General features: G+C 72.2%; 49 protein-coding genes and 2 pseudogenes (2 of these 51 running past the window's edge). 34 read left to right on the top strand and 17 right to left on the bottom strand.

Features of this window, described 5'->3' with window-relative positions:
• On the top strand, positions 1-631 hold the 3' portion of the coding sequence (locus tag ACPT94_RS00675; RefSeq protein ID WP_425244786.1) for an amino acid permease. 824 nt of this gene lie to the left of the window's left edge; the window shows 631 of its 1,455 coding nt (coding positions 825-1,455); its start codon lies beyond the left edge, outside the window; it ends in the stop codon at positions 629-631.
• A gap of 116 nt (positions 632-747) precedes the next feature.
• Here ACPT94_RS00675 and ACPT94_RS00680 read toward each other — a convergent pair whose 3' ends face one another.
• Entirely contained in the window at positions 748-2,481 is a 1,734-nt protein-coding gene (locus tag ACPT94_RS00680; protein ID WP_489686579.1) for a serine/threonine-protein kinase, read from the bottom strand.
• Positions 2,482-2,837: 356 nt separating this feature from the next.
• Here ACPT94_RS00680 and ACPT94_RS00685 point away from each other — a divergent pair, with 356 nt between their 5' ends.
• Positions 2,838-3,560: an LPXTG cell wall anchor domain-containing protein gene (locus ACPT94_RS00685; RefSeq protein WP_360340722.1), complete on the top strand. Its 723-nt coding sequence runs from the start codon at positions 2,838-2,840 to the stop codon at positions 3,558-3,560.
• A gap of 155 nt (positions 3,561-3,715) precedes the next feature.
• Here the strand turns inward: ACPT94_RS00685 and ACPT94_RS00690 are convergent, their stop codons facing one another.
• The gene (locus tag ACPT94_RS00690) at positions 3,716-4,294 is read right to left on the bottom strand and encodes a biotin transporter BioY (protein WP_360340719.1); all 579 of its coding nucleotides are present in this window, start codon (positions 4,292-4,294) and stop codon (positions 3,716-3,718) included.
• Between the two features lie 474 nt (positions 4,295-4,768).
• Here ACPT94_RS00690 and ACPT94_RS00695 point away from each other — a divergent pair, with 474 nt between their 5' ends.
• From ACPT94_RS00695 to ACPT94_RS00725, 7 genes are all read left to right on the top strand, one after another.
• Positions 4,769-6,013 carry an ROK family protein gene (locus tag ACPT94_RS00695; protein WP_360340716.1) on the top strand — a complete coding sequence of 415 codons (1,245 nt, stop codon included), beginning with the start codon at positions 4,769-4,771 and terminating at the stop codon, positions 6,011-6,013.
• 254 nt (positions 6,014-6,267) lie between these two features.
• Entirely contained in the window at positions 6,268-7,335 is a 1,068-nt protein-coding gene (locus ACPT94_RS00700; protein WP_425244787.1) for an ABC transporter substrate-binding protein, read from the top strand.
• A 5-nt stretch (positions 7,336-7,340) separates the two neighbouring features.
• Entirely contained in the window at positions 7,341-8,183 is an 843-nt protein-coding gene (locus ACPT94_RS00705) for an ABC transporter permease (protein WP_360340711.1), read from the top strand.
• Positions 8,159-8,875 carry an ABC transporter ATP-binding protein gene (locus ACPT94_RS00710; protein WP_360340708.1) on the top strand — a complete coding sequence of 239 codons (717 nt, stop codon included), beginning with the start codon at positions 8,159-8,161 and terminating at the stop codon, positions 8,873-8,875. Before ACPT94_RS00705 ends, ACPT94_RS00710 begins: the two co-directional genes overlap by 25 nt.
• A gap of 157 nt (positions 8,876-9,032) precedes the next feature.
• Entirely contained in the window at positions 9,033-10,382 is a 1,350-nt protein-coding gene (locus ACPT94_RS00715) for an LLM class flavin-dependent oxidoreductase (protein WP_425244788.1), read from the top strand.
• Positions 10,383-10,393: 11 nt separating this feature from the next.
• Positions 10,394-11,284 carry a TauD/TfdA dioxygenase family protein gene (locus tag ACPT94_RS00720; protein WP_425244789.1) on the top strand — a complete coding sequence of 297 codons (891 nt, stop codon included), beginning with the start codon at positions 10,394-10,396 and terminating at the stop codon, positions 11,282-11,284.
• A gap of 224 nt (positions 11,285-11,508) precedes the next feature.
• On the top strand, positions 11,509-11,733 hold the full coding sequence (locus ACPT94_RS00725) for a hypothetical protein (protein WP_360340699.1): 225 nt from the start codon (positions 11,509-11,511) through the stop codon (positions 11,731-11,733).
• On the opposite strand, the gene ACPT94_RS00730 is transcribed toward ACPT94_RS00725, so the two are convergent.
• Positions 11,730-12,374 carry a mycothiol-dependent nitroreductase Rv2466c family protein gene (locus tag ACPT94_RS00730; RefSeq protein WP_425244790.1) on the bottom strand — a complete coding sequence of 215 codons (645 nt, stop codon included), beginning with the start codon at positions 12,372-12,374 and terminating at the stop codon, positions 11,730-11,732. The two genes, ACPT94_RS00725 and ACPT94_RS00730, sit on opposite strands and share 4 nt — an antisense overlap.
• A 162-nt stretch (positions 12,375-12,536) precedes the next feature.
• Between ACPT94_RS00730 and pepN (ACPT94_RS00735) the strand changes: the two genes are divergently transcribed.
• Positions 12,537-15,116, top strand: a complete 2,580-nt coding sequence (pepN, locus tag ACPT94_RS00735; protein WP_360340693.1) for an aminopeptidase N — start codon at positions 12,537-12,539, stop codon at positions 15,114-15,116.
• 206 nt (positions 15,117-15,322) lie between these two features.
• The gene (locus ACPT94_RS00740; protein ID WP_425244791.1) at positions 15,323-16,384 is read left to right on the top strand and encodes a hypothetical protein; all 1,062 of its coding nucleotides are present in this window, start codon (positions 15,323-15,325) and stop codon (positions 16,382-16,384) included.
• Between the two features lie 382 nt (positions 16,385-16,766).
• On the opposite strand, the gene ACPT94_RS00745 is transcribed toward ACPT94_RS00740, so the two are convergent.
• The 3 genes from ACPT94_RS00745 to ACPT94_RS00755 are packed head-to-tail and all read right to left on the bottom strand — an operon-like array spanning position 16,767 to position 18,578.
• Positions 16,767-17,231: an NUDIX hydrolase gene (locus tag ACPT94_RS00745; RefSeq protein ID WP_360349031.1), complete on the bottom strand. Its 465-nt coding sequence runs from the start codon at positions 17,229-17,231 to the stop codon at positions 16,767-16,769.
• 9 nt (positions 17,232-17,240) lie between these two features.
• Complete coding sequence (locus ACPT94_RS00750) at positions 17,241-18,128, bottom strand: pyridoxamine 5'-phosphate oxidase family protein (protein ID WP_425244792.1); 888 nt, start codon at positions 18,126-18,128, stop codon at positions 17,241-17,243.
• A gap of 3 nt (positions 18,129-18,131) precedes the next feature.
• Positions 18,132-18,578 (bottom strand): VOC family protein, encoded by a 447-nt coding sequence (locus ACPT94_RS00755; RefSeq protein WP_360349025.1) that lies wholly within the window; start codon positions 18,576-18,578, stop codon positions 18,132-18,134.
• Between the two features lie 123 nt (positions 18,579-18,701).
• Between ACPT94_RS00755 and ACPT94_RS00760 the strand changes: the two genes are divergently transcribed.
• Complete coding sequence (locus tag ACPT94_RS00760) at positions 18,702-19,235, top strand: CGNR zinc finger domain-containing protein (RefSeq protein WP_360349023.1); 534 nt, start codon at positions 18,702-18,704, stop codon at positions 19,233-19,235.
• 325 nt (positions 19,236-19,560) lie between these two features.
• A complete protein-coding gene (locus tag ACPT94_RS00765; RefSeq protein WP_425244793.1) occupies positions 19,561-22,869 on the top strand; it encodes a S8 family serine peptidase in 3,309 nt (1,102 codons plus the stop codon).
• Positions 22,870-22,922: 53 nt separating this feature from the next.
• Here ACPT94_RS00765 and ACPT94_RS00770 read toward each other — a convergent pair whose 3' ends face one another.
• Together ACPT94_RS00770 and ACPT94_RS00775 are read right to left on the bottom strand one after the other, a co-directional pair.
• Entirely contained in the window at positions 22,923-23,771 is an 849-nt protein-coding gene (locus tag ACPT94_RS00770) for a hypothetical protein (RefSeq protein WP_360349017.1), read from the bottom strand.
• A gap of 1 nt (position 23,772) precedes the next feature.
• Positions 23,773-24,306 (bottom strand): sigma-70 family RNA polymerase sigma factor, encoded by a 534-nt coding sequence (locus ACPT94_RS00775; RefSeq protein ID WP_360349014.1) that lies wholly within the window; start codon positions 24,304-24,306, stop codon positions 23,773-23,775.
• Between the two features lie 314 nt (positions 24,307-24,620).
• On the opposite strand from ACPT94_RS00775, the gene ACPT94_RS00780 reads away from it, so the two are divergent.
• Positions 24,621-25,637 (top strand): aspartate-semialdehyde dehydrogenase, encoded by a 1,017-nt coding sequence (locus tag ACPT94_RS00780; protein ID WP_425244794.1) that lies wholly within the window; start codon positions 24,621-24,623, stop codon positions 25,635-25,637.
• Positions 25,638-25,655: 18 nt separating this feature from the next.
• Here ACPT94_RS00780 and ACPT94_RS00785 read toward each other — a convergent pair.
• Both ACPT94_RS00785 and ACPT94_RS00790 read right to left on the bottom strand, forming a co-directional pair.
• A pseudogene (locus tag ACPT94_RS00785) lies at positions 25,656-26,143 on the bottom strand (DUF1203 domain-containing protein).
• Positions 26,144-26,199: 56 nt separating this feature from the next.
• A complete protein-coding gene (locus ACPT94_RS00790) occupies positions 26,200-26,751 on the bottom strand; it encodes a GNAT family N-acetyltransferase (protein ID WP_425244795.1) in 552 nt (183 codons plus the stop codon).
• Positions 26,752-26,939: 188 nt separating this feature from the next.
• Here ACPT94_RS00790 and ACPT94_RS00795 point away from each other — a divergent pair.
• A pseudogene (locus ACPT94_RS00795) lies at positions 26,940-27,071 on the top strand (RNA polymerase subunit sigma-70); the annotation flags it as partial.
• Between the two features lie 56 nt (positions 27,072-27,127).
• Here ACPT94_RS00795 and pepN (ACPT94_RS00800) read toward each other — a convergent pair.
• Positions 27,128-29,698 (bottom strand): aminopeptidase N, encoded by a 2,571-nt coding sequence (gene pepN, locus ACPT94_RS00800; protein WP_425244796.1) that lies wholly within the window; start codon positions 29,696-29,698, stop codon positions 27,128-27,130.
• Between the two features lie 180 nt (positions 29,699-29,878).
• Positions 29,879-30,811 carry an EamA family transporter gene (locus tag ACPT94_RS00805; protein WP_360349001.1) on the bottom strand — a complete coding sequence of 311 codons (933 nt, stop codon included), beginning with the start codon at positions 30,809-30,811 and terminating at the stop codon, positions 29,879-29,881.
• 196 nt (positions 30,812-31,007) lie between these two features.
• Between ACPT94_RS00805 and ACPT94_RS00810 the strand changes: the two genes are divergently transcribed.
• Positions 31,008-31,511: a MarR family winged helix-turn-helix transcriptional regulator gene (locus ACPT94_RS00810; protein WP_360348998.1), complete on the top strand. Its 504-nt coding sequence runs from the start codon at positions 31,008-31,010 to the stop codon at positions 31,509-31,511.
• Between the two features lie 99 nt (positions 31,512-31,610).
• On the opposite strand, the gene ACPT94_RS00815 is transcribed toward ACPT94_RS00810, so the two are convergent.
• Positions 31,611-33,212, bottom strand: coding sequence for an FAD-dependent monooxygenase (locus ACPT94_RS00815; protein ID WP_425244797.1), 1,602 nt, complete (start codon positions 33,210-33,212; stop codon positions 31,611-31,613).
• 216 nt (positions 33,213-33,428) lie between these two features.
• Here ACPT94_RS00815 and ACPT94_RS00820 point away from each other — a divergent pair, with 216 nt between their 5' ends.
• A complete protein-coding gene (locus tag ACPT94_RS00820) occupies positions 33,429-33,983 on the top strand; it encodes a TetR/AcrR family transcriptional regulator (protein ID WP_360348992.1) in 555 nt (184 codons plus the stop codon).
• Between the two features lie 161 nt (positions 33,984-34,144).
• Here the strand turns inward: ACPT94_RS00820 and ACPT94_RS00825 are convergent, their stop codons facing one another.
• The 3 genes from ACPT94_RS00825 to ACPT94_RS00835 form a co-directional block, all read right to left on the bottom strand.
• Positions 34,145-34,432, bottom strand: a complete 288-nt coding sequence (locus ACPT94_RS00825; RefSeq protein WP_360348989.1) for a hypothetical protein — start codon at positions 34,430-34,432, stop codon at positions 34,145-34,147.
• A 322-nt stretch (positions 34,433-34,754) separates the two neighbouring features.
• The gene (gene malQ / locus ACPT94_RS00830; RefSeq protein WP_425244798.1) at positions 34,755-36,863 is read right to left on the bottom strand and encodes a 4-alpha-glucanotransferase; all 2,109 of its coding nucleotides are present in this window, start codon (positions 36,861-36,863) and stop codon (positions 34,755-34,757) included.
• On the bottom strand, positions 36,864-37,076 hold the full coding sequence (locus tag ACPT94_RS00835) for a hypothetical protein (protein ID WP_425244909.1): 213 nt from the start codon (positions 37,074-37,076) through the stop codon (positions 36,864-36,866).
• A 261-nt stretch (positions 37,077-37,337) separates the two neighbouring features.
• Between ACPT94_RS00835 and ACPT94_RS00840 the strand changes: the two genes are divergently transcribed.
• The 5 genes from ACPT94_RS00840 (at position 37,338) to ACPT94_RS00860 (ending at position 41,851) form a co-directional block, all read left to right on the top strand.
• Positions 37,338-37,940: an RNA polymerase sigma factor gene (locus tag ACPT94_RS00840; protein ID WP_360348983.1), complete on the top strand. Its 603-nt coding sequence runs from the start codon at positions 37,338-37,340 to the stop codon at positions 37,938-37,940.
• Positions 37,937-39,001: a zf-HC2 domain-containing protein gene (locus ACPT94_RS00845; RefSeq protein WP_360348980.1), complete on the top strand. Its 1,065-nt coding sequence runs from the start codon at positions 37,937-37,939 to the stop codon at positions 38,999-39,001. The genes ACPT94_RS00840 and ACPT94_RS00845 overlap by 4 nt, the downstream gene beginning before the upstream one ends.
• Before the next feature lie 44 nt (positions 39,002-39,045).
• Positions 39,046-39,825, top strand: coding sequence for an ABC transporter ATP-binding protein (locus ACPT94_RS00850; protein ID WP_360348977.1), 780 nt, complete (start codon positions 39,046-39,048; stop codon positions 39,823-39,825).
• Complete coding sequence (locus tag ACPT94_RS00855; protein ID WP_360348974.1) at positions 39,822-41,159, top strand: hypothetical protein; 1,338 nt, start codon at positions 39,822-39,824, stop codon at positions 41,157-41,159. Before ACPT94_RS00850 ends, ACPT94_RS00855 begins: the two co-directional genes overlap by 4 nt.
• Positions 41,160-41,263: 104 nt before the next feature.
• On the top strand, positions 41,264-41,851 hold the full coding sequence (locus tag ACPT94_RS00860) for a hypothetical protein (RefSeq protein ID WP_425244910.1): 588 nt from the start codon (positions 41,264-41,266) through the stop codon (positions 41,849-41,851).
• A 132-nt stretch (positions 41,852-41,983) separates the two neighbouring features.
• Here ACPT94_RS00860 and ACPT94_RS00865 read toward each other — a convergent pair whose 3' ends face one another.
• Positions 41,984-42,520: an HNH endonuclease gene (locus ACPT94_RS00865; protein ID WP_360348971.1), complete on the bottom strand. Its 537-nt coding sequence runs from the start codon at positions 42,518-42,520 to the stop codon at positions 41,984-41,986.
• A 320-nt stretch (positions 42,521-42,840) separates the two neighbouring features.
• Here ACPT94_RS00865 and ACPT94_RS00870 point away from each other — a divergent pair, with 320 nt between their 5' ends.
• From ACPT94_RS00870 to ACPT94_RS00925, 12 genes are all read left to right on the top strand, one after another.
• Positions 42,841-43,935, top strand: a complete 1,095-nt coding sequence (locus tag ACPT94_RS00870) for a mechanosensitive ion channel family protein (protein ID WP_360348969.1) — start codon at positions 42,841-42,843, stop codon at positions 43,933-43,935.
• 155 nt (positions 43,936-44,090) lie between these two features.
• Positions 44,091-44,711, top strand: a complete 621-nt coding sequence (locus ACPT94_RS00875) for a Uma2 family endonuclease (protein WP_360348966.1) — start codon at positions 44,091-44,093, stop codon at positions 44,709-44,711.
• 226 nt (positions 44,712-44,937) lie between these two features.
• Positions 44,938-46,149, top strand: a complete 1,212-nt coding sequence (locus tag ACPT94_RS00880; protein ID WP_425244799.1) for an ROK family transcriptional regulator — start codon at positions 44,938-44,940, stop codon at positions 46,147-46,149.
• A gap of 81 nt (positions 46,150-46,230) precedes the next feature.
• Complete coding sequence (locus ACPT94_RS00885; protein ID WP_360348961.1) at positions 46,231-47,580, top strand: ABC transporter substrate-binding protein; 1,350 nt, start codon at positions 46,231-46,233, stop codon at positions 47,578-47,580.
• Positions 47,581-47,582: 2 nt separating this feature from the next.
• Positions 47,583-48,551: a carbohydrate ABC transporter permease gene (locus tag ACPT94_RS00890; protein ID WP_360348958.1), complete on the top strand. Its 969-nt coding sequence runs from the start codon at positions 47,583-47,585 to the stop codon at positions 48,549-48,551.
• A gap of 1 nt (position 48,552) precedes the next feature.
• The gene (locus ACPT94_RS00895; RefSeq protein WP_360348955.1) at positions 48,553-49,446 is read left to right on the top strand and encodes a carbohydrate ABC transporter permease; all 894 of its coding nucleotides are present in this window, start codon (positions 48,553-48,555) and stop codon (positions 49,444-49,446) included.
• A 113-nt stretch (positions 49,447-49,559) separates the two neighbouring features.
• Positions 49,560-50,825, top strand: coding sequence for a 6-phospho-beta-glucosidase (locus ACPT94_RS00900; RefSeq protein ID WP_360348952.1), 1,266 nt, complete (start codon positions 49,560-49,562; stop codon positions 50,823-50,825).
• The gene (locus tag ACPT94_RS00905) at positions 50,816-51,787 is read left to right on the top strand and encodes an N-acetylglucosamine kinase (protein WP_360348949.1); all 972 of its coding nucleotides are present in this window, start codon (positions 50,816-50,818) and stop codon (positions 51,785-51,787) included. Before ACPT94_RS00900 ends, ACPT94_RS00905 begins: the two co-directional genes overlap by 10 nt.
• Before the next feature lie 175 nt (positions 51,788-51,962).
• Complete coding sequence (locus tag ACPT94_RS00910) at positions 51,963-53,351, top strand: hypothetical protein (RefSeq protein ID WP_425244800.1); 1,389 nt, start codon at positions 51,963-51,965, stop codon at positions 53,349-53,351.
• A 32-nt stretch (positions 53,352-53,383) separates the two neighbouring features.
• Positions 53,384-54,412, top strand: a complete 1,029-nt coding sequence (locus tag ACPT94_RS00915; protein ID WP_425244911.1) for a glutamate ABC transporter substrate-binding protein — start codon at positions 53,384-53,386, stop codon at positions 54,410-54,412.
• Between the two features lie 61 nt (positions 54,413-54,473).
• Positions 54,474-55,799, top strand: coding sequence for a coiled-coil domain-containing protein (locus tag ACPT94_RS00920; RefSeq protein ID WP_360348943.1), 1,326 nt, complete (start codon positions 54,474-54,476; stop codon positions 55,797-55,799).
• On the top strand, positions 55,796-56,902 hold the 5' end (the start) of the coding sequence (locus tag ACPT94_RS00925; RefSeq protein ID WP_425244801.1) for a serine/threonine-protein kinase. 1,482 nt of this gene lie beyond the right edge of the window; the window shows 1,107 of its 2,589 coding nt (coding positions 1-1,107); it begins with the start codon at positions 55,796-55,798; its stop codon lies beyond the right edge, outside the window. Before ACPT94_RS00920 ends, ACPT94_RS00925 begins: the two co-directional genes overlap by 4 nt.

The following is a 56,902-nucleotide window of genomic DNA, read 5'->3' on the forward strand; positions in this document are numbered from 1 at the left end:
GCTGCCGTGGAACGACCCCTCCATCAAGGAGAAGGGCTCCTACGTCGCCGCCCTCGACTCCCTCGGCATCGCGCACGCCGGTCAGATCATGAACTTCATCGTGCTGACCTCCGTGCTGTCCTGCCTCAACTCCGGCCTCTACACCGCCTCCCGCATGGCCTTCTCGCTCGGTGAGCGCGGTGACGCGCCGAAGGCGTTCGCCCGGACGACCTCCCGGGGCGTGCCGCTGGCGGCCATCGCCGCCTCCGTGGCGTTCGGGTTCGTCGCCGTCTTCTTCAACTACAAGTACCCGGACTCCGTCTTCCTCTTCCTGGTCAACTCCAGCGGTGCCGTCGCCCTGTTCGTCTGGCTCGTCATCTGCTTCTCGCAGCTGCGGATGCGCAAGATCATCCAGGCCGAGGCGCCGGAGAAGCTCGTCGTGCGGATGTGGCTGTACCCCTACCTGACCTGGGCGACCGCCGCGCTGATCGTCTTCGTCCTCGGTTACATGCTCACCGACACCGAGCACGAAGGACGCGAGACCGTGCTGCTGTCGCTTCTCGTCGCCGCCGTCGTCCTCGCCATCGCCTTCGTGAAGGACAAGGTCATGGTCAAGGACGGGGAGCCCGCTCCGGAGGACGCCGTCAAGTAGGAGTCCTCGCGTAGTCGTCCTGTCGTCCCGCGGGACGCGTTCGGCGGAGGGGCCTGCGTCTGCGGGCCCCTTTGCCGTGCCCGCGGGGCGGACGTGCCGTGTGGGTGTGGTTGTCGTCACAGCACCGTGAAGCTGTCCTTCACCTGCTCGTACGTCCGCACTGCCTTCTTCTCCACCTCCGGCCGGTACCAGATGTTGATCTGGTACGACTTTCCGCTCTCGTTGAAGCCCAGGAGCCGGGCGTGCCACGGGATGCCCTGGAGGGTGAAGGTGTACTCCCAGACGACCGCCGGATCGCCCCGGAACGTCGTCTCCTCCAGGCGGATCTTGCGGTAGTCCCGGCCCCGGTGCGCGTTCTGTTCGGAGGTCTCCCAGGTGGCCAACAGGTCGCCCCGGGCCAGGGAGGACTTGGCCACGAGTTCCTGCCTGCCGTCGGGGGACGTGTAGTGCACCTCCGCGCCCGTCTTCACGTCCCGCCGCCAGCCCTTCGGCGTCGCCCACGCGTATCCGCCGGCCTCCTGGTGCGCGCCCGGCGGCAGGCTCGGCGGCCTGAACGTGCCCTCGACGGTGGGGCTGGGGGTCGGGGTGGGGAGCGCGCTGCCCGGGTCCGGGGTCGACGCGGTGATCGAGGACGGGTGGGGTGAGGCGCCCGCCCGGTTTTCGTCACCGCCGGATCCTGGGGACGACGCCAGCACGATCGCCACGGCTGTGGCCACGCCCACGACTCCCCCGGCGGCCGTCAGGATCGTACGGCGGCGGTGCGCGGTGGGCCGGGGGGCGGGTGCGGGCGGGGTCGGTGCGGGCGGGGTCGGCCTGCGTTCGGTCGGTGCCTGGGCTCGGGTGAGGGAGACGCCCTTCCCCGCCGGTGGCCGGGGTTCCGGCCGGCGCGGGTCCCGTGGCCCGTGCGTCCTGGGCGCGTTCAGCAAGGTCCGCGTCGGTGGCTCCCCGGAGCGCGGCTCCTCTGCTTCCGGCCCCTCCGGCTCAGCTTCCTCCCCTCCTGCTGGACCTGGCCCTGACCCTGGCCCTGCCGTCACCGGCGTCGGCGGCGGTGGCGATGGCGGTGGCGGTGGCGGCGATGGCGTCGGCGGTGGCGGTGGCGGTGGGAAAGCCACCGGGTGCAGCGCCTGCTCCAGATCGCTCAGGCCTGCGCGGACCGTCGGCTCCTTCTCCAGGAGGGCGGCGAGGATGTCGCGCAACGGGCCTGCGGCGGGCGGGAGTTCGGGTTCCTCGTAGAGGACCGCGTGCAGGGTCGCCAGGGTCGTGTCGCGGGAGAAGGGTGAGTGGCCGGCCAGGGCGGCGCAGAGGGTGGCCCCCAGGGACCAGACGTCGGAGGGCGGGCCCTGGGGGCGGCCGGAGATGCGCTCGGGGGCCATGTAGTCGGGGGATCCGACCAGCATGCCGACCATGGTGAGGGCCTTCGCGTCCTGGATCGCGGCGATGCCGAAGTCGGTGAGGACGACGCGTTCGCCGCCGTTCTCCACCAGGACGTTGCCCGGTTTGATGTCGCGGTGCAGGACGCCTCGCGCGTGCACCTGGTGCAGGGCCGTGACCAGGCCGAGGCCGATGCGGGCCGTCTCGCGCGGGTCGAGGGGGCCCTCCTCGGCCATGATCCGCTCCAGGGAGCGTCCGGCGACCAACTCCATGACGATCCACAGGCGTTCGCCCTCGTCCACGACGTCGTAGACGCGGACGACGTTGGTGTGGTCGATGCGGGCGGTGGCCCTGGCCTCGCGCAGGGTGCGTTCGCGGCGGGTGCGGGCGTCCTCCGCGTCGAGGCCGTCGATGCGCATTTCCTTGACGGCGACCTGCCGGTCGAGCGTCTCGTCGGCGGCTCGCCACACCCGCCCCATTCCCCCCTGACCGATACTCTCGACCAGCCGATACCGGCCGGCCACCAGGAGACCTGGCACACCACCGGTCCTCGTGCCTCCGGGAGTCACCGGAGAACCAGAGTCTCCCGCAGCCCCCGGAAATCCCCGAACTCCCGGAATTCCCGGAGTACTCGCACCTCCCGGTGCACTCGCGTCTCCCGGAGTTCCCGCGTTCCCCGAATCCCTCGCATTTCCCGGCAATCCTCCGCACCCCCTCCATTGCCCGTTCCCCGAAACACAATGGTCACACTTACCGCCGTACCAGCATAGTGCGGAGGAATTTTGTGGTACCTCTTCAAGTACTGCGAATTCAGGCGCAGCCAAGGGGGGCGAACATGAGTTCTCGTCGCATGACGGCGATCGCGGGATCGCTGGTCGCGGCATCTTTCTCGGCGGTGGTGGTCCTTGCCGTCCCTGCCGTCGCAGGCGACCCGGGGCCCGGTAGCGGTAAGGGGGGAAAGCCCGTCGACAAGGCGCCCGCGGGCGTGAAGCTGAGCACGCTGCTGCCCGAGAGGATCTCGGTCGACAACGGCTCCGAGGAAACGGCGATCACCGCCACGGTGAAGAATGACGGAACCAAGGAAAGCGGCGCGATCAGGCTTTTGGTCGTCGGTTTCGACGGGCTGACGGTCAAGAACGTCAAGGGGTGTTCACAGATCGCGGAGAAGGATCTCCCCGAGGGGTCGAACAGCGGTTTCTCCTGCGCCGTCGACAATCTGGCGGCCGGCGCGTCGAAGTCGTACGCCGTCGACGCGACCTTCGATCTGGGCAGGACCGGGAAGATCTGTCTGCCCGTCCAGACCACGGACGGGTCGAAGACGTTCTGGCAGCAGGGTCCGGTGCCGTTCGGTACGACGAATCCGTCGCCGAACGCCCCCGCCACTCCGCTGCTGCTCGGCACCGACAACACGCCCGTGGGACCCGGCGGTGACGAGCTGCCCAGGACCGGGCTCGGGCGGGACGTCCTGCCGCTGGGTGCGGCCGGGGCGGCGCTGCTCGCGGCGGGCGCGGCCGGGCTGTGGTGGTCGCGGCGGCGGCCGGAGCAGCGGCAGGGCTGAGCCCCTGGAGAGCGGCTCGCGGGGGGGCCGGGCGGGGGGCCCCCCCCCCCCCCCCCCCCCCCCCCCCCGGCCCCCCCCCCCCCCCCCGCAGCCGGAGGTCGGCCACCGCCGAGTCGCGCCACGACCCGGCGAGCCTCTTCCGCAGGGCCGAAGGATCAGCGGTCGGCGAACTTCCAGGCGGTGGGCAGCAGGCCCATCGCCAGGGCCGCCTTGAGGGCGTCGCCGATCAGGAACGGAGTGAGGCCGGCCGCGATCGCGGCGGAGGCGGAGAGGTCGGCGGCGTAGGCCAGGTAGGGGACGCCGACGGCGTAGATGATCGCCTCGCCCACCAGCATCGTGCCGGCCATGCGCCACACGCTGCGGTCCGCGCCGCGGCGGGCCAGGGCGCCGACCACCGTGGAGGCGAGGATCATGCCGAGGATGTAGCCGAAGGAGACGGCGGTCGCGCCGGAGGTGCCGCTCGCGAACCACGGGACGCCCGCGACGCCGGCCAGGGCGTAGACGGCGAGGGCGAGGAAGCCGCGCTGGGCGCCCAGGGTCGTGCCGACGAGCAGCGCGGCGAAGGTCTGGCCGGTCACCGGCACCGGGGAGCCGGGGATCGGCACCGCGATCTGGGCGGCGAGGCCGGTGAGCGCGGCACCGCCCAGCACGAGCGCGACGTCCCGGACACGGGAGGCGGGCAGAAGGTCGGCGAGGACCTGTCCGGGGCGGGCGGGGGCGGCGGCGGTGCTCATGGGGACTCCACGCGGGGTCGGGGCGGTTCGGGACACCGTGACGCTATCCCAGGGGGCACGGGCCGATCACCGTCAGTGGTCGACAAACGGTCGAACGGGCGCTTGGTGGGCTCCGGACAAAGAAGCCTGGTTACACGCGGTACGGCGTGACCCTGGTCACTGAGGTGACGTGGTTCCGGCTACGTGGGTGGGGTGGCGGGCGTCTGTAGGGTTTCGCCAATCGGGGGGTGTCGGCGACCGGGTCGTGGGCCGGGGCCGTCTCGCCCGTCGGTCGCCGTCTGGGCAGCGGTGGGCCGTTTTGCTAGCTTCGAGCCATGGTTGCCCAGGCCCGGAACTTCTCGTCGCGTCGCCACGTCGACCTGCGACGCGTGGGCGCGGCCGCCTGTCGCCGTCCGGTGTGAGGCGGCCGGAGTCGATCCGTGGCGCCTCGTCAGCAGCAGGCGCAGTGTCGGACCGGCCCTCAGGAAGTTCTTCATGCCCCGTACCGCGGCACCTCCCCGTCTCCCCGCCGTCCCCTCTTCCGGCGACCCCTCTTCCGGTGCCCCCTCCCCCGTCCCCCGGATCGCGGACAGCGACCGGCGGCGAACCAGCGCCAGCGTGATCCTGCGGTCCGTGCTGGAGCACGGGCCGGTCGCGCGCAGCACCATCGCCCGGCTGACCGGGCTGTCCCCGGCCTCGGTCACCGACCACTGCGCCCGTCTCACCGGCCTCGGGCTGATCCGGGAGGCCGATGCGCCCCGGCGCAGCAACGGCGTGGGCCGGCCGCACGTCCCGGTGGATCTGGACGACGGGCGGTTCGTGGTGGGCGGGGTGCATGTGGCCGTGCCGTACACGACCGTCGCGCTGCTCGATCTGCGCGGGCGGGTGGTGGCGCGGCGGGAGCTGAGGCATCGGGGGACCGAGCCCTCCGCCGTGCTGGCGCGGGCCGCCGACGGGCTGGGCGCGCTGCTCGCCTCGACGCCCGGCCGCCGGGCCCTGGGGGTGGGTGTGGCCGCGGGCGGCTGGGTGGACCGTGACTCGGGGACCGTCGTCGAGCATCCGCTGCTCGGGTGGCGGGACGTGCCGGTGCGGGAGACCGTCGGCGCGGGCACCGGGCTGCCGGTCCATGTGGACGGGCACGCGCGGGCGTTGGTGAACGCGGAGCGGCTGTTCGGGCGGGCGCGCGGCAGCCGCAGTGTGCTGCACCTGTTCGTCGGCAACGTCGTCGACGCGGCCTTCGCCACCCATGACGAGGTGCACCACGGCCCGCGCTCCCAGGCGGGCAGCATCGCGCATCTGCCGTTGGCCGCGGGCACCGAGCCGTGCGACTGCGGGCGGGTCGGCTGCCTCCAGGTGGAGCTGAGCGAGCGGACGTTGTGCCGGCGGGCCCGTGCGGCCGGGGTGATCGACGGCGTCAACCCGATGCACGTGGTCACCGCGGCGGCGGACGGGAACCCGGTGGCCGTACGGCTGTTGCTGGAGCGGGCGCGGATGGTGGGGCGGGCCGCGGCGCTGCTGCTGGACGTGCTCAATCCGGAGCGTGTGGTGGTGACGGAGGTCGGGGCGATGGCCCGCGAGGACTGTCTCGCCGCCGTGCGGGAGGAGGTCGGGGCGGCGCGCGCGGCCTCGGTCTCGCCGACGAGTTTTCCCTCGGATTCCGTGCTGGCGACGGCGGGCGGAGCGGTGGCTCTGGACGTCCTCTACCGGGATCCGCTCACCGTGTCACCTCAGGTTACTTAATTCAGAAACTCGGAATGTTGACAGGAGTCGAGCGTGACCTGGAACATTTTCCTCATGAGCTGTCGCACCCTCTGTTGCTGACGCCCCGGCGCGCCGGGAGCGCGTCCTTCTTCCTGCCTTTCACGGCATGAATCCACCTGTGTGAATTCCTTTCTCCGGCCGTACCCCGGCCGGCCCCTGTCCCACCCGGAATTCCGCCTGCCTCGGCATGCCTTCGCCTGCTTTTCCGCACCTTTTCCCCTGGGGGTCCTCCCATGCCCGTTTCCCGTACGCCCGGTGTCGACCGGCGCCTCTTCCTCGCCTCCGTGCTCGGTGTCACCGCCGCTGCCGCCGGCCTGAGCGGCTGCGCCGAGAGCAGCGCGGCCACCGGGTCCAAGGGCGCCTCAGCGGCCCCGCTCGCCGACAAGGTGCCCGCCGGCACGAGCCTGAAGATCGCCTCCTTCCAGAACACCCAGCAGCTCCAGTTCAGGCTGGCGAAACTGCCCGAGCTGCCGTTCACGGTGTCGAGCTGGCTGAACATCGGCGCCGGTCCCGACGTCATCAACGCCTTCCGCGCGAAATCCCTCGACCTCGCCAACAACGCGGGCATCCCGCCCATCCAGGCGCATTTCCAGGGCTTCGACGCGAAGATCGTCGCGATCAACATCACGCGCAAGCCGAACTACCTCTTCGCCACCAAGCCCGGCAGCGACATCCGCGGTGTCGAGGACTTCAAGGGCAGGAAGCTCGCCTTCTCGCAGGGGCAGGCGCAGGGCGTCGTGCTGCTGCGGGCGCTGAAGAAGGCGGGTCTGAAGTACGACGACGTGGACCTGGTCCCGCTGACCAGCAACCAGTTCCTCACCGCCCTGCAGTCGGGCCAGGTGGACATCGCGCCGCTCGGCAACACGCAGGCGCCCGCCTATCTGGCGCAGTACGAGTCCAAGGGCGCCCGCACCATCACCACCGACGTCGTCGACCTGCTCAACCTGCTGTGGGCGCCGGTCTCCGTGCTCGACGACCGGGCCAAGGCCGCCGCGATCGCCGCGTACATCCCGCAGTGGGCCCAGGGCCAGGTGTGGCAGTACGAGAACCCGGACGTCTGGAACCGGGAGTTCTACGTCAAGACGCAGAACCTGACCCTCGCCCAGGCGCAGTCCATCACCGCCCTCGCCAACAAGCCGCTGTTCCCGCCGAGCTGGGACGAGGCGATCAAGTGGGAGCAGGAGACCGCGGATCTGCTCGCGGAGGGCGGGTTCGTGAAGAAGTTCGACGTCGGCGAGCTCTTCGACCACCGCTTCGAGGGCATCGCCGCGAAGTCCGTACCGGCCGAGTACCGGAAGTGACCGCCATGACCACGACCACCCTGAACACGGCCGCCCCCGTCGTCGTCGCCGACGAGCGGCCCCGCACCCGCCGCCGCGGGCTCGCCCCCGGCAAACGTCTGCCCGCCGCCCGGCTCACCGGGCCCCTGCTGCTGCTCGCCCTGTGGGCCGCCGCCTCCGCCGCCGGGCGGCTCGACCCGGCCGCGATCCCGGCGCCCTGGACGGTGGTGGAGACCGGCGCCCATCTGTGGACGGACGGGACGCTGACCACCGACATCCTCACCTCGCTGCAGCGGGCCGGTTCCGGCTTCGCGATCGGTCTGACCGCCGGGACCGTGCTCGCGCTGGCGTCCGGGCTCACCCGCACCGGGGAGGCGCTGATCGACGGGACGGTCAACCTCAACCGGGCCATCCCGACCCTCGGTCTGATCCCGCTGTTCATCCTCTGGCTGGGCATCGGCGAGACCTTCAAGATCGCGATCATCGCCATCGTCGTCTACGTCCCGATCTACCTGAACACCCATGCCGCGCTGGCCGGCATCGACCACCGGTTCGTCGAACTCGCCGAGGTGCAGGGCCTGTCGAAGCTGCGCTTCATCCGGGAGATCGTCGTCCCCGGCGCCCTGCCCGGGTTCTTCGTGGGGCTGCGGCTCGGCGTGACCGGGTCCTGGCTGGGCCTGGTGGTGCTGGAGCAGATCAACGCCACCAGCGGCCTCGGCTACATGATGTTCCAGGCCCAGAACTACGGCCAGTCGGACGTCATCCTCGTCGGCCTGGTCGTCTACGGGATCTTCGGTCTCGTCTCCGACAGCACGGTCCGCCTCATCGAACGGAGGGTGCTGTCATGGCGCCGCACACTGAGCAGCTGACCCGTCCCGCCGTGCGGCTCAGGAGCCTCACCCGCTCCTTCGACGGGCGTACGGTCCTCGACGGCGTCGACCTCGACATCCCCGCCGGCCAGTTCGTGGCCCTGCTCGGGCACAGCGGCTCCGGCAAGAGCACCCTGCTGCGGGCGGTCGCCGGCCTCGACCACGAGGTCACCGGGAGCGGGCAGCTCAGCGCGCCGGAACGGGTGTCCGTGGTGTTCCAGGACTCCCGGCTGCTGCCCTGGCGGCGGGTGCTGGCCAACGTGCTGCTCGGGCTCGACGGCAAGGAGGCCGAGCAGCGGGGCCGCGAGGCCCTCGCCGAGGTGGGTCTCGCGGGCCGTGAGCGGGCCTGGCCCAACGAGCTGTCCGGCGGCGAGGCCCAGCGCGCCGCCCTGGCCCGCTCGCTGGTGCGCGAGCCGGAACTCCTGCTCGCCGACGAGCCGTTCGGCGCGCTCGACGCCCTCACCCGTATCAGGATGCACGCCCTGCTGCGCGAGCTGTGGGAGCGCCACCGGCCCTCCGTGCTGCTCGTCACCCACGACGTGGACGAGGCGATCGTGCTCGCCGACCGGGTCCTCGTCCTCGACCACGGCCGTATCGGCCTCGACCTGACCATCGACAGCGATGCGCGTGCCCGCGGCGAGTACCGGGGGCGGCTGCTCGCGGCGCTGGGTGTGACGGAGGACGTCAGGTGACCGCCGGCCGCAGTGACCGTCTGCCGGGGGCTGCCGCCCCCGGGCCCCCGCTTCGGCCCCGAGCGGGCCTCGTTCTCGAGCGCCGGACCGGCTGAACGTTTTGAACCGGCGCTCGCCAGTCACCGTCCGACACCCTGTCCGTAGCAAAGGACACCGCATGCCCCGGCAACTCCACCTCAACGCGTTCCTCATGAACACCGGCCACCACGAAGCCTCGTGGCGGCTTCCGGAGAGCGATCCCCACGCCCATGTCGAGCTCGACCACTACGTACGGCTCGCCCGGATCGCCGAACGCGGCACCTTCGACTCGCTCTTCCTCGCCGACGGCCCCCAGCTGTGGGGCACGGTCGCCCAGCGCCCGGCCGGCGCGCTGGAGCCGCTCACGCTGCTGACCGCGCTGGCCACGGCGACCGAGCACATCGGCCTGATCGCCACCGCCTCCACCTCCTACAACTCCCCCTACAACCTGGCCCGCAAGTTCGCCTCGCTCGACATCATCAGCGGGGGCCGGGCGGGCTGGAACATCGTCACCACCGCCGGCGCCGAGGCCGCCCGCAACTTCGGGCTCGACGCCGAACCCGCCCACGCCGAGCGGTACGCCCGCGCCGCCGAGTTCCTCGACGTGGCGCTGAAGCTGTGGGACAGCTGGGAGGACGACGCGATCGTCGCCGACAAGGCGTCCGGCGTCTGGGGCGACGACGCGAAGATCCACCCGCCCCGGCACCAGGGGACGTACTTCAGCGTCGAGGGGGCCCTCAACGTCCCCCGCACCCCTCAGGGTTATCCCCTGCTGGTGCAGGCGGGCTCCTCGCAGGACGGCAAGGCGTTCGCGGCCCGGTACGCGGAGGCGGTGTTCACCGCCCAGCAGACCCTCGCCGACGCGCAGGCCTTCTACGCCGACCTCAAGGCACGGACGGTGGCGGCCGGCCGGGACCCCGAGCACCTCAAGGTGCTGCCCGGGATCGTGCCGGTGATCGGCTCGACGGAGGCGGAGGCGCTGGCCCACGAGCGGATCCTGGAGGAGCACATCGTGCACGAGCACGGTGTGCGGCGGCTGGAGCAGCTGCTCCAACTGGAGCCGGGATCACTGGAGCTGGACGCGCGGCTCCCGGCCGATCTGCCGTCGGAGGACGCCGTCGAGGGCGCCAAGAGCCGCTACACGCTCGTGGTGGAGCTGGCCCGGCGCGAACACCTCACCGTGCGGCAGCTGATCGGCCGGCTCGGCGGCGGACGCGGGCACCTCACCTTCGCCGGGACACCCGAACAGGTCGCCGACAAGATCGAGACCTGGTTCACCGAGGGCGCCGCCGACGGCTTCAACATCATGCCCGCGGTCCTGCCGTCCGGCCTCGACGCCTTCGTCGACCACGTCGTCCCGCTCCTGCGCGCCCGCGGCCTGCTCCGCGGGGAGTACGGCCCCCGCCGGACCCTGCGGGAGCGCTACGGCCTCCCCCGCCCCGCCAACCAGTACGCCCAGGCCCCCGAACCCGCCCACGCCCTCGTCTGAAAGGACCCGCCATGCCCCTCGACATCCGCAAGGTCACCGCGAACATCGGCGCCCAGGTCTCCGGCGCCGACCTCGCGGCGCCCCTCGACGACGACACGGTCGCCGCCCTGCGCGAGGCCCTCAACATCCACAAGGCCCTGGTCTTCGACGACGTCGACCTCGACGACGAGGGCCAGCAGGCCTTCGCCCGCCACTTCGGCGACCTCACCACCGCCCACCCGACGGTGCCGGCCGTCGACGGCGCCCCGAACGTGCTGCCCGTCGACAGCGAGCAGGGCAGCGCCAACCACTGGCACACCGACGTGACCTTCGTCCTCAACCCGCCGCAGGCCAGCACCCTGCGCAGCATCACACTCCCGCCGTACGGCGGCGAGACCCTGATCGCCAACGCGGCGGCCGCCTACCGCCAACTGCCCGAGCCGCTGCGCCGGCTGGCCGACGGCCTGTGGGCGGAGCACACCAACGACTACGACTACGCGGTCCCGGTCGAGGACATCGACGAGGAACGGGCCGCCCAGCGCGCCCGGTTCACGTCCATCAAGTACCGCACCGCCCACCCCGTCGTCCGCGTCCACCCCCTGACCGGCGAACGCGGGCTGTTCATCGGTGGATTCGCCCAGCGGATCGTCGGCCTGTCGGTGGGCGAGTCCCGCAGGATCCTGGACCTGCTCCAGTCGTACGTCACCCGGCCGGAGAACGTCCTGCGCCACCGCTGGTCGCCGAACCAGCTCGTCCTCTTCGACAACCGCATCACCCAGCACTACGCCATCGACAACTACGACAAGCTGCCGCGCCGTCTGCACCGGGTGACCGTCGCCGGTGACGTCCCGGTCGGCGTCGAGGGCAAGGAGAGCTGGTCGGTGGAGGGCGACGCGGCGCACTACACGCCCGTGGCGGCGTAGACACGGTCCGCGCCCGGCGCGTCCGGATGGCGGGCGGCTCCTCCGTGCGAGCGGAGGGGCCGCCCGGGCGGCCTCGTGGGTGTCGTCGGCCGTGGCAGGCCGGTGCCGGCGTCCGGGAACCGGCGGACGCCGGCCTTGCGGACGTGCCCCCGCGAGAAGCCTCGCGGGGGCTTTCGGCGGGCGGGATTCCGGGCCATCGTGGCGGGATGCCGATGGAGAGGACGATGCCCTGCCACACGTGCGGTACGTACCAGCCGCACCGGCAGGTCAAGGACGACCGGGAACGCGACGTCATCCGCGAACTCAAGGGGCTCGGGCCCCGCGCGTACGTGGACGAGTACTGGATCTGCGTCAGCACCGAGCGCGACTGCCGTAACATCCGCACCGGCCACCGGGCCAAGCCCCTGAACCCGCCGCAGAAGATGCCCGAGCCCGATGAGGAGGGTTAGAGGTTGCTGAAGTCCGGGCCCTTGGTGCGGGTGCGCTTGAGCTCGTAGAAGCCGGGGACCGAGGCGACCGCGAGGGTGCCGTCCCAGAGGCGGGCGGCCTCCTCGCCCTTGGGGGCGGGGGTGACGACCGGGCCGAAGAAGGCGATCTGCTCGCCGTCGGGGCCGGGCACGGCGATGACCGGGGTGCCGACGTCCTGGCCGACCTTCTCGATGCCCTCCTTGTGGGAGGCGCGCAGCTCGGCGTCGAACTCGAAGTCCTCCTGGTCGGCGTAGTCGATCAGGTCGGCGGGCAGTCCGGCGTCCGCGAGGGCGCCGGCGATCGCCTCCAGGGTGGGGCCCTCGCCGTTGTTGTGGAAGCGGGTGCCGAGCGCGGTGTAGAGCGGGCCGAGGACGTCGGCGCCGTGCTTCTGCCAGGCGGCGGTCACCACACGCACGGGCTTCCACGCCTTGGTGGCGAGCATCTCCCGGTACTCCTCGGGCAGCTCGTCGATCCTGTCCTCGTTGAGGACGGCGAGGCTCATCACATGCCAGCGGACCTCGATGTCACGGACCTTCTCCACTTCCAGCACCCAGCGGGAGGTCATCCAGGCCCAGGGGCACAGCGGGTCGAACCAGAAGTCGACGGGGGTCTTCTCCGGCATGTCTCTCCTCAAGGCGAACCGTTTCCCTGGTGAACGCCGCCGTCCTCGCCGGTCATTCCCCGCCCGTTCGGCCGGTTGCTCCCTGCTGCCCGGCGTCAGGGGCGCGTGGCAGGATCGGTCCTGTTCGGAACCTGCCGTCAACGCCCTGAGGGAGTACCGCCCGTGCCCGGTGAGAACCTGTCCCGCGACGAGGCCCGGGAGCGGGCCGCCCTGCTCTCCGTCGACGGCTACGACGTGTCGCTCGACGTGCGGTCGGCGGTGGGCGACCAGGCCGGGGACGGTCCGCGCACCTTCCGCTCGGTCACCACGATCCGCTTCCGCTGCAACGAGCCCGGCGCGTCGAGCTTCGCGGACCTCGTCGCACCGAGTGTGACCGCCGTCACCCTCAACGGCCGTGATCTCGACCCCGGTGAGGTCTTCGACGGCGCCCGGATCCTGCTGGAGGACCTCGCCGCCGAGAACGAGCTGGTCGTCGACGCCCAGTGCGCCTACTCCCGCAGCGGCGAGGGCCTGCACCGCTTCGTCGACCCCGAGGACGGCGAGGTCTACCTCTACACGCAGTACGAGCCGGCCGACGCCCGCCGTGTCTTCGCGAACTTCGAGCAGCCGGACCTCAAGGCTCCCTTCCGCTTCGAGGTGCGGGCGCCCGAGGAGTGGGTGGTGTGGAGCAACGGCGTCGGCGAGCGCACGGACGGGGTGTGGCGGTTCGCGGAGACGAAGCCGATCTCGACGTACATCACCTGTGTGGTGGCGGGGCCCTATCACTACGTGACGGACTCCTACGAACGCGTGTTCGAGGACGGTACGCGGCTGGAGATCCCGCTCGGCGCGCTGTGCCGCAAGGGCCTCGCGCCCCACTTCGACGCCGACGACGTCTTCCTGATCACCAAGCAGGGCCTGGACTTCTTCCACGACCACTTCGACTACCCGTACCCCTTCGGGAAGTACGACCAGGCCTTCGTACCCGAGTACAACCTGGGGGCGATGGAGAACCCGGGGCTGGTGACCTTCCGGGAGGAGTACATCTTCCGGGGCAAGGTCACGCAGGCGTCGTACGAGGCGCGGGCGACCGTCGTCCTGCACGAGATGGCGCACATGTGGTTCGGCGACCTGGTCACCATGGAGTGGTGGGACGACCTGTGGCTGAAGGAGTCCTTCGCGGACTTCATGGGCACCTTCTCCCTGGTCGGCGCGACCCGCTTCACCGACGGATGGATCACCTTCGCCAACCGCCGCAAGGCCTGGGCCTACCGCGCCGACCAGCTCCCCTCCACCCACCCGATCACGGCGGACATCCGCGACCTGCAGGACGCCAAGCTCAACTTCGACGGCATCACCTACGCCAAGGGCGCCTCCGTGCTGAAGCAGCTGGTGGCGTACGTCGGGCAGGACGCGTTCCTGGAGGGCGCCCGCCGCTACTTCAAGCGGCACGCCTACGGCAACACGCGCCTCGGTGACCTGCTGTCGGTGCTGGCCGAGACCAGCGGACGGGACATGGCGGCCTGGTCGCGGTCCTGGCTGCAGACGGCCGGGGTGAACTCGCTGACGCCGCAGGTGCTGCTGGACACGCAGGGCCGGATCAGCGAGCTGGCGGTGCTCCAGGACGCTCCTGAGGAGCACCCCGAGCTGCGGCCGCACCGGGTGGCGATCGGCCTGTACCGCCGGGAGGAGGGCCGTCTGGTGCGGTACGCCCGCACCGAGACGGACGTCGACGGCGTACGGACGGTCGTGACCGAGCTCGCGGGCCAGGAGGCCCCGGAGCTGGTCCTGGTCAACGACGAGGACCTGACGTACTGCAAGATCCGGTTCGACGAGACCTCGCTGCACACGCTGCGTTCGCACCTGGGTGACATCACGGACCCGCTGGCCCGCGCCCTGTGCTGGTCGGCGCTGTGGAACCTCACTCGGGACGCGCTGCTGCCCGCGCGGGACTTCATCGGCCTGGTGCTGCGGTTCGCGGGGCGCGAGTCCGACATCGGGGTGCTGCAGATGCTGCACGCCTGGGCGGAGTCGGCGCTGGTGCACTACGTGGCGCCGCCGCTGCGCAGCACCGGTGAGCGGCTGCTGGCCGAGGGCGCGCTGAGGGAGCTGCGGGCGGCCGAGCCGGGCAGCGAGCACCAGCTGGCCTGGGCGCGCTTCTTCGCGTCGGCGGCGTCCTCCGCCTCCGACTTCGAGCTGCTCCAGGGGCTGCTGGACGGCACGGTGAAGATCGACGGCCTGGAGGTGGACCAGGAGCTGCGCTGGGCGTTCCTGGAGCCGCTGGCGGCGCACGGCGTCGCGGACGAGTCGGTGCTCGCGGCCGAACTGGCGCGTGACGACACGGCGTCCGGCAAGCGCCACCAGGTCCGCTGCCTCGCCGCCCGCCCGTCGGCGGCGGTCAAGGCGCAGGCGTGGGCCCAGCTGGTGGAGTCCGACGCCCTGTCCAACGCCCTGGTGGAGGCGACGATCGCGGGCTTCAACCAGCCCTCGCAGCGCGAGCTGCTCGCCCCGTACGCGGAGAAGTACTTCTCCGTGATCGCGCGCATCTGGTCCGAGCGTTCCATCCAGATCGCGATGACCATCGTCAAGGGCCTGTTCCCCTCCCTTCAGGACTCCCCGGCGACCCTGGTGGAGGCGGACGTCTGGCTGGCGGCGCACGAGTCGGCGCCCCCGGCGTTGCGCCGCCTGGTCCTGGAGGCGTGGGACGACCTGGCGCGGGGGCTGCGCGGGCAGGCCCGCGACGCGAGGGCCGAGCACGCCTGACCTATGGCCATGGATTCCGCGGACCGTCACCGTTACGGAATTCAGGCAATCGGAACCGTAACCCCTGGCTCCCACCGGATGGACCAGGGGTTTTCGGCGCCTACTCGGCACCCGAACACCTGTCCTTTAGGACGAGCTTGTCCGCATTTGTCGACGGACGTGTAACAGCGGTTAAAGGGCCGATCGGACGCGGGAATCTGCGATGCATGAACCACAACACGCCGCTCCCCCCGGCCTCCCCCCGCCCCGTCCGCCACCTTTCGGACGTGCACCGCCGCGTCATGACGGCGGCTCAGCTCCGCTCGCACGGCGTCCCGCCGGCCGAGACCGTCGAGCAGTGCCGCCCCGGCGGCCCCTGGCAGCAGGTCCTCCCGGGTGTGTACCTGCTCCACCCGGGACCGCCGACCAGCGAGGAGCGGCTGCACCTGGTCCTGCTGTACGCGGCCCGCGAGGTGTCCACCTCCGGGGTGCCGGTCCAGCCGGGCGCCGGGGAACCGCACCGCCCGTTGTACGCGGAGGCGATGATCACCGGCCTCGCGGCGCTCACCCTGCACGGCTTCACCTCCGCGCCCCCGCTGCCCTCCCTGGAGCGGATCGACGTCCTGGTCCCCCGGCTGCGCCGGCTGCGCTCCACGGGCTGCGCGCACATCGTCCGCACGTCCTCCCTCCCGGCCCCCGAGCAGGTCACCGGCGTCCCCGTGGCCCCGGTGCCGCGCGCCCTCGCCGACGCGGTGGCCCAGCTGAGAGACGCGGGTTCGGTACGGCAGCTGCTGTCGGAGGCGGTGCGCGCCGGGCACTGCGAACCGGCGGCGGTGGTACGGGAGTTGAACCTGGCGAAGCTGCTGAGCCGCCCGCACGTGGTGGACGCCGTGGACTCGCTGCTCGCCGAGGGCCGGGCGATCGCGGAGGCCCGCCTGTACACGATGGTCCGCGAGTACGCCCTCCCCGACCCGGTCTGGAACGTCGACCTCCGCCTGCCGGGCGGCCCCCACCTCGGCGGAGTCGACGCGTACTGGCCGGACCACGCGGTGGCGGTGGAGCTGGACACACGCGCCCCGCGCCAGGGCCACCGGCAGGAGGACGACGCCCTCTGGTCCGAGTACGCCCGCAAGCGCGAGCATCTGGAGCGGCTGGGCATCACGGTCGTGTACATCACCCCGAGGAAACTCCGGGACGCGATGGAACAGCAGGCGACGGTCGTCCGTACGGCCCTGATGGCGTCGGGGGACCGCGATCCGGCCGCACATGTCGTGGTGCTGCCCCGGTAGGAGGGGGACCGGGGAGGCATCAGGAGGGGAGAGGAGGGCCACCGGCAGCCGGTGGCCCTCCTCGTTGCCGCCGGGCGGACCCTAGTGCCGCGACAGGCAACGTTCGCCCCGTCGCGACGCCCGGCACACCCTCTCGCCGCACCGGCCGAAAGCCCAAGTACATCCAGTACGAGGGCTTCCGGCCGGCACACCGAGAGCACGCTCCCCCACCCTCGAACCGGCTTCGCACGGCTCGGGCGGGAGGTACCCCCACGACCCCGCTCCTCAACGGGCAAACGTTGCCTGCCGCGGCACTAGCCGTCCCCCGGGAGGGGAACGCGGTCCGCGCGGCCCGCGTGCACCCGGTCGATGAGGGCCGCGTACCGCGCCGGGTGCGCGGGACTCACGCCTTCGGCGGCACGGACACCCGCCCGGTCACCGGCCGTTCCCGCCACAGCCGCAGCGCCACGTCGACCAGCCGTACCCGGGTCAGCCCGGGCACGGCGTCCAGGTCGTGCCAGGCGGCCATGTCGGTGGAGCCGTCGACCTCGTTGCGCAGTTCGCCGCCGACGACCCGCCCCTCGTAGACGATCCGCACGCCGTGATGGTCCACGGGCCCGCGCAGGCCCTCGCGGCGGAAGACGTGGTGGGAGGAGTCCATGCCGAGCAGACCGGTCACCTCGACCCGGTAGCCGGTCTCCTCCTCCAGCTCCCGCACGACGGTGTCGTGGGGATCCTCGCCGTGCTCCATGCCGCCGCCGGGCAGCACCCACTCCGGGGTACCGTCGGCCGCGGGCGAGCGGGCGAGCAGGATATGGCCGTCACGGACACAGACGGCGTAGGCCGCCACCCTCAACTTCTTGCGCACACAGGGACGTTAACCGGTCGGGTCCGGGTTGGCAGGTGAGTATTGGGGCGCGGACCAGCGCAGTGGGAGCGCGGAGGGGGTGTCGACCGTCCCCGTCGGGGTGAAGTGGACCGTGCGTGCGCCGTCGGGCGCGAACTCGGTGCGGGCCTCGCCCGTGAGCTGGAGCGTGCGGCCCGTCGTCCAGTCGAGGAACAGCAGGCCCGCGCGCGGGTCGGCGGCGAGGTTGCCCAGGGTGAGGAACATGGAGTTGCCCGGGTAGTCGCGCCAGGTCAGTTCGCGCGGTGAGACGACGCGCACGAAGCCGGGATTGCCGCCGCGGTGGCTGGCGTCGGCGCCGTCCGGGTGCACGCTGGCCAGGAAGAAGGTGTCGGAGGCGGCGACGAACGCGGCCTGCGCGGGGGTGAGTCCGGTGCCGCGCCGGGGCGCGCCCGGACGGCGGTCGGCCACCGTCTCGTACGTCTCCCTCTTCTGCAGGTACTTGGGGCAGTTGGAGAACACCCGGTCGGCCTCGACCGCGAAGCCGCGCGAAGTGGGCCGGAGCCGGCCGTTGAGGCGCATGCGGCGGCGGGTGCGCGGGTCGAGGGCGATCGTGCCGACGGGGGTGCCGGGGGTGGTGAGCGCCGTCGCGAGCGGGTCGGTCGGGGGTGGCCCGCCCACGACGGAGATCTGGTGGGGCCCGGTGGCCCGGACGAAGCCGGGGGTACCCGTGATCACCGATGCCCACACCGCGCCGGCCGCCGGGGTGGCGGCGCCCACGACCAGCAGCGGCTGCAGCTCCAGGAAGGCGGCGGCGACGGGTTTGATGCCCCGGCCGACGGACCGGCCGACGTGATCGGCGAGGTCACGCACGCCCAGCCGGTCCTGCAGGGCGCGCGAGCCGGCGTGATAGACCCCCATGGCCTAGAAGAATCCGCAGGTCGGAGCAGAGGCGCCGCCGGGCGCCGGGGCCCCTTCCACGCCCTCCGGCACCGAGATCTCCAGGCGGACGCCGTCCGGGTCGTGGAAGAAGAGGCCGCCCGAGGCCGCGCCCTCGCGGTGGGCCACCACACCGTCGTAGGCGAAGTCCACGCCGTACTCCCGCAGGGCCGTCTCGTACGCGCGGACCCGCTCGATCGACCCGGCGTCGAACGCGAGGTGGTGCAGGCCGGAGCGGGTGCGGTCGTACGGGCCCTGCGCCTGCTGCCAGAGGGTGAGGACCAGGTGGTCGCCGTCGCCGAGGAACGCGTACCGCCTGCCCTCCTCCTTGCCCTCTCCGATCAGGGCGAAGCCCAGGACGTCCCGGTAGAACGCGAGCGAGCGGTCGAGGTCGGTGACGTTGAGGCCGATGTGGCCGGTGCGCAAGGTCATGACTGTCTCCTTCAGCTGGTCCGACGACTCTTGATCTAACCCTCGTAATTCACGTTAGTGGTTAGGCATGGGTGCGTCAACCGGTCACGTAACCTTGAGTGGTTAGCAGGGAAGGAGCCCCCGATGTCCGCCACCGCCGATCCGCGCCCCCTCACCGGCGAGCCCCTCGCGCTCGACCTGCTCAACACGCGGTGGATGCGGGAGGGGGCCGTACAGGATCTGCTGCGCGACACGGACGGGCTCGCGGTGTGGCTCGCCGCGAACGGGCTGGACGAGCGGTTCACCGCCGACGCGGCGACCCTGCGCCACGTCCTGTGGGCGCGCGACGCGCTGAAGGCGGCTGTGGACGGATCGGCCACGGAAAGGGTCGACACCGTACTCGAGCACGGACGGATCCGCCCCACGCTCACCGCCGACGGCCCCGGCGAGCGCGCCGAGTTCACCGACGCCGCGTGGGGGCCGGCCTGGCTGGCCGCCCGTGACTACCTGGAGCTACTGGCCACCGCGCCCGACCGGATTCGCGGCTGCGCGCACGAGGCGTGCATCCTGCACTTCTTCGACACCTCACGGAACGGCACCCGCCGCTGGTGCTCGATGGCGGCCTGCGGCAACCGCGCGAAGGCGTCGCGGCACTACGCCCGGTCGAAGGACGCCTGACGCCTGGCGTCCGCCCGGATCCTGACGGGTCCTCATCAGCCCTCACCGGGATTCCACAGGTACCTCGCGGACGACTCACGGGGTTCTGACGGTTATTTGAGGGATGTACCACCTCAACGGGCGACTTGTCCCGTTCGGCGCTGATGCCCGTAAAAGTCATCGCGGGTTTTCCCCATACATGCATATCGATTCGGTCAACTCTCCCCAAACATCTGTCCCTTGCGTAAAGCTGTGCGGTCGTCCGGGATCGCATTCCGGACGCGCGCGATCAGGCAGGAACGGCCCGGTCGCGTGACGCTCGTTCCTTTACCAACAAGGGATGCCGATGACCCACACCCCCCAGCGCGAACCCGCATCGGGCGCCAGACGAGCGGCCCGCATAGCCGTGGCCGCGGGTCTGGTGGCCGCGCTGTCCACGGCCGGCCCGATACCCATGGCCTTCTCCGCCGACCAGACCCCGGCCGCCGCCGACCCGGGCGTGAAGTCCGCGGCCGACAAGCTCGGCTCCGACGACGCGGACGTCCTCGCCGAGGCCAAGGCCGCCGGCGACAAGAACGTCACGATGATGGTCGCGACCGCCCCCGGCCAGACCGAGCAGGTCGCCGAGGAGCTGGACGCGGTCAAGGGCGGTTCCGTGGGCCGCTCCTACGACAAGCTCGGCTACGTCCGCGCCACCGTCCCGACGGCCAAGGCCGACTCGGCCATCGCCGCCGCCGCGAAGCTGTCCTCGGTCCACGCGATCGACCTCAAGCAGGAGATCGTCCTCGACGACCCGACGCCGAGCGCGGACACCGCGAAGGGCGCCGGCGCCGCCGCGACCGCGAAGACCTACCCGGCGCCGAACAAGAAGACGCCCGCGAAGAACCCGTACAACCCGTCCTTCGAGACGGGCGCCGTCGACTTCGTGCAGGACCACCCGAAGGCGGACGGCCGCGGCATCACCATCGGCGTCCTGGACTCCGGCGTGGACCTCGCGCACCCCGCGCTGCAGAAGACCACCACCGGCGAGCGCAAGATCGTCGACTGGGTCACCTCGACCGACCCGATCACCGACGGCGACGCGAGCTGGCGCCCGATGACGACCTCCGTCTCCGGGCCCACCTTCACCTTCGGCGGCCGGACCTGGACGGCGCCCGCGGGCTCGTACAAGATCAACCTGTTCCGGGAGTCGGCCACCGCGGGCGGCGACCAGCAGGGCGACGTCAACCGCGACGGCGACACGACCGACGCCTGGGGTGTGCTGTACGACGCGGCGGCCGGCACGGTCACCGTCGACGTCAACGCCAACGGCGACTTCACCGACGACACCGCCATGAAGCCGTACAAGGACGGCTACCAGGTCGGTTACTTCGGCACCGACAACCCCGCGACCGAGGTCGCCGAGCGCATCCCGTTCGTCGTGGAGTACCGCAAGGACGTCCCGATGGACCCGTTCGGCGGGGACTGGGTCGGCAAGAAGGCCGACTTCGTCAACATCGGCATGATCTCCAGCGAGCACGGCACCCACGTCGCCGGCATCACCGCCGCGAACAGCCTGTTCGGCGGCAGGATGAACGGCGCCGCCCCCGGCGCGAAGATCGTCTCCTCCCGCGCCTGTGTCTTCGGCCCGAGCTGCACCAACGTCGCGCTCACCGAGGGCATGATCGACCTCGTCGCCAACCGCGGCGTCGACATCGTCAACATGTCGATCGGCGGTCTGCCGGCGCTGAACGACGGCAACAACGCCCGCGCCGAGCTGTACACGCGCCTCATCGACACCTACGGCGTCCAGCTGGTGATCTCCGCCGGCAACGAGGGCCCGGGTGCCAACACCATCGGCGACCCCGGCCTGGCCGACAAGGTCATCTCCGTAGGCGCGGCCATCTCCAAGGAGACCTGGGCCGCCAACTACGGGTCGCAGGTGACGAAGAAGTACGCGCTGCTGCCGTTCTCCTCGCGCGGCCCGCGTGAGGACGGCGGCTTCACGCCGACCCTCGTCGCCCCGGGTGCCGCGATCAACACCATCCAGACCTGGCTGCCGGGCGCCCCGGTCGCCGAGTCCGGCTACACGCTGCCGGCCGGCTACGCCATGCTCCAGGGCACGTCGATGTCGTCCCCGCAGGCCGCGGGCGCCTCGGCGCTGCTGCTGAGCGCCGCCAAGCAGAAGGGCATCGCGCTGACGCCCGCCAAGCTGCGCACGGCGCTCACCTCGACCGCCCACCACATCAGTGGCGTGCAGGCCTACGAGGAGGGCGCGGGCGCCATGGACATCGTGGACGCCTGGGACGCCATCAAGGACGGCGCCACCGCCCACGAGTACGCGGTCAAGGCCCCGGTCGACACCGCGATCGACTTCGCGCTGAAGACCCCGGGCTTCGGTACCGGCGTCTACGACCGTGAGGGCGGCCTGAAGGCCGGCCAGAAGAAGACGTACGAGGTCACCATCACCCGTACGACCGGTGCGGACAAGGCGATCCGTCACGAGCTCGAGCTCGAGAACAACGCGGCCGGCACCTTCAGGATCCTCGGCGACGACGAGGTGAAGCTGCCGCTGAACAAGCCGGTCACCGTCAAGATCCAGGCCGCGCCGAAGTCCGCGGGCATCAAGAGCGCGATCCTCGCGGTCGACGACCCGAGGACCGAGGGCGTCGACAAGCAGATCCTGAACACGGTCGTCGTCTCGACGCCGGTGGCGCACACCTTCTCCGCGAAGAGCTCCGTGCAGCGCAACAGCTCGCAGCACTACTTCCTCACCGTGCCCGAGGGCGCCACGTCGCTCGAGGTCGCGATGAGCGGGCTGAAGGACAAGAGCCAGACCCGGTTCATCTCCGTCCACCCGTACGGTGTCGCCGTCGAGGACAGCGCCACCACCAAGTGCTACAACAACTACCTCGACGGCAACGGCTGCAAGCCGGACGCGCGTTCCTACCCCGCCCCGCAGCCCGGCGTCTGGGAGATCGAGGTCGAGTCGCGCCGCACCTCGCCGCTGCTCGACAACCCGTACAAGCTGGACGTCACCGTGTACGGCGCGGCCTTCGACCCGCAGACCGTGACCGTGCCCGAGGCGAAGGTCGGCACCCCGGCCGCCGTCTCCTGGAAGGTGAAGAACAACTTCGCCGCCGTCGACGGCAAGCTCGCGGGCGGTCCGCTCGGCTCGTCCAAGACGGCCCGTCCGACCATCAAGGACCACGAGAACCAGACCTTCACGGTCGAGGTCCCCGCGGGCGCCAAGTCGCTGGACGTCTCCATCGGCAAGGTCTCCGACACCTCCGCCGACCTCGACCTGACGGTGTACGACGCCGCGGGCAACCAGGTCGCGCAGCAGGCCGACGGTGACTCGGAGGAGGCGGTCTCCATCGCGTCGCCCGCCGCCGGCACGTACACGGTCGAGGTCGCGGGCTACTCGGTCCCGTCCGGTTCGACGGAGTACGACTACCTGGACGTGTTCTTCTCGTCCGCGCTCGGCACCGTGAACGTCGACGAGTCGACGCCGGTGAAGCTGGCCACGGGCGCCTCGGCGTCGGTCTCCGCGACCGTCACCGCCCTGGCCCCCGCGCCGGCGGGCCGGGCCTTCTTCGGCCAGGTCCAGCTGGTGAACGCGCGCGGCACCGTCGCGGGCACCGGCAACGTGGCCATCGAGAAGGTCACGCCGTAACCGGCACCGGTTGAAGTGGGGGGCGGGCGTCCGTACGGGCGCCCGCCCCTTCCTCATTCGCAGGTGACGCCGTCCGTGTGGGGCGTCGCCCGGGCGATCGCGGACCGCTCGGCGGCGATGTCGGCCTCGCCGACGGCCCAGACGTCCGGTACCGCCGACCACTTACCCAGGCCGACCAGGACGTGGTCGCCCTCGGCAAGGAGCGGGTCCATGTCCTCCTCCAGCACGAAGCCGGCCTCGGGCGCCGTCTGCTGCTGCGGCTTGTACGAGCGGGTGACGCGCAGGGTGACGCGCTCCTGGCCGGTGCCGGGCACCCGTTCGACGTCCGTCACATCGCCCTCGACGACGAGCCGGGCCTCGCAGGCGAGGTAGGCGGGGTCGCCGAGCAGGCTGCCGTCCCCCGCCTCCGACGACGACGCCGACTTCTCGTCGGCCGCCGCGCCGTCGTCGGCGCCCTTCGACAAGCCGATGCCGCCGACGCCCTGGCCCGCCTGGACGACCAGCCACCCGGCGCCGACGACCAGCGCGCCGGCGGCGGCCACGCCGACGGCCCGCAGGGTGAGGGGGAGGAGCCGGCGCCGGGGCGGGCGGACCGGGCGTACGGCTTCCCCGGCCTTCCGGTCCGGCTCGGCTGCCTCGGCCTGCTCGGGGGCGGGTCCGGTCAGGGCGTCGGCGATGACGCCCAGCTGTTCCCGCAGCAGGGTCACGTCGGCCGTCGCGGCGCGGTGGGCGGCCAGCCGGGCGGGGTCGGTGCGGGCCGCCTCGGGCAGGGGGGCGTCCAGGATCGCGGCCATCAGCGCGTCCATGCCGTCGTGGCCCGCGTCCATGCCGTCGTGGCCCGCGTCCATGCCGTCGCGGCCGTCGTCGCCGTCATGGGTCTCGTGTTCGTGTCCGGCGGTCACGTCACACCACCTCGTCCTCGTGCAGGCGGGCGCGCAGGGCCCGGACCGCCGTGTGCAGGCGGCTCTTGACCGTGCCCTCCGGGACGCCCAGCTCATGGGCGATCGAGCGCACCGGCAGGTCGGCGTAGAAGCGCAGGACGACGACCTGGCGCTGGGCGTCGGGCAGCTCGTCCAGGCCCCGGGCGACGGCGAGGGAGAGCACGCTGGTGTCCTCGCCGGAGGGGTGCTCGTGCTGGCGCAGCGAGGCCAGCCGCTCACCGAGGCGTTCCTGGCGGCGTTTGGCCCGGTGCCAGTCCATGGCCAGGTTGGAGGCGACGACCGCCGCCCACGCGGAGACGTCCCGCGGCGCCTCGTACCCCTTCGCGGCGCGCTCCAGCAGCCGCAGGCGGACCTGCTGCACCCCGTCCGGCAGGTCCGCCTGCGGCACCCCGCCGAGCGCGAGCACCGCCCGCACCCGGCGTTCCTGCGCCGCGTCCAGAGGATCACCGTGTGCCTCCCCCTGGGCGCGGCGGGCCGTTCTGCGCAGCACAGACACCCCTCCCCTCGCCTGCGTTTCCTCTACGACGCCGTAGCGCGCCGAAACGTTCGGCGGAAGCGGCGGGAATCGCGCAGAGGCGTACGTCACACCCCCGCACGGGGCAGCACAGCTTGCGGCACGGGGCGGCCGTGGGGTGAATTTCTCCAGCTCGATGGGGGCGCGCGCGGGAGTTCCGCAACCGTTGATCACGCCGGGGCGTCCCAGTCCTCGGGCATGGCGGTCAAAGAATTGGACAGGTGGGCCGGTGTCGGCCGCATGATGGAAAAGCCTCGGCCAGGCAATGCGTACGCAACGAGACAGAGGGAGTCGCCGTGAGGGTCGGAATCGTCGGAGCCACCGGACAGGTCGGCACGGTCATGCGCAGGATCCTCAAGGAGCGCGACTTCCCTGTGACCGAGCTGCGTCTGTTCGCCTCGGCCCGCTCCGCGGGCACCGAGCTGGACGGCGTGACGGTGGAGGACGCGGCGACCGCCGACTACTCCGGCCTGGACATCGTGCTGTTCTCCGCGGGCGGCGCGACCTCCAGGGCACTGGCCGAGAAGGTCGCCTCGCAGGGCGCCGTCGTGATCGACAACTCCTCCGCCTGGCGCAAGGACCCGGAGGTGCCGCTGGTCGTCTCCGAGGTGAACCCGCACGCGATCGCGAACCGCCCCAAGGGCATCATCGCCAACCCGAACTGCACGACGATGGCCGCGATGCCGGTCCTGAAGCCGCTGCACGCGGAGGCGGGCCTCGAAGCCCTCGTCGTCGCCACCTACCAGGCGGTGTCCGGCTCCGGTCTCGCGGGCGTCGCCGAGCTGCACGGCCAGGCGCAGAAGGTCGTCGCCGACGCCGACAAGCTGACGCACGACGGCGAGGCGGTCGACTTCCCCGAGCCGGGCGTCTACCAGCGGCCCATCGCCTTCAACGTCGTCCCGCTCGCCGGCTCGATCGTCGACGACGGCCTGAACGAGACGGACGAGGAGCAGAAGCTCCGCAACGAGTCCCGCAAGATCCTGGAGATCCCCGGGCTGAAGGTCTCCGGCACCTGTGTGCGCGTCCCGGTCTTCTCCGGCCACTCCCTCCAGGTCAACGCCCGCTTCGCCCGCCCGATCAGCGTCGAGCGCGCCACGGAGCTGCTGGCGGACGCCGAGGGCGTCGTCCTCACCGACATCCCGACCCCGCTCCAGGCGGCCGGCAAGGACCCGTCCTACGTGGGGCGCATCCGCCGGGACGAGACCGTGGACAACGGCCTCGCCCTGTTCGTCTCCAGCGACAACCTCCGCAAGGGCGCGGCCCTGAACGCGGTGCAGATCGCGGAGCTGGTGGCGGCCGAACTCAAGGGCTGAACCGGCCGGCCTTCTGCGTCAGGGCCTCCTGACCTCGTAGAGGAAGCAGCCGTACTCGACGGCCCGGACGTGGACGAGCGCCACGGACGGGTCGTCGAACGCTTCCCGGAAGGCCTTCTCGAAGCCCTCGGCCGAGGGGTCCTCGACGAGCCGGCCGCCCAGGATGCGGCCCTCGGCGGAGTAGCGGCGGACCGTGCGGTGGGCGTCGGTGAAGGGCAGTCCGTCGTCGGCCGGGCCCGGGCAGGGGTCGGCGTGGACGAAGACGGGGCCCTGTTCGTCGTAGGCGCCGGGGTCGGCGCCCGTCTCGGCCGCCCAGCGGCGCAGGGGGGCGTACGAGACGAGCGCGATCCGCTCCCCCGGCCGGCTGCGGCGCAGGCAGCAGCGCAGGGGGGGGCGTCGCCCTCCGTGTCGGTGAAGGGGACGGTGGGGCGGCCGGCGTCGTCGGTGACGCGGAGTTCCTTCAGCGCCCGGGGTGCGACGGGGCGTGCGGGGTACGTCGTGGTCATGCGTTCCAGGTTCACCCGCGGCGCCCCCGCCCACCGGCGGCTTTCGGACGTCGAGCTCAGGCCGTCGTACGCCATTCCGGGGCGAGCACGGACCAGACCTCCTCGTCGTGGCGCCTGCCCCGGTACAGGTGGCTCTGGCGCAGGACGCCCTCCTTCGTCATCCCGAGGCGGCGGGCCACCGCGATGCTGGGCTCATTGCCCGACGAGACCACCCACTCGACGCGGTGGATGCCCCGCTCGCGCACGGCCCAGTCGACGATGACGCGGACGGCCCGCGTCACCAGGCCGCGCCCCGTCGCCGCCGGCTCCAGCCAGCAGCCCGCCTCCGCGACGCCCTGCTCGGCGTCGAACCGGCGGAACAGCACCGCGCCGACCAGCCCGCCGTCGAGGCGGATGCCGTACAGCCGCCCGGTGTCGGCCGCGGCCCGCTCGGCGTAGGTGCGCAGGAAGCCGCGGGCGGACTCCAGGTCCGTCACCACGTCCGGGAGCCCGTTGAAGCGGCCGATGAACTCCCGGCCGCGGTCGAGGTGGGCCAGGAACTCCTCGGCGTGCCGGGGCTCCAGCGGGCCGAGTTCGGCCCCGTCCTCCCCCAGGGACATCGCGTACATCTCACCTTCCAGGTCTGTCGCGCCAGTGATCCGAAGTACGGTCGTCAGGATCTCAACTTGCAGGAGGTGCCGGTGGCCTCGACCACAGCAAAGTCCTGCCCCGACTGCGGAGCGCCGCTGCCCGCCCGGACCGGCGACGCGGGCGGTGCGGCGTCCTGCTCCGCCTGCCGCCGGACCGCCGGGACCACCGCCGGCCGGGTACGTCCGTGTACCGCGCCGAGGTCCTCGACGTGCTGCGCGTCGAAGGCGACCGGATCGTGGAGGTCACGTCCTTCGAGCCGCACCTGTTCCCGGCGTCCGGCCTGCCACCGCGGCTGTGACACGGCGGAGGGCGCCCGGTGACGGCACCGGGCGCCCTCATGGCCGTGGGGGGCGACTACCGCGCGTCGGCCGCCTGGGCCTTCAGGGCGCGCTCGACGCCCGAGCGGGACTCGGAGACGAGGCGGCGCAGGGCCGCGTTCGGCTCGGCGGAGGCCAGCCAGGAGTCGGTCTTGCGCAGGGTCTCCTCGGAGACCTGGACGGCCGGGTAGAGGCCGACCGCGATCTGCTGGGCGATCTCGTGCGAGCGGGACTCCCAGATGTCCTTCACGACGTCGAAGTACTTGTCCGTGTACGGCGCGAGCAGCTCACGCTGGTCGGTCTGGACGAAGCCGCTGATGACGGCCTCCTGGACGGCGTTGGGCAGCTTGTCGGACTCGACGACCGACGCCCACGCCTCCGCCTTGGCCTCCGGCGTCGGCCGGGCGGCGCGGGCGGTGGCCGCGTGGCGCTCGCCGGCGGCCGTCCTGTCGCGCTCGTACTCGCCGGCGATCTCCGTCTCGTCGAACCGGCCGACGGCGGCGAGCCGCTGGACGAACGCCCAGCGCAGCTCGGTGTCGACGACGAGGCCCTCGATCGTCTGCGAGCCGTCCAGCAGGGCCTCCAGCAGGTCCAGCTGCTCGGGCTCACGGGCAGTCGCCGCGAAGGCGCGCGCCCAGGCGAGCTGGTGGTCGGAGGACGGGGCGGCGGTCCGCAGGTAGGCCAGCGTGGCGTCGGTCCAGCGGGTCAGCAGGGCCTCGCGGGCGGCCGGGGCGGCGTACAGGTCGACGGCGAGCTTGACCTGGCGGTGCAGGGACTGCACCACGCCGATGTCGGACTCCTTGCCGATGCCGGAGAGCACCAGGGAGAGGTAGTCGCGGGTGGGCAGTTCGGCGTCCCGGGTCATGTCCCAGGCCGACGCCCAGCACAGGGCGCGCGGCAGGGACGCCTCGAAGTCGCCGAGGTGCTCGGTGACGAAGGCGAGCGACTTCTCGTCGAGGCGGACCTTGGCGTACGACAGGTCGTCGTCGTTGAGCAGCACGACGTCCGGCCGGCGCTTGCCGACCACCTGCGGTACGGCGGTCAGCTCGCCGTCGACGTCCAGCTCCACGCGCTCGTCGCGCACCAGCTTGCCGCTCGCGTCGTCGAGGCCGTAGAAGCCGACGGCGATGCGGTGCGGGCGCAGGGTCGGCTCACCCTTGGCGCCGGCCGGCAGCGCCGGGGCCTCCTGGCGGATCGCGAAGGAGGTGATGACGCCGTTGTCGTCGGTCTCGATCTCCGGGCGGAGGACGTTGATGCCCGCCGTCTCCAGCCACGCCTTCGACCAGGCCTTCAGGTCACGTCCCGAGGTCTCCTCCAGGGCGCCGAGGAGGTCGGAGAGGCGGGTGTTGCCGAACGCGTGGCGCTTGAAGTAGGCCTGGACGCCCTCGAAGAACGCGTCCATGCCGACGTACGCGACGAGCTGCTTCAGGACGGACGCGCCCTTGGCGTAGGTGATGCCGTCGAAGTTGACCAGGACGTCGTCGAGGTCGCGGATCTCGGCCATGATCGGGTGGGTGGACGGCAGCTGGTCCTGCCGGTAGGCCCACGTCTTCATGGAGTTGGCGAAGGTGGTCCAGGAGTGCGGCCAGCGGCTGTCGGGCGCGTACGCCTGGCAGGCGATGGAGGTGTAGGTGGCGAACGACTCGTTCAGCCACAGGTCGTTCCACCACTCCATGGTGACCAGGTCGCCGAACCACATGTGGGCCAGCTCGTGCAGGATCGTCTCCGCGCGCAGCTCGTACGCCGCGTCGGTCACCTTCGACCGGAACACGTACTGGTCCCGGATGGTGACCGCGCCCGCGTTCTCCATCGCGCCCGCGTTGAACTCCGGCACGAACAGCTGGTCGTACTTCTTGAACGGGTACGTGTAGTCGAACTTCTCCTGGAACCAGTCGAAGCCCTGCCGGGTCACCTCGAAGATCGCGTCCGAGTCGAGGAACTCGGCGAGGGAGGGCCGGCAGTAGATGCCCAGCGGCACGCTCTGCCCGTCCTTCTCGTACACGCTGTGCACGGAGTGGTACGGGCCGACGATGAGCGCGGTGACGTACGTCGAGATCCGGGGCGTCGGCTCGAACTCCCACACGTCGTCCTTGGGCTCGGGCGTCGGGGAGTTGGAGATGACGGTCCAGCCGCTCGGCGCCTTCACCGTGAACTGGAAGGTGGCCTTGAGGTCGGGCTGCTCGAATGAGGCGAAGACCCGGCGGGCGTCCGGCACCTCGAACTGCGTGTACAGGTAGGCCTGCTCGTCGACCGGGTCGACGAACCGGTGCAGGCCCTCACCGGTGTTGGTGTAGGCGCAGTCGGCGACCACGCGCAGGATGTTGCGGCCCTCCAGCAGGCCCGGGAGCTCGATCCGGGAGTCCTTGAACACCTCGGCCGGGTCGAGGGTGTCCCCGTTGAGGATCACCTCGTGGACGGTCGGTGCCACCAGGTCGATGAAGGACGCGACCCCTCCCCCGTCCGACACGTCGAAGCGCACCGTGGTCACCGACCGATAGGTGCCGCCCTCCTGCGCGCCGGAGAGGTCGAGTTCGATCTCGTACGAGTCAACGGTGAGCAGCTCCGCCCTCTGCTGCGCCTCTTCGCGAGTCAGGTTTGTGCCAGGCACGCGGTCATCTCCTCGTTATGTGTGGGTTGCGCCATCCTTCCACGTGCCCACGGGGTTGGGCGACGACGCTGTCCCGGAGGTTCGGCACCGGACGAGGCCCGGCGCCCGCGCCCGCGTCGGCGTCGGCGGGCGGCCCGGGCCGCGGTTCCGGCCCGGCTCGGTCGTTCCGGCCCGGCTCGGTCAGGTCCGGGGGCTGCCCGCGGCGGGCCGCGCGTAGGGCCGGCGCGCCGGTGCGGCGGGGGAGGCGAGCTGCGTCGGCGCCGTACGCGGGCCCAGTTGACCCACCACCGTCGCCCCGAACGCCAGCGCCATCCCCGCCAGCTGTACCGCCGTCAGGGCCTGTCCGAGCGCGGCCCAGCCGACGACCGCCGCGGTGAGCGGGGAGAGCGGACCGAGGAAGGTGACCTGGGTGGCGGTGAGCCGGCCGATGCCGCGGAACCAGAGCCAGTAGGCGACCGCCGTGTTCGCGAGGGCCAGGTAGAGGTAGCCGCCGACGGCACGGCCGTCCAGGGCCGGCGGGGCGCCCTCGACGAGGAAGGCGACGGGGGCGATGAGCAGGCCGCCCGCGGTGAGCTGCCAGCCGGTGAGGGCGAGGGGTCCGACGCCCTCGGGGCGGCCCCACTTCTTGGTCAGAACGGTGCCGGCCGACATGGAGGCCGTGGAGGCGAACGCCGCCAGCAGGCCGAGCGCGTCCAGCGCTCCGGCGGCCTTCAGCACGACCAGGCTGACGCCGAACGCGGCCGCGATGCCGGTCAGCAGGGCCCGGGCGGTCGGCCGCTGCCCGAGCACCACCGCCGAGAGGCCCACGACGAGGAGCGGCGCGACCGAGCCGACGACGGCCGCCATACCGCCGGGCAGTCGGTAGGCGGACAGGAAGAGGAGGGGGAAGAAGGCGCCGATGTTCAGCGCGCCGAGCACCGTCGCCTTGCCCCACCAGGCGCCGCGCGGCAGCACGCGGGCGATCGCGAGCAGCACCAGACCGGCGGGGAGGGCGCGGGCGAGGGCGGTGAAGAGGGGGCGGTCGGCCGGGAGGAACTCGGTGGTGACGGCGTAGGTGGTGCCCCACGAGAGGGGGGCGAGGGCGGTGAGCAGGACGGTCGCGGGCCGTTTCATGGCCGGCACCCCTCTTCGAGACGGCTGGATGGTCGGTGGCGATGGGCCGTCGATGACGACGGACCTGAGGTCGCGGCGGCGCTGCAAGGCGCCGAGCAGGACCCGATTCACTTGGTCATAAGTAGCTTAGCGCTAAGCAACTAGTCGTCAAGCTACTTTCTTGCGGGTGACCGGAATCCGGCGGATACTCCCTCGTATGAGCGCACAACGCAGGGACGCCGTCGACGCGATCATCGAGCAGTGGGCGGCCGAGCGGCCCGACCTCGACACCACCGCCATGGAGATCTTCGGCCGGATCTACCGGCTGTCCCGCGCGGTGGGCGACCGGGTGGACAAGGCCTACGCGACCCTCGGCGTCGGACGCGGCGAGTTCGACGTGCTGGCCACCCTGCGCCGCTCCGGCAAGCCGTACACCCTCTCGCCGCGCCAGCTGTCGGCGACGCTCATGCTCACCACCGGCGGCATGACCGGCCGCCTCGACAAACTGGAACGGGCCGGGCTGCTGCGCCGCTCCCCCGACCCGCACGACCGCCGGGCCCTTCAGGTGACACTCACCGAGCAGGGGCTGGCACTGGTCGAGGAGGCGGTCGGCGCGGGCCTCGCCGTCCAGACGGAGGCGCTGACCGCCGCCCTCAACGCCGAACAGGCCGACCAACTGGCCGACCTGTTGCGGGAGTTGCTGCTCGCGACGGAGCGGTAGCGCCGGAGAGGGAGAGCCGAAGAGGAAGGGCCGGAGGGGGAGCGCCGGAGAGGGAGCGCCGGAGGGGGCGGAGGAGGCCCGGCGAGGGAGGGCCCCTTCTCAGTCGACGTGCGCGACGAGGGCGGCCTCGATCGCGGAGGGGTCGGCGGTGTCGGCCGCCCAGGCCGCGTACCCGTCGGGGCGCACCAGCAGCGCGGTGCGCCGGTCGCCGGCCCAGTGCGCCACGGTCAGCCGGTCCTTGCGGGCGTCGCCCCGGTCGTCGTCCGCGCCCTTGGGGACGATCAGGACGAAGTGGCCGCCGCGCAGGGCCTCGTGGAGGCGGGCGCCGCCGGCGAGGCGGACGTCCGGCACACGGGTTCCGGTGAGGCGGTGGGCGCCGCGCGGGGCCGGGTAGCGGTAGCCGAGGCCGGTGATCTGACCGAGGACCCTGCGGCGGACGGGGGCGGCGACATCGAGGAAGGCGGCGCCCGCGGTGCGCAGCGCGAGCATCCAGGGGCTCCTGGCCATGGCGAAGCGCACGATGCCCCCACTGCTGAGCAGCACCGTCCGGCCCACGGGGTGACGTTCGGCCTGGTAGGTGTCGAGGAGGGCGTCGCCGCCGTGGCCGTGGACCACCTGGGCGAGCTTCCAGCTCAGGTTGGCCGCGTCCTGCAGCCCCGTGTTCATTCCCTGGCCACCGGCCGGGGTGTGCACATGCGCGGCGTCACCGGCCAGGAAGACACGGCCGACGCGGTAGGCGGGCGCCTGGCGTTCGTCGCTGTGGAATCGGGACAGCCAGCGGGCGTCGTGCATCCCGAAGTCCCGGCCGAGGGCGAGACGGGTGACCTCCTTGACCTCGTCGAGGCCGACCGGCTCGTCGTCGGGGACGTCGCGGCCGCGGTACCAGCAGATCACCCGGTAGTACCCGTCGCCGAACGGCACGAGAAAGGCGAAGGCGTCCCGGACGGCGTTGACGGTGAGCAGCGTCTCGGGCTCCTCGGCGAGGCGGACGTCCGCGAGCATGACGGAACGGATCGCCGAACGACCGGGGAAGGGCAGGCCGACGGCGTTCCGCACGGCACTGCGCATGCCGTCGGCGCCGACGACGTACCCGGCGCGCAAGGTCTCGCCCTCACCGGCGGGCGTACGCACTTCGACGGTCACGCCGTCCGCGTCCTGGGCGAGGCCGGTCACCTCCGTCTCGTACCGGAACTCCGCGCCGGCCTCCACCGCGCGCCGCTCCAGAACCTTCTCCACCTCGTACTGCGGAATGACGAGGGCGTGCCTGAAACGGGAGGGGAGCGTGTCGAGCGAGAGTTCGAGCCGACGGTAGAGGCGGAAGCGGTCGATGCGACGGCCGACGGCCTCCAGCTCGTCGGCGAGACCCCGCGCGTCGAGCTGCTCGAGACTGCGGGCGTGCAGGACGAAGGCGCGGGACAGGTTGCTGATCCCCCGGGGGCGCTTCTCCAGCACGGTGACGGGGACCCCGGCGGTGGCGAGGTCCCCGGCGAGAAGAAGACCGGTGGGGCCCGAGCCGACGACCAGGACGGGGCGGGGGCTGGGGCCGGGGCCGGGGGTTTCCGCTGAGGTGGACACCGGGGTGCTCACCGGGGTGCTCGCGACTTCGCGGGTGTTCGCGCCTTGGGGGGTGCCCGCGCCTTGGGCGGTGTCCGCGTCGTGCGGGGTGCCGTTCATGCCGTTCACGCCGTTCACGCCGTTCATGAGAGGCCTCCTGGGTGCCGACACAAAAGTTGACCACGTGGGGTCGTTCTACGCCCATCGCCCACGCTTATCTGCCCACGCCCATTTGCCCACGCTCGTTGGCCTACCCGTGTTTGCCTACCCGTGTTTGCCTACCCGTGTTTGCCTACCCGTGTTTGCCTACCTGTGTTTGCCTACCCTTGTTTGCCCACGATCGTTGGCTCTACCCTCGCTGACATGCCTCGCCGCTCCGACGCCACCCGCACCGCCATTCTCGACGCCGCCCGCGAGCGCTTCGCCGCCGACGGCTATGAACGGGCCACCATCCGGGCCATCGCCCGGGACGCGCGCATCGACCCCTCGATGGTGATGCGCTACTACGGCAGCAAGGAGGGCCTCTTCGCGGCCGCCGTCTCCATCGATCTCGAGTTGCCCGACCTCGCCCCACTCACCCGCGACGAGGTCGGTCGCGCCCTGGTGACCCACTTCCTCGGCATGTGGGAGCAGAGCGAGATCCTCACCGCCCTCCTCCGGGTCGGCGCGACCAACCAGGCCGGCGCCGAGCGGATGCAGGACATCTTCCGCGACCAGCTCCTGCCGGTGGCCGGTGCGGTGTGCCCGGACCCGGAGCAGGTACCGGCCCGGGCGGCGCTCTGCGCCAGCCAGTTGCTCGGGCTCGCGCTCACCCGTTACGTCCTGCGTCTCCCGCCGGTCGTGGCGCTGACCCGCGAGGAGGTCGTGGCCTGGCTGGGCCCCACCGTCCAGCGGTACCTGACCGCACCGCACCCGTAGGCGCTGTCCGGCAGGGGGAGCCGTACACGACCGAGGGCGCCGCGCCCGGCGTCGTACGGCGGTGTGCGCGTACGGACGGCGGGGGCGGCGCCCTCGGGTGGGTGTGCGGTGGAGCGGAAGTGCGCGTCGGCGTCGCCGACGGCCACCGGCTCTCGCCGGGGTCAGGCCTTGGCCTTGGCCTTCGCCTCGCCCTTGACGGCGATGTTGGAGCTCGTGGTGTCCTGCCGGTCCTTGGACCTGTCGAGGACCCACACCAGGCCGGCGATGATCACGAAGAGCGCGATCGGAGCCACGACGTAGAGGCCCAGCGTCTCGATGACGCTCAGGCCCTGGCCGGGGTCGTCGCCGTCGTCGCGGGTCAGCGCGAGCGCGGGGGACGACATGAGCAGCATCATCAGCGTCGTACCGGCGGCCAGGGCGCCGGCGCGCAGGGCGTTCTTCTTGTCCACGGTGCAAAAGTAGCGAACGCCGGGGAGGGACGCGCGCGCGGGGTGCCTTATGGGATCGGTGGCGTCGGCGCGAACGTGGACTGGGGGCTGCCGCACCAGACCCCCCGCATCGCCCTGAACGGGCCTCGCCCTCGAACTCCCCCGGAGGGGGCACGCCCGGACGGGCTGATTTCGCCGATCCCCGCTCACAAGGCACCGGTCGGCCGACTTTCCCCTCGCTCACAAGGCACCGCTCGGCCTGACTTCCCCCCGCTCACAAGGCACCGCTCGGCCTGACTTCCCCCCGCTCACAAGGCACCGCTCGGCCTGGCTCCCCCCCCGCTCACAAGGCACCGCTCGGACCGGCCGGGCCGCCATCGCGCAGCACCTCGATCAGCGCCCACAGTCTCGGTGACCCCGCCAGTTCCTCCAGTGTCACCGGGCGGCCCTCCGCGTCCGCGACGGGCAGGCGCCAGTTCGGGTACTGGTCCCAGGTGCCCGGGAGGTTCTGGGGGCGGCGGTCGCCGACTCCGTCCGGGAGCCAGACGCCGATCATGCGGGCGGGGGTGCGCAGCAGGAAGCGGTGGACGGCCTGGATCTCGGCCTCCTCGGAGGAGGTGTCGCTGCCGCCGCCGGTGCCGTGGAGGAGGCCGAGGCGGGCGAGGAACTCGAGCCACTCGCCGGTGTCGGCGGCGGCCTCCGCGCGTTCCTCCTCCAGCGGGCGGGTCAGGAGACCGAGACGGTCGCGGAGTTCGACGTGTTCGCCGGTGAGGCGGGCGGCGGTGGAGGGCAGGTCGTGGGTGGTGGCGGTGGCGAGGCAGTCGGCGCGCCACTGGTCGGGGGGCAGCGGGCGGCCGTCGCCGTCCCAGTCGCGTTCGAACCACAGCACGGACGTGCCGAGCACCCCGCGTTCGCGCAGCGCCTCGCGCACCCCCGGCTCGACGGTGCCGAGGTCCTCGCCGATCACCACCGCACCGGCCCGCGACGCCTCCAGCACCAGGACGGCGAGCATGGCCTCGGCGTCGTAGCGGACGTAGGTGCCCTCGGTGGGCGGTTCGCCCTGGGGGACCCACCAGAGGCGGAACAGGCCCATGACGTGGTCGATGCGCAGGGCTCCGGCATGACGGAACAGCGCTCCGAGCAGGCGGCGGTAGGGGGCGTAGCCGGACTCGGCCAGCCGGTCCGGGCGCCAGGGCGGCAGGCCCCAGTCCTGGCCGCGCGCGTTGAAGGCGTCCGGGGGCGCGCCGACCGACATGCCGGCGGCGAGATACTCCTGCTGGGCCCAGGCGTCGGCCCCGCCGGGGTGCACGCCGACGGCGAGGTCGTGCACGATCCCGAGGGGCATGCCCGCCTCGCGCGCGGCGCGCTGGGCGGCGGTGAGCTGGGCGTCGGTGAGCCAGGCGAGGCGGGAGTGGAAGTCGACGCGGTCCATCAGCTCGGCCCGCGCCCGTGCGGTCTCGCCGGAGCGGGGGTCCCGCAGGCCCTCCGGCCAGCGGTGCCAGTCGGAGCCGTGCACCTCGGCGAGCGCGCACCAGGTGGCGTGGTCCTCCAGCGCCTCGCCCTCCTCGGCGAGGAAGTCGCAGTAGGCGGCCCGCCGGCCGGGCCCGAGGGGCACCCGCGCGACCAGTTCCAGCGCCTCCCGCTTCAGCTCCCACACGGCGTCCCGGTCGATCAGCGCGCCCTTCTCCAGTACGGCCTCGCGCAGCCGCCCGGCCCGCTCCAGCAGGCCCCGCACCCGGTCCGCGTCATCGACGTACGGGAACTCGGGGACGTCCTCGACCCGCAGATGCACGGGGTCGGGGAAGCGGCGGGAGGACGGCCGGTACGGGGAAGGGTCGGTCGGCGCCCCGGGCACGGCCGCGTGCAGCGGGTTGACCTGCACGAACCCGGCCCCCAGCGCCCGCCCGGCCCAGCCGGCCAGCTCGGCGAGGTCGCCGAGGTCGCCCATGCCCCAGGAGCGGCTGGACAGCAGGGAGTAGAGCTGGACGAGGAGTCCGTACGAGCGTCCCGTGGGCGTGGGCAGACGGGGCGGGGCCACGACCAGGTGGGCGCAGGCGGTGCGGCCGTCGGGGACGGTCGCGGTCACCGTGTGGACGCCCGGCGGGAGCTGTTCGACCGACGCGCGGGTCTCGCCCTGCTCGGTCTCGACCAGCAGCCGGGTGCCCGGCGGGAGGGCGGCGAGGGCGGCCGGCGTGCTGCCGCCGTGCCAGTGGACCACGGTCGGCGGCAGCAGCCGCGCGGCCTGCTCCGCTTCCCGGGCGGCGAGCGCGGCACGGACGGCCTCCGGGCCGCCCCCGTCGACGCCCAGCGCGGCCAGGGCGCGCACGACGGCGGTGGCCGAGGCCGTGACCGTACGGTCCGGTGACGGGCGGTAGGAGGTGGCGACGCCGTGCAGGGCGGCGAGGCGGGTCAGCTCCTCGTCGGGGGGTGCGGCCGGCCGGGGTGCGGTCATCTAGGGCCTCGTGACGTCGGAGTCCGCGGCGGCGAGCGGCGGTTCGCTGGTGAGGGGTTCGGCGTCGGGCAGCGGCGGCTCGCTGGTGAGCGGAGCCTCGGCGCAGGTTCCCTCCGCGCTGAACACGCAGACATGGAGTTCGTCGAGTACGGCGGACGGCTCCGCCGGGCGTTTGGAGCGGTTGGGGAGCAGGGGGTGGGTCGATGCGACCACGGTGGCCTCCTTGTCGGGCACGGCGCCGTCGTACGGTGCGCACGGCGGCGGCGTACGGCGTCTGACGGGTTACCGCAGCCCTACCCAGCGGGCGCGAGGGCAGACGTCCGTGACACGAACAGCGCGCATCTCGCCACATTTCTCACTCGGACATTCTTCTCTGAGTGCAGCAATTCGGGCGCGCCGGCCGCCTCCGGGCCGCCCGCGTGAACCGTCGACGGCGGGCCGGCCGACAGACAGGGTGTGAAACTGTTCCGCCCCATGAGGGGCCAGGGGGAGAGCGACACGGACGCGGCGTTGCTGCGGGCCGTGGCGGACGGGGACGCGGCGGCGCTGGCCACGCTGTACGACCGGCACGCGGGGTGGCTGCACGCCCGGCTGACCCGGCGCTGCGCCGATCCCGAGGTGGTGCGGGAGGTGCTGCAGGACACCTTCGTGACCGTGTGGCGGTCGGCGGCCGGACATCGGGGCGGGGAGGCGGGCGGCTGGCTGTGGACCATCGCCGCGCGGCGGCTCGTGGACGCGCGGCGGGTGCAGGAGCGGGCCGCACGGGTGGAGACGGCTCCCATGGACGCCGCCGGCGGCCAGGTTCCCTCCGCCGAGGAACGGGTGCTGGCCGGGCTGGAGTTCGGCGACGTCGGCACCGCCCTCGACCGGATATCGCCCGAACTGCGGGAGGTGCTGCGCGCGACCGTCGTCGACGGGCTCACCACGCGGGAGGCGGCCCGGTTGCTCGGCATACCCGAGGGCACCGTCAAGACCCGCGCGATGCGCGCCCGCGCCGAACTGCGCGCCGCCCTCGCCCAGTTGAGCCCGACATCGACCGCGACACCGACCCCGGCACCGGCGGGAGGCCCGGCATGAGCACCGACCACTGGCACACGTCCGACGACCTCGCCGCCCGCTATGCCGACGGCACCCTGCCGGAGGCGGACGCCTGGTCCCTGGAGAAGCATCTGGAGCGCTGCGGGACGTGCGCGCAGCGCGTCTCGGCGGCGGTACGGCGACTGCCCGCGCCCGCGCTGGTGCTGGCGGAGGTACGGGAGGCGGTGCTGGCGCAGGCGGCGGAGGCGGTGCCGGCGCAGGCGGTGCCGGGCGAGGTACGTGAGCTGTCGCCCGTACCGACAGACGCGGTGTCGGGCGGGACGCACGCGCCCTCGCCGGTGCTCGCGGAGGCCGTGGTGCCCGGCGAGACGCACGCGCCCTCGCCGGTGCCGGGGCGGACCGAGCCGGGCGGGACGCGGGCGCCCTCGCCGCCGGTACCGCCGCTGCCGGCGGGCCCCCGCGCCCGTCTGTGGTCCTCCTTCCTCGGCCGGGCCCTCTGGGCCGCCGGGCCCGCCGTCCGCGGCGCCTGGCTGCCCGCCGTGCTGCTCGTCGCCCTGGGGGCGCTCGCCCTCGCGTACGGCGCCGGGGTCGACGGGGCCCGCCCGCTGTTGCTGGCCGCCGCGCCGGTCGTGCCCGTGCTCGGGGTCGCCCTGTCCTACGGCCCGCACGCCGATCCGCTGCACGAGATCACGGCGGCCACGCCCTCCGGCGGGCTGCGGCTGCTGCTGACGCGGACGGTGGCCGTCCTCGCCGTCAGCCTGCCGTTGCTCACCCTCGCGGGCCTGCTGCTGCCCGCCTCCGGGGCGCCCGGCGCGGCCGCCTGGCTGTTGCCGGGGCTCGCGCTGACGCTGGCCACGCTGGCCCTGGCCGGGTACGTCGGCTGCCGTGTAGCCGCGGCGGTGACCGGCGGGGGCTGGCTGTGCGCCGTGCCCGTCCCGGCGCTGGTCTCGTCCGCCGACGCCCCGCTCACCCCCCTGACCGCACAGCTGTCCCTCTTCCTGGAGGGCCCGCTCGCCCAGGGCGCGTGGGCGGCGGCGGCCGTGCTGTGCGCCGCCGCGCTGGCCGCCCGCCGGACCGCCTACCGCCCGGAACGGCCGTGAGCGCGACCGCGATCCCCTCGCCCTTCTCACCGTCTGGAGAACCGTTGAGCACGATCCGAGTGACCGGTCTGCACGTCCGGCACCGCAGAACCGTCGCCCTCGACTCGGTGGACCTCGACCTCGGCCCCGGTGTGCACGGCCTGCTCGGTCCGAACGGCGCGGGAAAGACCTCGCTGGTCCGGGTGCTGGCCACGGTCGCCGCGCCGACCGGCGGCCGGGTGGAGCTGCTCGGGGACGATGTCGCCGACCACCGGCGGCGGGCGGCGGTGCGGCGGCGCCTCGGGTATCTGCCGCAGGAGTTCGGCTTCTACCCGGGGTTCACCGTGCGCGAGTTCGTCGCGTACATGGCGTGGCTGAAGGAGATGCCCGCCGCCGAAACCCCGGCCGCCGTCGAACGGGCCGTCGCCCGCGTCGGTCTGGCCGACCGGATCGACACGAAGGTGAAGACGCTGTCCGGCGGGATGGTCCGCCGTCTCGGTATCGCGCAGGCCATCGTCAACGACCCGCGGGTGCTGCTGCTGGACGAGCCGACCGCCGGTCTCGACCCGGAGCAGCGCGTGGAGTTCCGGGCGCTGCTCCGCGAGCTGGGCGCGTCCTCGACCGTCGTCGTCTCCACGCACCTGGTGGAGGACGTGGCGGCGGCGTGCACGGAGGTCACCCTCGTCGAGTCGGGCCGGGTCGCCTACCGCGGCACCCCCGCGTCGCTGACCGAGCTCGGCACCTCGGCGGACGGCGTCGGCGACCATCCGATCGAGCGCGGCTACACGGCGGCCCTGCGCGCCCACCGCGCGTCCGCCGCGACGCCGGAAGGGGCGGCGCGATGACCCTCGTGGCGGAGCGGACGGACCGCGTGCGGGCGGCCGCGCACCATCCCTTGCGCGCCGAGGCCGTCCGCGGCCTGGCGCCCTGGGCCGGTGCCGCCGTCCTGCTGACGCTCGCGGGGGCGATGGCCGCCACCTCGGAGCGGTGGCAGGGCGGCTGGGCCGAGACCCGGGACCAGTTGTCCGCGGCGGCCGGTCTGCTCGGTGTCCCGCTGGCGCTGGCCGCGGGCTGTTGGCACGGCGGGCGCGAGCGCAGACGCCGTACGGACGAGCTGATGGCGACGGTCGTGCGGGGGCGGCTCGGCCGGCTGCTGGCGTCGGCGTTCCCGCTGGTGCTGTGGGTGGTCGCCGGGTACGCGGCCGCGGCCGTGCTCGCCCTGCTCGCCACCTGGTACTGCGCGACGGGTGACGGGCCGTACCTCGGGTCGGTCCTCGCGAACGCGGTCGTGCTGGCGTCCGCCACCCTGGTGGGCCAGGTCGTGGGGCGTGTGGTGGCGTGGCGGATGACGGCGGCGCTGCTGGCGGCGGGCGCGTACGTCGGCGTGGGAGTCCTGACGTACGACCACCGCAATGCCGTCGGCGCGTTGTCCTCGGTGGGGCAGGGCGCGGCCGGCTCGGTCGCGGTGTGGTGGCAGCCGGTGGCGATCGCCGGATGGACGGGGGGCGTGGCGGTCGCCGCGGTCCTCGCCCACGGCGCCCGCCGCCGCTGGACCGCCCTGGTGCCGCTGGCCGCCGCGGGCGTGGCGGGCACGCTGCTGCTGCAGACCGGCGACGGCCTGTGGCACACCGGCCCGATCGCCCGGCGGCAGGTGTGCGACACCTCCACCACCCCGCAGATCTGTGTGAACGCCCGCTACGAGAAGCTTCTGCCGCAGGTCAAGGACGCTCTGTCCGGCCTCACCGGCCGGCTGGAGGGCGTACAGAACCTGCCGGTGCGCTTCGAGGACCGGCCGGGCCGGCCGGCGCGGGACGAGGTCGAGCTGCCGATGCTCACACCGATCGGTTCGAGCGTCGTACGGGGGCGGCTCACCGATCCCGGGAACTACGCGTGGGCGGCGGGGATGGCGCTGTACGGGAGGTCCTACTGCGACAGGACGGACCCGCGCCTGGATCCGGTCGACGACGCTGTGGAGCACTATCTGGCGCCCAGCCCGATGGAGAAGTTCTTCGACGAGCAGTTCGCCACGAGGAGCGCGCAGGAGCGCGCCCGGCACGAGGCGCGGCTCGCGGCCCGCGCCCGCCTGAAGGCGATGGGCGAGGAGGAGCGCCGCGCCTGGCTGTCGGCGTACTTCGCGACGGCCGACGAGTGCGACCCGAGCGAGGTGCCGACCCTGTGACCGGTGACATCCATCCGCACGCCCGCGCGCAGGCCGGCACCGCGCTCGGCCGTACGCTCCTCTACGCCCTCTCGCGCTCCGGCACCGCGCTCGACGGCCCACTCCTGTACGCCCGCTCGCGTACCGTCCCGCGCGCCCTGGCCGCGCTGTGCGCCACCGCCGGTCTCGCTCTGTGGGGCGCACACGGCCCGGACGCCTCGCCGGATCCGGACCGGCTGGCACCGGTCGTGGCGCTCGCGCCCCTGTTCGCGGCGGCGGTGATCGGGACGACCCTGCACTCCGAGTCCGACGAGCTGGACCGTACGGCCGCGCGCCCCTGGTGGCGGCGGCGAGCGGTCCATCTCCTGGCCCTCACCGCGCTCGCCGCGGCCCTGCTGTCGGCGATGGTGCTCGGGCAACCGTCCGGGTTCGGCCCGTCCGCCCTGCTGCGCGACACGCTCGGCGCCACCGGTCTCACGGCGGCCGCTGCCGCCCTGCTCGGCGCCCGGCTGAGCTGGCTGCCCGCCTTGGGCTACGCCGGCGCGGTGTACCTGGGGGCGGCCGGTCCGCGGGGGCGCGCGGCCACGGTGTGGGCGTGGCCGGTGCGGCCGGGTGACGAGCCGGGCGCCTGGGCGGTGGCGCTGGCCGCCTTCACGGTGGGCGGGGCGCTGTACGTCGTGCGCGGGGCGCGCGGGGAGGGGGCGCGCGCCTGAGCGCACCGTCGAGGAGTGCGCGCCCGCACCGTGGAAAGGGCGCACCCGTGACGGCACCCCGACGAGGGCCCCGCGCTGGTGGAGGCGTGGGGCCCCTTGAGGTCACCGGGTATGCAAAAGCCCGGATCGTCGTCAGGCGGAGATGCCGTCGATCCGGGCCAAGGCGTCGTCCGCGCCGTACGGCTGCAGATACGGCAGCCAGCGCGGGTCCCTATGGCCGGTCCCGATGATGCGCCAGGCCAGGCCGGTGGGTGGGGCGGGTTTGTGGCGCAGCCGCCAGCCGATCTCGACGAGGTGCCGGTCGGCCTTCACATGGTTGCAGCGGCGGCAGGACGCCACCACGTTGTCCCATGCGTGCTTGCCCCCGCGGCTGCGCGGGATGACGTGGTCGACGCTGGTTGCGACGCCACCGCAGTACATGCACCGGCCCCCGTCGCGGGCGAACAGCGCCCGCCGGGTCAGAGGAACGGGCCCCCGATAAGGAACCCGGACGAATCGCTTGAGCCGGACCACGCTGGGTGCGGGGACAGTGACGGTCGCGCTGTGCATGAAGGCGCCGGACTCTTCCAGGGAGACTGCCTTGTTCTCCAGGACGAGGACCAGCGCGCGGCGGAGCGGTACGACGCCGAGAGGCTCGTACGACGCGTTAAGGACCAGGACATGCGGCACGGATGCCTCCTCGGGCGTCGGCGGCGCGTGGCTCGCGCCGGGACGATCTGTGGTCAGTCTCCCCTCTTGCCTGGTGAACGCGCCACCATCTCCCGGTAACGGGCTGGGAGTGTTTTCGACCACATCGGAAGCATCCCCCGGCGCACGACCAGTTCAAGCGCGGGTGAGCACGGTCTCTCCTTCGGGCATCCGGGCGAAGCACACACAATGCCCCGTTAGTGTGGTGGTCCTGCCCGTCCGGTGACCTTTTCGTGACCTTGAACACCCTGACCGCCGACCGCCGCGCCGGACGGAGCAGTGCCGCAGTGGAGGTACCTGCCGTGTCCTTGTCCGCCGTCCTACTGGCCGCCGGCACGTCGCCGTCGCCGACTCCCTCCGAGTCGCCGACGGTGACGGTCCCGACCCTCCAGGACGCCCAGGAGAGCGCGACGAACGCCGCCAGCTGGGTCGAGGAGAACTGGTCGACGTGGCTCGCGATCGGTCTGAGGGTCCTGCTGATCCTGGTGATCGCGGGGATCCTGAGAGTGGTGGTGCGGCGGGCGATCACCAAGCTCATAGACCGGATGAACCGCACGGTGCAGGCGGTGGACGGCACGGCCCTGGGCGGTCTGCTGGTCAACGCCGAGCGCCGCCGCCAGCGCTCGCAGGCGATCGGCTCGGTGCTGCGCTCGGTGGCGAGCTTCCTCATCCTGGGCACGGCCGGGCTGATGATCCTGGGCACGTTCGAGATCAACCTGGCTCCGCTGCTGGCGTCCGCCGGTGTCGCGGGCGTGGCGATCGGCTTCGGCGCCCGCAACCTGGTCACGGACTTCCTCTCGGGCGTGTTCATGATCCTGGAGGACCAGTACGGCGTCGGCGACCAGATCGACGCGGGCGTCGCCACCGGCGAGGTCATCGAGGTCGGCCTGCGCGTGACCAAGCTGCGCGGCGACAACGGCGAGATCTGGTACGTCCGCAACGGCGAGGTCAAGCGGATCGGCAACCTCTCCCAGGGCTGGGCGACGGCCGGCGTCGACGTCACCGTCAAGGCCACCGAGGACCTGGACAAGGTGAAGGCCACCCTCGACGGGGTCGCCGAGAAGATGGGCAAGGAGGAGCCCTGGAACGAGCTCCTGTGGAGCCCGATCGAGGTGCTCGGCCTGGACAGTGTGCTGCTGGACTCGATGGTCGTCCGCGTCTCCGCGAAGACGATGCCCGGCAAGTCCCTCTCGGTGGAGCGCGAGCTGCGCTGGCGCGTCAAGCGGGCCTTCGACGCGGCCGACATCCCCATCGTCGGCGGCCCGACCGTTCCGCCCGAGGCCGACCCGGACGCCGACCCGACGGCCGGCGTGGCGGCCCCGTCGGTGTATGCGAACACCGGGTCGCCGCAGTCGGCGGCGGCCTCACCGCTGACCCCGCCGAGCGCGGCGAAGTAGGTACGGCAGGCGAAGCAGCGGAACGGTTCAGCACGCTCGTTCGAGTGAACGACTGGGGCATTCCGGCGCGGTGTGCGCGCCGGAATGCCCCATCGTTCTGCCGGGGCACCCAGCGCGGGCTTAGCCTGGCATCAGCGTGACGAGGAGAACCCGGAATGAGCGCCGAACTGATCGTGGAGCCGGTCATGACGCAGCAGGACCCCATCGACTTGTTGATCGCGATCGAGAAGGCGTCAGTGGCGCCGATTCGACCCGAGTACATCGAGGGGATGGCCATCGTGCCGCCGACGCCGAACGACCAGCACAACGACGGTACCTTCGAGCTGAGCTATCAGTTTCGCGCAGCGGGCTTCCGCCTGGTGGGCATGGGCAACGGCTACCGTGCCGCCCACAAGGACGGCAGGACCATGGCCCTCCTCATTCCCGACTTCTACGTCCGTCGCCGCAGGCCGACAGAGCTCGACGAGTCGTACCGCAAGGCGCACAAGGGCTGGTATCCCATCGACATGGTCGCCCTCGTCGGCGAGGTCACCTCGACCAACCACGAGACCGACACAGGTCCGAAACTGCGCACCTACGCCGCCGTCGGCATCCCGGCCTATGTCCTGATCGACCGTCACGCCGGGACGGCCCACTGCTACACGGACCCCGTCCTCCCCGGCGACAAACCCACCGAGGCCTACTACGCCACCGACACCAAGGTCGACCTCGGGGACCCCCTCCCGCTCCCCGCGCCCTATCCCACCCTCGACACGGCCCCCTTCGTCGAGGACTGAGCCTCCCGCTCGGTCGGCCGCGACACCCACCGCCCCTGCCAGGTAACGACTCTGTTGCCTCGGGGGCGTTTTGTCTTTCCCTCCTTGACGGCTGCTTCTCCTCGGGCCTACCTTCCCTGCATCCGATAGGAAACCTTCCTAACAGTGATCCCCGGGGAATCCGCGATGGACTTCCCTCCGGCCTCACTGAGAAGCTGGGCAGCTCAGAAAGGCAGGTGTCGACCCCATGGCAGGAACCGCCGGTACGCCGGGCACCCCGCGCGTCCTGCGCGCCATGAACGACCGGGCCGCCCTGGACCTCCTGCTGGAACACGGCCCCCTGTCCCGGACCCGGATCGGCAAGCTCACCGGGTTGTCCAAGCCGACCGCCTCCCAGCTGCTGGCCCGGCTGGAGGCGGCGGGGCTGGTGCTGGCGACCGGCACCACCGAGGGCCGGCCCGGGCCCAACGCCCAGCTGTACGAGGTCAACCCGGCCGCCGCCTACGCGGCGGGGCTCGATGTCACCCCCGAGCGGATCCTCGCCGCCGTCGCCGACGTCACGGGCCGGACGGTGGGCGCCTACGAGGTGCCCACGCCCGGCAGGAAGGGCGCGGAGGCCGTCGTACGGCAGGTCACCGAGGCGCTCGACGGCACGGTGAAGGCGGCGGGGCTGGCCCGGGACGACGTGCGGCGGCTCGTCGTCGCGACACCGGGCGCCTTCGACCCCACCACGGGCCGTCTGCGCTACGCCTCCCACCTGCCCGGCTGGCACTCCCCCGCGCTGCTCGACGACCTCGCCGCAGCGCTGCCGATGCCGGTCGAGTACGAGAACGACGTCAACCTCGTCGCGGTCGCCGAACAGCGGCTCGGCGCGGCCCGGGGGCACGAGGACTTCGTGCTGCTGTGGAACGAAGGCGGCCTGGGCGCCGCCCTCGTCCTCGGCGGGCGGCTCCACCGCGGCTGGACCGGCGGCGCGGGAGAGGTGGGTTTCCTGCCGGTTCCCGGCGCACCCCTCGTCCGGCAGGTGACCAAAGCCAACAGTGGCGGCTACCAGGAGCTGGCCGGTTCGCAGGCCATCCCGCAGCTCGCCCGGGAGCTGGGCATCGGCGCCATCCCGACCGGGCCGTACGCCGAGGTCGCCGCCGCGCTCGTCGAGCGGGCCGCGGCCGAGGACACCGTCCTGCACCGACTGCTGCTCCAGACGTACGCGACCCGGCTCGCCACCGGTCTCGCCTCGCTCGTCTCCGTCCTCGACCCCGAACTCGTCGTCCTCAGCGGCGCCTCCCTGACCGCCGGCGGCGAGGTGCTCCGCGCCCTCGTCCAGGCCGAGCTGGAGGAACTGGCCGCCTCCCGGCCGAAGCTCGTCGTCGGCGACGTCACCGAACGGCCCGTGCTGCGCGGCGCGCTGGAGAGCGCGCTGGCCGCCACCCGCGACGAGGTCTTCGACACCTCGCGCTGAGCCCCACCCACAGACCCACCCCCCTTTCCGCTCTCTCCTCTTCCCTCACCTCACCCCGCCCTGTCCCTGGGAGGCCCCGTCATGCCCACACGCATACCCGAAGTCGTCCGAAACGCGGCTTTCGCCCTGACTGCCTCGACGGCCCTGCTCCTGACCACCACCGCCTGTACCGGCCAGTCCGCCGCCGGCGCGAGCGATGACGCGTCCAAGGACCAGACCATCACCTTCTGGCACGCCTGGAGCGCGCCGAACGAGGTGAACGCCGTGAAGGCGCTGATCGCCGGCTTCGAGAAGGCGCACCCCAACATCCATGTGAACGTCGTCGGCAACATGACCGACGACAAGATCAACCAGGCGCTGCGGGCGGGCGGCAGCAAGGCGCCCGACGTGATCTCGTCGTTCACCACCAACAACGTCGGCAAGTTCTGCTCCTCCGGCGCCCTGGTCGACCTCAACCCGTTCTTCAAGAAGTCGGGCATCGACCCGAACGCCACCTTCCCGAAGGCGATGAACGAGTACACCCAGTACGACCTGAACCGCTGTGCCGTGCCGCTGCTGGGCGACGCCTACGGCCTCTACTACAACAAGACCGCGTTCAAGAAGGCCGGCATCACCGCCCCGCCCAAGACCTGGTCCGAGTTCGAGACCGACGCCAAGAAGCTGACGATCCCCCAGGGCGACACGTACAAGCAGCTCGGATTCATGCCGAACTACCACGGCTGGGAGACGACGACCGAGCACTACATGGGCCAGTTCTCGCCGACCTACTTCAACAAGTCGGGCAAGTCGACCATCGCCACCGACCCGGCCGTCACCGACGCTCTGAAGCTGCAGAAGAAGCTCGTCGACGAACTCGGCGGCTTCCAGAAGCTGGAGAAGTTCCGCGCCGGTCTCGGCGACGAGTGGGGCCCCAAGCACCCCTTCCACACCGGCCAGGTGGCCATGCAGCTCGACGGCGAGTGGCGGCTGGGGATGGCCCTGGACGCCAAGCCGGACTTCGAGATCGGCGTCGCCCCGCTGCCCGTCCCCGACGACCAGCTGGACCAGTACGGCAAGGGCTACATCACCGGCACCATCGCCGGCATCGCCGCCACCAGCAAGAAGCAGAACGCGGCCTGGGAACTGGTGAAGTACATGACCACCGACACGGACGCGGTCGTGAACTTCTCCAACGCCATCCACAACGTGCCCTCGACGCTGGCCGCCCTGAAGTCGCCGAAGCTGAAGTACGACCCGCGCTTCAAGACCTTCCTGGACATCGCGGCGAACCCGTACTCGACCACCTCCCCGGCCTCGGTCAACGGCGGCGTCTACCTCACCACCATCCAGCAGCTCGGCTACGACTACGAGAGCGGCAAGCTCACCGACCTGCAGACGGGCCTGAAGAAGGCGGCCGCACAGATCGACACGGACATCGCGCAGGCGAAGTAGCGATGGCCACCCACACGTCGAGGGCGGGGCGCCGCCGGGCCGGCCTCGCTGCGAAGCAGCGGAAGCAGGCCCTGCGGACCCTCGCCTTCCTCTCGCCCTGGCTGATCGGTTTCGCGGTCTTCTTCGCGTACCCGATGATCTCGACCGTCTACTTCTCGTTCATGCACTACGACGGCTTCCGGCCGCCGACCTGGAGCGGGACGAAGAACTGGACGTACGTCTTCGAGTCCTACCCCTTCTTCTGGCCGGCCCTGCGCAACACGCTCTGGCTGGTCGTCATCATGGTGAGCCTGCGGGTCCTGTTCGGACTCGGGATCGGTCTGCTCATCACGAAGATCAAGACCGGTACGGGTGTCTTCCGCACCCTCTTCTACCTGCCGTACCTGGCCCCGCCGGTGGCGGCCACCATGGCCTTCGCCTTCCTGCTCAACCCCGGTACGGGCCCGGTCAACTCGCTCCTGGAGAAGATCGGCGTCCCGGCCCCGGCCTGGTTCAACGACCCCAGCTGGTCCAAGCCGGCCCTCACCCTGCTGGCCCTGTGGGGCGTCGGCGACCTGATGGTGATCTTCATGGCAGCACTGCTCGACGTACCGAAGGAGCAGTACGAGGCGGCCGAGCTGGACGGCGCGTCGCCGTGGCAGCGGTTCCGGTACGTCACCCTGCCGAACATCTCGCCGATCATCATGTTCGCCGTCGTCACCGGGGTCATCGCGGCGATGCAGTACTACACCCAGCCCCTGGTCGCCGGAAAGGTCGCCTCGGGTGTGATCCAGGGCGCGGGCACCATGTTCGAGCCCGGCTACCCCGAGCACTCCACCCTCACCCTCCCCCAGCTCGTCTACAACCTCGGCTTCCAGCGCTTCGACTACGGCTCGGCGTGTGTGGTGGCCCTGGTCCTCTTCGCCCTGTCGATGGCGTTCACCGCGCTCCTGATGCGGCGCCGGGGCGGTCTCATCCAGGCAGGTGACTGACATGGCCCAAGTACTGGAGCGACCGGTGGAGTTGAAGGCCCCCGCCTCGTCCCCCGAGCGCACGGCCCGGCGCAAGGCGCTCCTGGAGTGGATCGCGATCCACTCCCTCGGGGTCGCCGCCGCCCTCTTCTTCACCCTCCCCTTCGTGTTCGTCTTCCTGACCTCGCTGATGAGCGACTCCCAGGCCCTCAGCCGGGACCTGATCCCGCACACCTGGGAGTGGGCCAACTACCGGAAGGTCTTCGACACCCCCGGGTTCCTCACCTGGTGGAAGAACACGCTGATCTACGCCGGACTGGGAACGGTCCTCACCGTCGTGTCGTCGATCCCCGTGGCGTACGCGCTGGCCAAGTTCCGCTTCCGGGGCCGGAATCTCACGCTCATGCTGGTGATCTCGATGATGATGCTGCCTCCGCAGGTCGTCGTCATTCCGATGTACCTGTTCTGGGCGAAGCAGCTGGACCTGTCGGGCACGCTGTGGCCGATGATCATCCCGTTGGCGTTCGGCGACGCGTTCTCCATCTTCCTGCTGCGCCAGTTCCTGATGACCATCCCCAACGAGTACGTCGACGCGGCGAAGGTGGACGGCTGCGGCGACCTGCGCACCCTGCTGAAGGTCGTCCTGCCGATGGCGAAGCCCGGCATCGCCGCCGTCGCCCTCTTCCAGTTCTTCAACGCCTGGAACGACTACTTCGGCCCGCAGATCTACGCCTCCGAGAACCCGGCCGCCTGGACCCTCTCCTACGGCCTGGAGTCCTTCAAGGGCGCCCACCACACCGACTGGAACCTCACCATGGCGGCCACCGTGCTCGTCATGGCCCCGGTGATCCTCGTGTTCTTCTTCGCGCAGAAGGCGTTCGTCGAGGGCGTCACCCTGACCGGAGTCAAGGGTTGACTCGCTATGCCGTATCTCCCCGGGGGACGCTGTCCCCGATTGCCGCTGCGCGGCGGGCCGGACCCCCAGCCGATGACCATCGTCCCCAGCGCCTGAAAGCGAGGCACTCCTCAGTGAAACTAACCGTGGTCGGCGGCGGCTCGACCTACACACCCGAACTGATCGACGGCTTCGCCCGCCTGCGGGACACGCTCCCGCTGGAGGAGCTGGTCCTCGTCGACCCGGCGACGGAACGCCTGGAGCTGGTCGGCGGTCTGGCCCGCCGCATCTTCGCACGGCAGGACCACCCCGGCCGGATCGTCACGACCTCCGACCTGGACGCGGCGGTCGACGGCGCCGACGCCGTCCTCCTCCAGCTCCGCGTCGGCGGCCAGGCCGCCCGCGAGCAGGACGAGACCTGGCCCCTGGAGTGCGGCTGCGTCGGCCAGGAGACGACCGGCGCGGGCGGCCTCGCCAAGGCGCTGCGCACGGTCCCGGTGGTCCTGGACATCGCCGAACGGGTCCGCCGTAGGAACCCCCGCGCCTGGATCATCGACTTCACCAACCCGGTCGGCATCGTCACCCGCGCCCTGCTCCAGGCCGGGCACCGGGCGGTCGGTCTGTGCAACGTGGCGATCGGCTTCCAGCGCAAGTTCGCGGGGTTGCTGGGGGTCGCGCCCGCGGACGTCCATCTGGACCACGTCGGCCTCAACCACCTCACCTGGGAGACGGGGGTGCGTCTCGGCGGCCCGGAGGGCGAGGACGTCCTGCCGAAGCTGCTGTCCGACCACGGCGACACGATCGCGGCGGACCTGCACCTGCCCCGCCCCCTCCTGGACCGCCTGGCGGTGGTCCCGTCGTACTACCTGCGCTACTACTACGCCCACGACGAGGTCGTCCGGGAGCTGCGCACCAAGCCGTCCCGGGCGGCGGAAGTCGCCGAGATGGAACGGCGGTTGCTGCGGATGTACGGCGACCCGTCCCTGGACGCGAAGCCGGAGCTGCTGGCGCGGCGCGGCGGCGCCTACTACTCGGAGGCCGCCGTGGACCTGGCGGCCGCGCTGCTCACCGGCTCCGGCAGCCCCTACCAGGTGGTGAACGCGTACAACCACGGCACGCTGCCCTTCCTCCCGGACGACGCGGTGATCGAGATCCAGGCGGCGGTCGGCCCGAAGGGCCCGTCCCCGCTGCCGACGGCACCCCCGGACCCGCTCTTCGCGGGCCTCATGGCCAACGTGACCGCCTACGAGCACCTGGCCCTGGAGGCGGCCCTGCACGGCGGCCGGGACCGCGTCTTCCGGGCCCTCCTGGCCCACCCCCTGATCGGCCAGTACGAGTACGCCGACACGTTGACCGACCGACTCGTCGCACACAACCGGGAGCACCTCGCGTGGGCCTGACCGCAAGCGTCCTCGCCATCGACGCGGGCAACAGCAAGACCGACGTCGCCGTCGTGGCCGCCGACGGCGAGGTCCTCGCCACGGCCCGCGGCGGCGGCTTCCGCCCGCCCACCGTGGGCGTGGGCCCGGCGGTGGACGCCCTCGCCGACACCGTCACGCGCGCGTACACCGCCGCCGGCGTCACCTCGGCGACCCACGTCTCGGCCTGCCTGGCCAACGCCGACCTGCCCGTGGAGGAGGAACAGCTGGCGGCGGCCCTGCACGCACGCGCGTGGGGCGCGTCGGTGGAGGTCCGCAACGACACGTTCGCCATCCTGCGGGCCGGCGTGGCCGAGCCCCGGGGCGTGGCCGTCGTCTGCGGCGCCGGCATCAACTGCGTGGGCATGCGCCCCGACGGCCGTACCGCCCGCTTCCCCGCCCTCGGCCGCCTCTCCGGCGACTGGGGCGGCGGCTGGGGTCTGGCGGAGGAGGCCGTCTGGCACGCGGCGAGGGCGGAGGACGGCCGCGGCGGCCCGACGGCCCTGGCCCGCACGCTCCCGGCCCACTTCGCCCTGCCGTCCATGTACGCCCTGATCGAAGCCCTGCACCTGGAGCGCATCCCACCCGCCCGCCGCCACGAACTCACCCCCGTCCTCTTCGCGACGGCGGCCCAGGGCGACGAACTGGCCCGCACACTCGTCGACCGCCTGGCCGAGGAGGTCGTGACGATGGCGGTGGTGGCCCTGACCCGGCTGGAACTGCTGGAGGAGGAGACGCCGGTACTGCTGGGCGGTGGCGTCCTGGCGGCAGGGCACCTGCAACTTGACGACGGTGTACGGGAGTTGCTGGCAGCGCGAGCGCCCAAGGCCGTGCCGCGGGTGGTACGGGAAAGGCCGGTGCTGGGGGCGGCGATGCTGGGCCTGGACCGCATGGGAGCGGGGGTGGAGGCGCGGGGAAGGGTGCGAGACTTCTTCCGGACGTGAGCGCACCCACCCAAAGGGCGCGGGGCCGTATCGATGTGCGGCTCCGCCGCGTGGGCACGACCAGCCGAAATCGACCCGCACCCCGACAACGGGCCGCCACCCCCCGAGGCGGAACCGAACACCCACCCACCGCGTGTTCACCAGCACGCATTGGCTGCGATACTGGCGCCGACACATGACCATGGGGGAGGTCAGAGACGTGGCACACCCGCCAACGATCACCGCGGCACCGCCCAAGCGCCGCACGGCATTCGCCGAGGGCGCGGACCAGCTGCGCGCCGCCGCGACCACGGAGCCGGGCCGGCTCCGTATCATCGGCGCCCTCCTCGCCCTCCTGGTCGTCGCGTTCGGCGCCGTCACCGCCTGGCAGATGACCGACCGCTCGGCCGCCGCCGACGACGTACTCCACAAGAGCCAGCCCCTCAGCGCGGCCGCCGCCGACATCTACCGTTCCCTCGCCGACGCCAACACCGCCGCGTCCAGTGGCTTCCTGGCGGGCGGTCAGGAGACGGCCGAGTCGCGCAAGCGCTACGAGGACGGCATCGACACGGCCGCCGCGAAGCTGGTGACCGCGGCGAACAACTCCGACCCCGGCTCCCCTTCGGCGGCGGCCATCGTCAAGCTGAACAAGCTGCTGCCGGAGTACAAGGGCCTGGTCGAGCGCGCCCGGACGTACAACCGGCAGGGCTTCCCGGTCGGCGGCGCCTATCTGCGGTACGCGAACCAGAAGATGCAGAAGGAGATGCTCCCGGCGGCCGAGGATCTCTACAAGAAGGAGAACCAGCGCCTCGAGGACGACTACGCGGACGCCACCCCCTACCCGTGGGCGGCGATCGCGCTGGGCGTCCTCGTGCTGGCCGCGCTCGCCTGGGCCCAGCACCGCAACTACCGCCGTACGAACCGTGTGCTGAACCACGGCCTGGTCGCGGCCACCGCGGCCGCCTCGGTCGTCCTGCTGTGGCTCGTCGTCGGCCACAGCGTGGCCCGCGCCGGCCTGAACGACTCCTACGACCACGGTGTCCGCTCGCTGAACGTCCTGCACGACGCCCGGATCGCCTCCCTCAAGGCCCGCGGCAACGAGAACCTCACGCTCGTGGCGCGCGGCGCCGAGACCGTGAAGGTGACGGCCGACGGGGAGGAGGTGACGGTCGACCGGTACGACCACGACTTCACCACGGACATGAACGTCCTCGGCAAGGGCCTCGCGCAGGCGGCGCGGCTCGCCGACGACCCGTCGGGCGAGAAGCCGGTCACGCAGGCCGAGAGCAACATGGCCGAGTGGAAGAAGCGCCACACCGCGGCCCGCTCCCAGGACGACAACGGCAACTACGAGCAGGCACTCGCCCTGGTGATCGGCGGCAAGGGCGCGACCGGCGAGTGCTTCGACAGCGTCGACGCGAACCTGGCGAGCGCGCTGGACCACGAGGAGAAAGAGTTCAGGCAGGCGGCCGGCGACGGTCTGGACGCGATGGGCGGTCTGCCGCTGGGCGCGGCCGTGCTGGCCGTCCTGGGCGCGGCGGGCGCGGTCCTCGGCATCGGCCGCAGGCTGTCGGAGTACCGGTGAAAGGGGGAGTACCGGTGGAAGAGGGCGTGACGATGCGGGCGCGACGGATGCGGGCCGGCCTGAAGGGCTGGGGCGGAGTCGGTGCGATGGCGGTCGTCTGCGCCCTCGCGCTGGCCTTCGTGCTGCTGCTGCCGTGGACCCAGTCGCACGGCGACGGCAGCACGGGCACGGGCGGCCGGGGCGTCGCCGAGGGCACCCCCGCGGCCGACGCGGCGTGCAAGAGCCCGGAGCAGCAGACGCTGTCGCCGTCGGCCGCGGACGGCACGACGATCGCCGCGATCAAGGCCCGGCAGGGCGAGAGGCGCAAGCTGATCGTCGGCGTCGACCAGAACAGCTACCGCTGGGGCTACCGCAACCCCAACACGACCGGTGCCGGCCTGGAGGGCTTCGACATCGACCTGGTCCACCGGATCGCCCAGGACATCCTCGGCGACCCGAACGCTGTGCAGTTCAAGGCGATTCCGACCAACCAGCGCATCCCGGCGATCAAGGAGGGCCGGGTCGACATGGTGGTCCGCACGATGACGATCACCTGCGACCGCATCAAGGACGTCGCGTTCTCCGCGCCGTACTTCAGGACCGGGCAGCAGGTCCTCGCCCCCAAGTCCTCGACGATCACCGGCTACAACGACACGCTGGCGAAGAAGAAGGTCTGCACGGCGGCCGGTTCGACCGCCAACACGCGGCTGACCGACGACCTCGAGACGGGCACGCTGCCCGCCACGACCGACATCTCCACCACCGTCCCCAACCAGCTCGACTGCCTGGTGCGGTTGCAGCTCGGCGAGGTCGACGCGGTCGTCACCGACGGCGCGCTGGCGGCCAGCCAGGCCGCGCAGGACCCGACGGTGGAACTCAAGGGCGCGCCGTTCACGGCCGAGTACTACGGCGTGGCGATGAAGAAGGACGCCGACGATCTGGTACGCCGGGTCAACCAGATCCTGGTGCAGTACCGCGCGAACGGCTGGCAGGCGTCGTACGACAAGTGGCTGTCGGCCACACTGGGTGAGGACGCGGCGACGTCGAGGCCGCCCGCGCCGCAGTACCTGCGCACGAGTTGACGTGACCGACGGGCAGGCGACGGACCGAGCGAGAGACCGACACAGCAGCGAGAGGTGATCGATGGGCGTCACGGGACCCCCCGGGCCGGTAATGGACCGGGACGAGGTGGACCGTGCGCTGGCGCGGCTCGGCCAGGAGCACGAGGCGATCGAGACCTCGCTGCTGGCCCTCCAGGACCACGCCGGCCGCAGGCTCCTCGAGGGTGCCGAGCTCACCGGCGTCACCAAGGAGCGCTGGGCGGACGCGGAGGCGTCGATCACGCTGCTGTGGGCGTACTTCGACGCGTACACGGACGCGTTGCGCTCCGCGCGGGAGATCCGCTCGCGACGCCGCTGGTCCAGCCGCGAGGACCTGGTGGAGCTGACGGAGCTGCTGCGCGGCGAGTCCGTCACGGTCGCCGGCTCGGCGCTGGCGGGCGCGCCCACCCTGCACGGCACGGGCAAGCTCAGCCAGAGCTTCTCGCTGACCGAGCTCGTCGACCGGATGAACGAGCTGTACGCGTCGTCGCTGGACATGGTCGTCGCCGCCGACGCGGTGTGGTCGGCACTGCCCGCCCGCATCGATTTACTGGCCGCGGAGCTGCAGCGCACCCGCCGGCTCGCGCACTCCGTCGGTGTCCGCCCGGGCGAGCATCCGGCGGGCGACGACCTGGAGCGCATCACGCGCACCCTGACACGTCTGCGCGAGCAGGTGGTGTCGGACCCGCTGGCGTACTGGGTGCCCGCGCAGGGCAGTTCGGCGCCCGGCGGCGGCCGCCCGGACACCACGGTCTACGACCGTGAGGCACGCGCGCTGGAGGACGTACGGCGGGAGATCGACGCCGTGTTGACCGTCCGTCAGGACGCCGAGCAGCGGCTGGTGCGGCTGCGGGACGTCCTCAGCCGGGCGGACCGTACGCTCGCCGAGGCGCGGACCGCGCGCGGCGAGGTGCTCGCGAAGATCGCCGCGACGGAGGTGCCGGTGGTCAGCGGGCCGCCGACCGCGCTGCAGGAACAGCTGGCGACGGCCGCCGAGTACCGCAGACAGGCCCAGTGGCACCGGCTGTCCCCGCTGCTGGAGTCCCTGGAGCAGAAGGCGGAGGACGAACTGCTGCGCGCCCGCGAGTCGTTGACCGCGGTCACCGCGCCGCTGGCGGTCCGCGCGGAGCTGCGCGGCCGCCTCGACGCGTACAAGGCGAAGGTCGCCCGGCACGGGCTCGCCGAGGACCCGTTCCTCATCGAGCGCTACGACGCGGCGCGCCGCATGCTGTGGAGCGCGCCCTGCGACCTGCGCGTCGCCGAACAGGCCGTCCTGCGCTACCAGCAGGCGGCCGCCGAACTGCTCGCCGCCCCGCGCGTGCCCGAGCAGGGCGGACCTCAGGACCACAGGGGGGAGTACGGGTCATGAGTCAGGCAGGACAGACGTGCCAGCGGCCGGGCTGCGACGGGTCGTACGAGGACGTGGGCGGCGGCGAGCTGTACTGCGACACCTGCGGTCTGGCCCCGGTCGTCTCGTCCGGGGGAGGACCGGTCGGCTCGCCGCCCACCGGGGTGACCGGCGGCGGCAGGGGCTCGGCGGGCAGCGGCAGTTCACGCTCCAGCGGACGCAGCGCCCGCAGTTCGCGTACGTCCTCGCAGTCGTCGAAGTCGCGCCGCTCGGTGTCGGGCCGGCTCTCGCGGTCGCTGTCGGGCAAGTCGACGGGCCGCTCGGTGTCGGTGCGCAGCTCCGGTTCGTCGGCCGGTTCCTCCGGGCGCGCACGGCTCGGCGTCGGGCTCGTCTCGGTGCCGCAGGTGCCGAGGCCGGACCCGCGCGCGATGGTGCTCGACAACCCAGAGGTGCCCGAGCGCAAGCGGTTCTGCTCCCGCTCCGACTGCGGTGCGCCGGTGGGCCGCGCGCGCGGTGACCGCCCCGGGCGCACGGAGGGCTTCTGCACCAAGTGCGGCCACCCGTACTCCTTCGTCCCCAAGCTGAAGGCCGGCGACGTCGTGCACGGCCAGTACGAGGTCGTGGGCTGCCTGGCGCACGGCGGCCTCGGCTGGATCTACCTGGCCGTCGACCGCGCGGTGTCGGACCGCTGGGTGGTGCTGAAGGGCCTCCTGGACACCGGCGACCAGGACGCGATGGCCGCCGCGATCTCTGAGCGGCGCTTCCTCGCCGAGATCGAGCACTCCAACATCGTGCGGATCTACAACTTCGTCGAACACCTCGACCAGCGCACGGGCTCGCTCGACGGCTACATCGTCATGGAGTACGTCGGCGGCAAGTCCCTCAAGGAGATCGCCAACACGCGCCGCACGGCCGAGGGCAAGCGGGACCCGCTGCCGGTGGAGCAGGCGTGCGCGTACGGCATCGAGGCCCTGGAGGCGCTCGGCCATCTGCACAGCCGCAACCTGCTGTACTGCGACTTCAAGGTCGACAACGCGATCCAGACCGAGGACCAGCTCAAGCTGATCGACATGGGCGCCGTGCGCCGCATGGACGACGACGAGTCGGCGATCTACGGCACGGTC

The sequence above is a fragment of the Streptomyces aurantiaciflavus genome (assembly GCF_049808595.1).
GTDB lineage: Bacteria > Actinomycetota > Actinomycetes > Streptomycetales > Streptomycetaceae > Streptomyces.

Excerpts from the sequence above, each read along its gene's own strand:
- ACPT94_RS00680 (WP_489686579.1), bottom strand. The coding sequence starts at position 2,481 with ATGGGGCGGGTGTGGCGAGCCGCCGACGAGACGCTCGACCGGCAGGTC.
- ACPT94_RS00685 (WP_360340722.1), top strand. The coding sequence starts at position 2,838 with ATGAGTTCTCGTCGCATGACGGCGATCGCGGGATCGCTGGTCGCGGCA.
- ACPT94_RS00690 (WP_360340719.1), bottom strand. The coding sequence starts at position 4,294 with ATGAGCACCGCCGCCGCCCCCGCCCGCCCCGGACAGGTCCTCGCCGAC.
- ACPT94_RS00695 (WP_360340716.1), top strand. The coding sequence starts at position 4,769 with ATGCCCCGTACCGCGGCACCTCCCCGTCTCCCCGCCGTCCCCTCTTCC.
- ACPT94_RS00700 (WP_425244787.1), top strand. The coding sequence starts at position 6,268 with ATGCCCGTTTCCCGTACGCCCGGTGTCGACCGGCGCCTCTTCCTCGCC.
- ACPT94_RS00705 (WP_360340711.1), top strand. The coding sequence starts at position 7,341 with ATGACCACGACCACCCTGAACACGGCCGCCCCCGTCGTCGTCGCCGAC.
- ACPT94_RS00710 (WP_360340708.1), top strand. The coding sequence starts at position 8,159 with ATGGCGCCGCACACTGAGCAGCTGACCCGTCCCGCCGTGCGGCTCAGG.
- ACPT94_RS00715 (WP_425244788.1), top strand. The coding sequence starts at position 9,033 with ATGCCCCGGCAACTCCACCTCAACGCGTTCCTCATGAACACCGGCCAC.
- ACPT94_RS00720 (WP_425244789.1), top strand. The coding sequence starts at position 10,394 with ATGCCCCTCGACATCCGCAAGGTCACCGCGAACATCGGCGCCCAGGTC.
- ACPT94_RS00725 (WP_360340699.1), top strand. The coding sequence starts at position 11,509 with ATGCCCTGCCACACGTGCGGTACGTACCAGCCGCACCGGCAGGTCAAG.
- ACPT94_RS00730 (WP_425244790.1), bottom strand. The coding sequence starts at position 12,374 with ATGCCGGAGAAGACCCCCGTCGACTTCTGGTTCGACCCGCTGTGCCCC.
- ACPT94_RS00740 (WP_425244791.1), top strand. The coding sequence starts at position 15,323 with ATGAACCACAACACGCCGCTCCCCCCGGCCTCCCCCCGCCCCGTCCGC.
- ACPT94_RS00750 (WP_425244792.1), bottom strand. The coding sequence starts at position 18,128 with ATGGGGGTCTATCACGCCGGCTCGCGCGCCCTGCAGGACCGGCTGGGC.
- ACPT94_RS00755 (WP_360349025.1), bottom strand. The coding sequence starts at position 18,578 with ATGACCTTGCGCACCGGCCACATCGGCCTCAACGTCACCGACCTCGAC.
- ACPT94_RS00760 (WP_360349023.1), top strand. The coding sequence starts at position 18,702 with ATGTCCGCCACCGCCGATCCGCGCCCCCTCACCGGCGAGCCCCTCGCG.
- ACPT94_RS00765 (WP_425244793.1), top strand. The coding sequence starts at position 19,561 with ATGACCCACACCCCCCAGCGCGAACCCGCATCGGGCGCCAGACGAGCG.
- ACPT94_RS00790 (WP_425244795.1), bottom strand. The coding sequence starts at position 26,751 with ATGTACGCGATGTCCCTGGGGGAGGACGGGGCCGAACTCGGCCCGCTG.
- ACPT94_RS00805 (WP_360349001.1), bottom strand. The coding sequence starts at position 30,811 with ATGAAACGGCCCGCGACCGTCCTGCTCACCGCCCTCGCCCCCCTCTCG.
- ACPT94_RS00810 (WP_360348998.1), top strand. The coding sequence starts at position 31,008 with ATGAGCGCACAACGCAGGGACGCCGTCGACGCGATCATCGAGCAGTGG.
- ACPT94_RS00815 (WP_425244797.1), bottom strand. The coding sequence starts at position 33,212 with ATGAACGGCGTGAACGGCGTGAACGGCATGAACGGCACCCCGCACGAC.
- ACPT94_RS00820 (WP_360348992.1), top strand. The coding sequence starts at position 33,429 with ATGCCTCGCCGCTCCGACGCCACCCGCACCGCCATTCTCGACGCCGCC.
- malQ (WP_425244798.1), bottom strand. The coding sequence starts at position 36,863 with ATGACCGCACCCCGGCCGGCCGCACCCCCCGACGAGGAGCTGACCCGC.
- ACPT94_RS00840 (WP_360348983.1), top strand. The coding sequence starts at position 37,338 with ATGAGGGGCCAGGGGGAGAGCGACACGGACGCGGCGTTGCTGCGGGCC.
- ACPT94_RS00845 (WP_360348980.1), top strand. The coding sequence starts at position 37,937 with ATGAGCACCGACCACTGGCACACGTCCGACGACCTCGCCGCCCGCTAT.
- ACPT94_RS00855 (WP_360348974.1), top strand. The coding sequence starts at position 39,822 with ATGACCCTCGTGGCGGAGCGGACGGACCGCGTGCGGGCGGCCGCGCAC.
- ACPT94_RS00875 (WP_360348966.1), top strand. The coding sequence starts at position 44,091 with ATGAGCGCCGAACTGATCGTGGAGCCGGTCATGACGCAGCAGGACCCC.
- ACPT94_RS00880 (WP_425244799.1), top strand. The coding sequence starts at position 44,938 with ATGGCAGGAACCGCCGGTACGCCGGGCACCCCGCGCGTCCTGCGCGCC.
- ACPT94_RS00885 (WP_360348961.1), top strand. The coding sequence starts at position 46,231 with ATGCCCACACGCATACCCGAAGTCGTCCGAAACGCGGCTTTCGCCCTG.
- ACPT94_RS00890 (WP_360348958.1), top strand. The coding sequence starts at position 47,583 with ATGGCCACCCACACGTCGAGGGCGGGGCGCCGCCGGGCCGGCCTCGCT.
- ACPT94_RS00895 (WP_360348955.1), top strand. The coding sequence starts at position 48,553 with ATGGCCCAAGTACTGGAGCGACCGGTGGAGTTGAAGGCCCCCGCCTCG.
- ACPT94_RS00910 (WP_425244800.1), top strand. The coding sequence starts at position 51,963 with ATGACCATGGGGGAGGTCAGAGACGTGGCACACCCGCCAACGATCACC.
- ACPT94_RS00915 (WP_425244911.1), top strand. The coding sequence starts at position 53,384 with ATGCGGGCGCGACGGATGCGGGCCGGCCTGAAGGGCTGGGGCGGAGTC.
- ACPT94_RS00920 (WP_360348943.1), top strand. The coding sequence starts at position 54,474 with ATGGGCGTCACGGGACCCCCCGGGCCGGTAATGGACCGGGACGAGGTG.